General features: G+C 66.1%; 45 protein-coding genes (2 of these 45 running past the window's edge). 20 read left to right on the forward strand and 25 right to left on the reverse strand.

The window, feature by feature from the left end; translation table 11 throughout:
• Positions 1-535 carry the 5' portion of an FkbM family methyltransferase gene (locus O3139_RS03095; protein WP_269515446.1) on the reverse strand. The gene continues 347 nt to the left of window position 1, outside the view, so 535 of the gene's 882 nt are visible here — the first part of the coding sequence; the start codon lies at positions 533-535; the stop codon falls past the left edge of the window.
• 367 nt (positions 536-902) lie between these two features.
• Here O3139_RS03095 and O3139_RS03100 point away from each other — a divergent pair, with 367 nt between their 5' ends.
• The 6 genes from O3139_RS03100 (at position 903) to O3139_RS03125 (ending at position 8616) form a co-directional block, all read left to right on the forward strand.
• Complete coding sequence (locus O3139_RS03100; RefSeq protein WP_269515447.1) at positions 903-1808, forward strand: FkbM family methyltransferase; 906 nt, start codon at positions 903-905, stop codon at positions 1806-1808.
• 34 nt (positions 1809-1842) lie between these two features.
• Entirely contained in the window at positions 1843-2910 is a 1068-nt protein-coding gene (locus O3139_RS03105) for a hypothetical protein (RefSeq protein WP_269515448.1), read from the forward strand.
• A 119-nt stretch (positions 2911-3029) separates the two neighbouring features.
• The gene (locus tag O3139_RS03110) at positions 3030-4265 is read left to right on the forward strand and encodes a class I SAM-dependent methyltransferase (protein ID WP_269515449.1); all 1236 of its coding nucleotides are present in this window, start codon (positions 3030-3032) and stop codon (positions 4263-4265) included.
• Between the two features lie 91 nt (positions 4266-4356).
• A complete protein-coding gene (locus tag O3139_RS03115) occupies positions 4357-6741 on the forward strand; it encodes a glycosyltransferase (protein WP_269515450.1) in 2385 nt (794 codons plus the stop codon).
• Positions 6741-7865 carry a glycosyltransferase gene (locus tag O3139_RS03120; RefSeq protein ID WP_269515451.1) on the forward strand — a complete coding sequence of 375 codons (1125 nt, stop codon included), beginning with the start codon at positions 6741-6743 and terminating at the stop codon, positions 7863-7865. The genes O3139_RS03115 and O3139_RS03120 overlap by 1 nt, the downstream gene beginning before the upstream one ends.
• A gap of 37 nt (positions 7866-7902) precedes the next feature.
• On the forward strand, positions 7903-8616 hold the full coding sequence (locus O3139_RS03125; RefSeq protein WP_269515453.1) for a DUF4214 domain-containing protein: 714 nt from the start codon (positions 7903-7905) through the stop codon (positions 8614-8616).
• On the opposite strand, the gene O3139_RS03130 is transcribed toward O3139_RS03125, so the two are convergent.
• From O3139_RS03130 to O3139_RS03180, 11 genes are all read right to left on the reverse strand, one after another.
• Positions 8604-9551 carry an NAD-dependent epimerase/dehydratase family protein gene (locus O3139_RS03130; protein WP_269515454.1) on the reverse strand — a complete coding sequence of 316 codons (948 nt, stop codon included), beginning with the start codon at positions 9549-9551 and terminating at the stop codon, positions 8604-8606. The genes O3139_RS03125 and O3139_RS03130 overlap by 13 nt on opposite strands.
• Positions 9552-9605: 54 nt before the next feature.
• Positions 9606-10589, reverse strand: a complete 984-nt coding sequence (gene gmd, locus O3139_RS03135) for a GDP-mannose 4,6-dehydratase (RefSeq protein ID WP_269515455.1) — start codon at positions 10587-10589, stop codon at positions 9606-9608.
• A 353-nt stretch (positions 10590-10942) separates the two neighbouring features.
• Positions 10943-11788, reverse strand: coding sequence for a hypothetical protein (locus O3139_RS03140; RefSeq protein WP_269515456.1), 846 nt, complete (start codon positions 11786-11788; stop codon positions 10943-10945).
• Complete coding sequence (locus O3139_RS03145; protein ID WP_269515457.1) at positions 11785-12456, reverse strand: ABC transporter ATP-binding protein; 672 nt, start codon at positions 12454-12456, stop codon at positions 11785-11787. Before O3139_RS03145 ends, O3139_RS03140 begins: the two co-directional genes overlap by 4 nt.
• The gene (locus tag O3139_RS03150; RefSeq protein ID WP_269515458.1) at positions 12456-13619 is read right to left on the reverse strand and encodes a chain-length determining protein; all 1164 of its coding nucleotides are present in this window, start codon (positions 13617-13619) and stop codon (positions 12456-12458) included. The genes O3139_RS03145 and O3139_RS03150 overlap by 1 nt, the downstream gene beginning before the upstream one ends.
• Before the next feature lie 45 nt (positions 13620-13664).
• On the reverse strand, positions 13665-14492 hold the full coding sequence (locus O3139_RS03155) for an ABC transporter permease (protein ID WP_269515459.1): 828 nt from the start codon (positions 14490-14492) through the stop codon (positions 13665-13667).
• Between the two features lie 128 nt (positions 14493-14620).
• On the reverse strand, positions 14621-17986 hold the full coding sequence (locus O3139_RS03160) for a beta strand repeat-containing protein (protein ID WP_269515460.1): 3366 nt from the start codon (positions 17984-17986) through the stop codon (positions 14621-14623).
• Positions 17987-18194: 208 nt separating this feature from the next.
• Entirely contained in the window at positions 18195-22634 is a 4440-nt protein-coding gene (locus tag O3139_RS03165) for a M10 family metallopeptidase C-terminal domain-containing protein (RefSeq protein WP_269515461.1), read from the reverse strand.
• Between the two features lie 384 nt (positions 22635-23018).
• Positions 23019-25232 carry an AGE family epimerase/isomerase gene (locus O3139_RS03170; RefSeq protein WP_269515462.1) on the reverse strand — a complete coding sequence of 738 codons (2214 nt, stop codon included), beginning with the start codon at positions 25230-25232 and terminating at the stop codon, positions 23019-23021.
• 117 nt (positions 25233-25349) lie between these two features.
• Positions 25350-26648 (reverse strand): HlyD family type I secretion periplasmic adaptor subunit, encoded by a 1299-nt coding sequence (locus tag O3139_RS03175; protein WP_269515463.1) that lies wholly within the window; start codon positions 26646-26648, stop codon positions 25350-25352.
• Between the two features lie 35 nt (positions 26649-26683).
• Positions 26684-28420, reverse strand: coding sequence for a type I secretion system permease/ATPase (locus O3139_RS03180; protein WP_269515464.1), 1737 nt, complete (start codon positions 28418-28420; stop codon positions 26684-26686).
• A 140-nt stretch (positions 28421-28560) separates the two neighbouring features.
• On the opposite strand from O3139_RS03180, the gene O3139_RS03185 reads away from it, so the two are divergent.
• A complete protein-coding gene (locus tag O3139_RS03185; RefSeq protein ID WP_269515465.1) occupies positions 28561-28968 on the forward strand; it encodes an AprI/Inh family metalloprotease inhibitor in 408 nt (135 codons plus the stop codon).
• A gap of 1 nt (position 28969) precedes the next feature.
• On the opposite strand, the gene O3139_RS03190 is transcribed toward O3139_RS03185, so the two are convergent.
• The 3 genes from O3139_RS03190 to O3139_RS03200 form a co-directional block, all read right to left on the reverse strand.
• Positions 28970-30301: a glycosyltransferase family 4 protein gene (locus O3139_RS03190; protein WP_269515466.1), complete on the reverse strand. Its 1332-nt coding sequence runs from the start codon at positions 30299-30301 to the stop codon at positions 28970-28972.
• A gap of 98 nt (positions 30302-30399) precedes the next feature.
• On the reverse strand, positions 30400-31470 hold the full coding sequence (locus O3139_RS03195; protein ID WP_269515467.1) for a nucleotidyltransferase family protein: 1071 nt from the start codon (positions 31468-31470) through the stop codon (positions 30400-30402).
• Positions 31467-32483 (reverse strand): SDR family NAD(P)-dependent oxidoreductase, encoded by a 1017-nt coding sequence (locus tag O3139_RS03200; RefSeq protein ID WP_269515468.1) that lies wholly within the window; start codon positions 32481-32483, stop codon positions 31467-31469. The genes O3139_RS03195 and O3139_RS03200 overlap by 4 nt, the downstream gene beginning before the upstream one ends.
• 115 nt (positions 32484-32598) lie before the next feature.
• Between O3139_RS03200 and O3139_RS03205 the strand changes: the two genes are divergently transcribed.
• Positions 32599-33297, forward strand: coding sequence for a cytidylyltransferase domain-containing protein (locus O3139_RS03205; RefSeq protein WP_269515469.1), 699 nt, complete (start codon positions 32599-32601; stop codon positions 33295-33297).
• Here O3139_RS03205 and neuC read toward each other — a convergent pair.
• Positions 33287-34474: a UDP-N-acetylglucosamine 2-epimerase gene (neuC, locus tag O3139_RS03210; protein ID WP_269515471.1), complete on the reverse strand. Its 1188-nt coding sequence runs from the start codon at positions 34472-34474 to the stop codon at positions 33287-33289. The genes O3139_RS03205 and neuC overlap by 11 nt on opposite strands.
• Before the next feature lie 325 nt (positions 34475-34799).
• On the opposite strand from neuC, the gene O3139_RS03215 reads away from it, so the two are divergent.
• The 6 genes from O3139_RS03215 (at position 34800) to aguB (ending at position 43464) form a co-directional block, all read left to right on the forward strand.
• Positions 34800-35963 (forward strand): OmpA family protein, encoded by a 1164-nt coding sequence (locus O3139_RS03215; RefSeq protein ID WP_269515472.1) that lies wholly within the window; start codon positions 34800-34802, stop codon positions 35961-35963.
• 464 nt (positions 35964-36427) lie between these two features.
• Positions 36428-38035 carry a capsular biosynthesis protein gene (locus tag O3139_RS03220; protein WP_269514778.1) on the forward strand — a complete coding sequence of 536 codons (1608 nt, stop codon included), beginning with the start codon at positions 36428-36430 and terminating at the stop codon, positions 38033-38035.
• A gap of 94 nt (positions 38036-38129) precedes the next feature.
• On the forward strand, positions 38130-38756 hold the full coding sequence (gene msrA / locus O3139_RS03225; protein WP_269515473.1) for a peptide-methionine (S)-S-oxide reductase MsrA: 627 nt from the start codon (positions 38130-38132) through the stop codon (positions 38754-38756).
• Positions 38757-38932: 176 nt separating this feature from the next.
• A complete protein-coding gene (locus O3139_RS03230; protein WP_269515474.1) occupies positions 38933-41449 on the forward strand; it encodes a TonB-dependent receptor in 2517 nt (838 codons plus the stop codon).
• A 138-nt stretch (positions 41450-41587) separates the two neighbouring features.
• The gene (locus O3139_RS03235; RefSeq protein WP_269516402.1) at positions 41588-42595 is read left to right on the forward strand and encodes an agmatine deiminase family protein; all 1008 of its coding nucleotides are present in this window, start codon (positions 41588-41590) and stop codon (positions 42593-42595) included.
• Complete coding sequence (gene aguB / locus O3139_RS03240) at positions 42592-43464, forward strand: N-carbamoylputrescine amidase (RefSeq protein WP_269515475.1); 873 nt, start codon at positions 42592-42594, stop codon at positions 43462-43464. The genes O3139_RS03235 and aguB overlap by 4 nt, the downstream gene beginning before the upstream one ends.
• 297 nt (positions 43465-43761) lie before the next feature.
• Here aguB and O3139_RS03245 read toward each other — a convergent pair whose 3' ends face one another.
• The 5 genes from O3139_RS03245 to O3139_RS03265 all read right to left on the reverse strand — a co-directional run bounded on the left by O3139_RS03245 (position 43762) and on the right by O3139_RS03265 (position 47487).
• Positions 43762-44715: a right-handed parallel beta-helix repeat-containing protein gene (locus O3139_RS03245; RefSeq protein ID WP_269515476.1), complete on the reverse strand. Its 954-nt coding sequence runs from the start codon at positions 44713-44715 to the stop codon at positions 43762-43764.
• 7 nt (positions 44716-44722) lie between these two features.
• Positions 44723-45541 carry a phosphatase PAP2 family protein gene (locus O3139_RS03250; RefSeq protein WP_269515477.1) on the reverse strand — a complete coding sequence of 273 codons (819 nt, stop codon included), beginning with the start codon at positions 45539-45541 and terminating at the stop codon, positions 44723-44725.
• Complete coding sequence (locus tag O3139_RS03255; protein ID WP_269515478.1) at positions 45538-46038, reverse strand: hypothetical protein; 501 nt, start codon at positions 46036-46038, stop codon at positions 45538-45540. Before O3139_RS03255 ends, O3139_RS03250 begins: the two co-directional genes overlap by 4 nt.
• A gap of 68 nt (positions 46039-46106) precedes the next feature.
• On the reverse strand, positions 46107-46373 hold the full coding sequence (locus tag O3139_RS03260) for a ribonuclease (protein ID WP_269515479.1): 267 nt from the start codon (positions 46371-46373) through the stop codon (positions 46107-46109).
• A 61-nt stretch (positions 46374-46434) separates the two neighbouring features.
• Positions 46435-47487, reverse strand: a complete 1053-nt coding sequence (locus tag O3139_RS03265; RefSeq protein ID WP_420022333.1) for a 1,9-bis(guanidino)-5-aza-nonane synthase — start codon at positions 47485-47487, stop codon at positions 46435-46437.
• A gap of 140 nt (positions 47488-47627) precedes the next feature.
• On the opposite strand from O3139_RS03265, the gene O3139_RS03270 reads away from it, so the two are divergent.
• Positions 47628-48806, forward strand: coding sequence for an AAA family ATPase (locus O3139_RS03270; RefSeq protein ID WP_269515481.1), 1179 nt, complete (start codon positions 47628-47630; stop codon positions 48804-48806).
• Here O3139_RS03270 and O3139_RS03275 read toward each other — a convergent pair.
• Positions 48803-50068 carry a type III PLP-dependent enzyme gene (locus O3139_RS03275; protein WP_269515482.1) on the reverse strand — a complete coding sequence of 422 codons (1266 nt, stop codon included), beginning with the start codon at positions 50066-50068 and terminating at the stop codon, positions 48803-48805. The genes O3139_RS03270 and O3139_RS03275 overlap by 4 nt on opposite strands.
• Before the next feature lie 303 nt (positions 50069-50371).
• Here O3139_RS03275 and phnC point away from each other — a divergent pair, with 303 nt between their 5' ends.
• From phnC to O3139_RS03295, 4 genes are read left to right on the forward strand one after another with little or no spacing between them, the layout of a single operon-like run.
• Positions 50372-51181: a phosphonate ABC transporter ATP-binding protein gene (phnC, locus tag O3139_RS03280; RefSeq protein ID WP_269515483.1), complete on the forward strand. Its 810-nt coding sequence runs from the start codon at positions 50372-50374 to the stop codon at positions 51179-51181.
• A complete protein-coding gene (phnD, locus tag O3139_RS03285) occupies positions 51178-52188 on the forward strand; it encodes a phosphate/phosphite/phosphonate ABC transporter substrate-binding protein (RefSeq protein ID WP_269515484.1) in 1011 nt (336 codons plus the stop codon). Before phnC ends, phnD begins: the two co-directional genes overlap by 4 nt.
• Entirely contained in the window at positions 52185-52991 is an 807-nt protein-coding gene (phnE, locus tag O3139_RS03290; RefSeq protein WP_420022334.1) for a phosphonate ABC transporter, permease protein PhnE, read from the forward strand. Before phnD ends, phnE begins: the two co-directional genes overlap by 4 nt.
• 35 nt (positions 52992-53026) lie before the next feature.
• Complete coding sequence (locus tag O3139_RS03295) at positions 53027-54100, forward strand: substrate-binding domain-containing protein (RefSeq protein ID WP_269515485.1); 1074 nt, start codon at positions 53027-53029, stop codon at positions 54098-54100.
• Between the two features lie 3 nt (positions 54101-54103).
• Here O3139_RS03295 and O3139_RS03300 read toward each other — a convergent pair whose 3' ends face one another.
• From O3139_RS03300 to O3139_RS03310, 3 genes are all read right to left on the reverse strand, one after another.
• Positions 54104-55189 (reverse strand): glycosyltransferase family 4 protein, encoded by a 1086-nt coding sequence (locus O3139_RS03300; protein WP_269515486.1) that lies wholly within the window; start codon positions 55187-55189, stop codon positions 54104-54106.
• 95 nt (positions 55190-55284) lie between these two features.
• Positions 55285-55506 (reverse strand): type II toxin-antitoxin system YafQ family toxin, encoded by a 222-nt coding sequence (locus tag O3139_RS03305; protein WP_269515487.1) that lies wholly within the window; start codon positions 55504-55506, stop codon positions 55285-55287.
• 87 nt (positions 55507-55593) lie between these two features.
• A complete protein-coding gene (locus tag O3139_RS03310) occupies positions 55594-55866 on the reverse strand; it encodes a type II toxin-antitoxin system RelB/DinJ family antitoxin (RefSeq protein ID WP_269515488.1) in 273 nt (90 codons plus the stop codon).
• Between the two features lie 99 nt (positions 55867-55965).
• Here O3139_RS03310 and putA point away from each other — a divergent pair, with 99 nt between their 5' ends.
• A protein-coding gene (gene putA / locus O3139_RS03315) for a bifunctional proline dehydrogenase/L-glutamate gamma-semialdehyde dehydrogenase PutA (protein WP_269515489.1) crosses the window boundary here: on the forward strand, positions 55966-57671 show its 5' portion. Its footprint extends 1435 nt past the window's final position; 1706 of the gene's 3141 nt are visible here — the first part of the coding sequence; it begins with the start codon at positions 55966-55968; its stop codon lies off the right edge, out of view.

Genomic DNA, 57671 nt, shown 5'->3' on the forward strand with positions numbered 1-57671 from the left:
CGGTTGACCAGGCGGCGCGTTGACTGAACGGCTCCGTCGCTTCCAGGACAATGATCCGCGGACGGTAGACCTTGAAATCGGTACTGGCGACGATCAGGTGCTCGGCACCCTCGGCGTCGATCTTCAGAAAATCGACACAGGCATCGCCGACGAATTCGTTCCAGATGGAATCAAGCCGCCGCGTCTCGACGCTGATGTCTCGTCGGGGTGCCGGATTGAGGGCGATCACCTCCGGTTCATGGTCGGCGAGATGTGACAGACCGGTCCCTTCCACGACGTGGAAGACAGCGCTGGCGTCCGCGTCGCTGACGGCGCAGGCAAGGGTAATGTCGCGCGGCCGCGCAGCGACAAGCCTTTCGGCGAACTCCGGGTTGGGCTCGATGTTGATGCCGCGCCAGCCCATTGCGTAGAAAGCGTTTGTCACGGACAGCTCGACCGGGTCCCACGCCCCGATGTCGATGTAGAAACCGGTGTCGATATCCTGGAGGGCGCGTCTCAGCATGACGTCCTCGAAATTCTGGGCGTATGTCACCATGGCCGGAAGATAGCCGCCGCCTGGCGTGACCAACGGCTCCAGCTCAGCCGTCGTTTGCCTCACTGCCCCGCACCCGCGAGGCCGGTGCGCAGCGAGCCTCCTGTCTTGCTCGTCCTGGGAGTCACGGAAGTCCCCTCGCCACGGCCCCTGCCTGAGAAAGGCGTCCTACAGCCCTTGCCCGCGTCGTCAAGAAAGGTTTTTTCCGGCAGCCGACGCGACCGGGGAATGCAGGACCGCGCGTTGCACGCAAGGCCTGCATCAGATCGGCAGAACGACAAAAAATCGGACTTTCGGACACCCTTGGCTTGAGATAGGTCGAGTGCTCGGCACACGGCTCCGGACGGGGTCGGCGAGAGGGCAGGCGGTAATGAATCTCAAGGCCTACAGGCAGTACGTCCACACTTTGAGGTCGCTGTATCGCCAGTACGGCGTTGCGGATGAGGAAACGCGCGCAACCATCCCTGCGGTTGCAACCCTGACGGCGGCGTCTGACCAGAAGCGTCTGGAACTGCTCGCCGAATCGACGCGGACTCGTATCGCGCGCCTGAGTCCCAATCTGGCTGGCCAGTTGCTGGCGGAGCCCTCGATTCGCCACCTGACCTTCGGCGACATCGCCTTTTCGGTGCCGATCATCAACGAACAGGGCGTCGAATGGTACGGGTCGGCACCACCCGAGAATTTCGACTTCACGATCGAGCGCAGCATCGGCCTTCTGGATGACGCCAAGGTCATCTACGACTTTGGCGGCCATCATGGGGTCTGGGCCGCCTATTATGCGCGGATCGTGGGCGATGGCGGCTTCGTCTATTCGTTCGAGCCGTCGATGATCAACGTCGAGGTGTCGGCGCTTCTGTTCCTGCTGAATGGCATCTCCAATGTGGTGAACATCGGCGCGGCCGTGGGGACGATGACCGATCACGACGGTGCCGAGGGCAGCAGCGCCGGCATGTTGGTCGATTTCGTCGAGCAAATGCGGGTGATCGACGTCCGGTCGCTGGCCTGGCGCTACGGCGATTTCATGAAAATGGACATCGAGGGGTTCGAGTACGATTTGCTGACCCGATTCCCCTGGCTGTTCGATCTGGCCACCCATATTCATCTGGAACTGCACATTCCGCATCTGGAGCGGCGCGGCCTCGATTACCGCGATGTGACGGCCCTTCTGCCGTTCGAGCAGTTCGAGATCCACAACTCCGAGGGGGGCGTGCTGCAGCTCGTGACACGGGATACGCCGTTGTCGGGCTACTGCAGCCTCATGATGCGGCGGCTCTGACCCCCTCCATTTCGCCGGGCCCCGGGAGAATTCGTTGCTGATCGAGTCGAGCGAGATTCTGACGACCTGCATGGCCGCGCTGCTCCGCAGACTGAAGGTCGCGGGTCGGACCGTCCTGCATCTCGAGTCCGCGGGCGATATCGGATCCACCGCCTTCAATCGGCAGGCCGACGATCGGGCCCGTCATCTGGACGTCCGGGAGGACGACAGCAAACGCGCTGACGAGGGCTGGATTGGACGCGATCGCGACGGCCGGTTTGACGCGCAGGCGAGCACGATCGACATCCTCTGGGTCGGCCATTGGCTCGAACGTCTATGGCCCGAGCAGATCATCGTCTTCCTTTCGGAAGCCAGACGGCTCCTTCGCCCCGGGGGAGTGATGATTCTGGCGGGCACCAACCGGCAGGTTGCGGGCACCTTGGCACGGCCGGCGCGACCGGTTGAACTGACCTGGGCCGAAGCCGTGGCGTTGATCCAGAGTGCAGGCTTCGACATCACGCGTCCCAAGGGTTTGCTGCTGGCGCGCGGCCCGGACGGGGAGCCTCTTGAGCCATGCCATGAGTCTTCGGCTGCGGTCTTCGACATGGTCACCCGGGCTGTGGCGGGCGCCGACGCACCGGAACGCTCGCTGGCCTGGTGGGCCGAAGTCCGGCCCTCCGAACGCCCCGCCGATGTGGAGCGCATGGACGTGCTGTTGCAGCGCGCCGGAGCCGCAACGGCCAGCAACAATCTCGCCCTGCCCGACAGGGGCGTGGCCGGCTTGCCCGCTGGCACAATGCGGGTCGGACGCAGCCTGCCCCTTCGGGCCGGGCGCTACCGCGCAACCGTTCAGGTCCAGAGGGTCGGCAAGGCGAACGATCCGTCCGCAGGCGTGATCGAGGCGTGTATCGGGGGCGACGACGTCGTAGCCCGCACGTCAATCGATGGGGCCCGTCTGGCGAACCGGGCGTGGGTGCCGATCGATCTCGAGTTCGAACTGGCGCGCCCGGTAGACGAGTTCGATGTTCGATTCACGCTGGCCGGTCAGGGGGAGATTCGTGTCCGTCCGGAGCTGACCGTGGCCTCGATCTTCTGGAAGCCCATGCAGGGCGCCAGGGCATGAGCCGATGCGTCTCCGCCATGCGCTGATCGCCCGTGGATACGGCGTCTGTGGTTGACGCTGCACAGGCGACGGCATAGAGGCTAACTGAAAAAATCCAGACAGCGTCCAAGGAATATATGATGAGAGGCAGCTATACTCGCCTTGAGGCTTGCCGTGTGAGTGGGAGTCGCAATCTCATTCCAGTACTCCACCTCGGTGAACAAGAATTGACGGGTGTGTTTCCTCGCCCGGGTGATGCAGTGACGTCGGGTCCTCTTGAACTTGTCTGGTGCCCCGACAGTGGTCTTCTGCAACTGGGTCACAGCTTCGATCCAGGCGAAATGTATGGCGAGAACTATGGATATCGTTCTGGCCTGAACGCCTCGATGGTCCGTCACCTTACTCAGAAGATCGGATTTCTTGAGAAGCTGGTCGATCTCAAGCCTGGCGATACTGTTCTGGATATCGGCTCAAACGATGCCACGTCTTTGAAGGCTTACTCTACGTCTGGGCTGACCCGCATCGGGATCGACCCGACGGGGGCCAAATTCAAGGAATATTATCCGGACGACATCCGGTTGATTCCGGATTTCTTCTCGGCCGAGAATTTCCGCAAGGCTGGCGGAGACCGGGCCCAGATCGTGACGTCGATCGCGATGTTCTATGATCTGGACAATCCGATCGCCTTCGCCCGGGACATCGCCTCCGTGCTCGCGCCTGATGGTGTCTGGCATTTCGAGCAGAGCTACATGCCTGCCATGCTGCGGACCGTGTCCTATGACACCATCTGCCATGAGCATCTCGAATACTACTCGCTGGGCGTCGTGCAGAAGATCCTGGATGCAGCCGGGCTGCGCCTGATCGATGTCCAGATGAACAGTGTCAACGGCGGCAGTTTCGCCGTCACCGCCGGTCACAAGGCGTCCCGGCGACGCGCCAACGACGCCGTGATCGATTGGCTGCTCGGACAGGAAGACCGGATGGGCCTCAACACGGTGCGTCCGTTCCGCGAATTCGAGGATCGGGTGTTCCGTCACAAGGCCGATCTGGTGCGGTTGCTCCAGGCGCTGGCCGCCGATGGCAAGAAGGTCCTGGGGTATGGAGCGTCGACCAAGGGCAATGTGACCCTTCAGTTCTGCGGGATCACAGAAAAGGAAGTCCCAGCCATCGCGGAGGTGAATCCCGAGAAGTTCGGACGCGTCACGCCGGGCACGCGCATTCCGATCATCTCCGAGGCAGAGGCCAGAGCCATGAATCCGGATTACTATCTGGTCCTGCCGTGGCACTTCAAGGAAGGTATCCTCCAGCGGGAGCAGGAGTATATCGCCAAGGGCGGCAAGTTCATCTTCCCCTTCCCGGAGATCGAGATCGTCTGACCGGGACGGGCCGCCCTGCCCATCCGCCCGTCGTCCAGCCGGGACGCCGGGCCGCGGCCCGGAGGCGTAGTCGTTTCTCATCGGACAGGACATGATGGCCAGTCGACAGCCCCAGATCCTATACGTTGACGCCCGCGCCCTGCAGGACGACAATTATCGTTTCCGGGGCGTGGGTCAGCATTCCGCGGCCATCCTGCAGGCGATCCGGCGGTTTGCCTGGCCAGGGGGCCGTCCCAGGATCGTGGGCGTCATCGATCCCCTCCTGCCGCTGCTGCATCCTGTTCACGATCTGCTTTTTGACGAGATCACGACCCTGAAGCGGGCGCGGAAGGGAGACGGACCCGGCTGGTTCGTCAGTCTTTCGCCCCTGACTCACGATCCGATGAAGATCAGCGGCTTCCTGCTGGATCCCGATCTGTACCGCATCTGTCTCTTCTATGACCTCATTCCGCTCGATTTCCCCGAGCGCTATCTGATGGATCCGGCCGCGCGTTCGGACTACCTCATCGCCCTTGCGTGGCTACGCCGCTTCGATTTGTTCGCGTCGATCTCCGACTTCAGCGCCCGGGCCCTCATCGCCCGGACCGGCGTGGACCCGGCACGGGTGTTCGTGTCGAACGTCGCCGTCCGGAGTGCGCTGTTGCCGCGCGAGGACGATCCATTCATTCCCCATGAGAAGCGCGGGCACATCGTCGTCGCCGGCGGTGGTGATCCGCGCAAGAATCCGGAATGCGGGCTGGTGGCCCATGCCTCGTCGGCCCTGCTAAGGCGCCACGGTGTCTCCATCTCGGTCTTCGGCGCCTATCCCGAGCCTATGCGCGACGATCTGAGAACCCGCTACCGCCAGGCCGGTGGGCGTCCCCAGGACCTCACCTTCCACGCCCATCTGTCGGACGAGGCGCTGCGGGCCCTCTACCGATCCAGCCTGGTGACCGTCGTGCCGTCGCGCGCGGAGGGCTTTTCGATCCCGATCGTCGAGAGCAGCGCGGCCGGAACGCCGGTTCTCGCCTCCGACGTCGGGGCCCACCCTGAGCTCGCGCGCGATCCCGACTGGCGGTTCGGTCCCGACGACGTGGACAGGCTGAGGGGGCAGCTCGAGCGGCTGGTCGAGGATCCGGAATCCTGGGATGGTCTGCGTCGGGCCCAGACGGATCTGTGGCGGGCCTATACCGTGGAGGCGGTCGGCCAGCGGTTCATGGAGGGTGTTCTGGCGCGCGCGAGCGAGCGCGTCACGGATGCGACACGTCCCGGCAGCCCGGCGGTCCAGCGCGGGGCACGTCCCAGGATCGCCGTGCTCAGTCCCCTGCCACCGGCCCAGTCTGGCGTCGCTGACTACACGGCCTTGACGCTGGCTCCGCTCAAGGCCGTGGCCGACCTGCATATGTTCACCCCGACCGCAGATGCCCGCTGGGAAGAGGGTTGGGCGTCATTGCAGCCTGTTGCGGCGGCCGGGATCAGCCCGATCCGGTTCGACGCCACGATCAGCGTCATCGGCAACTCGGACCATCACGTCGAGATCCTGGACTTTCTCCTTGAGAACGGCGGCGGGTGCATCGCTCACGATGCCCGCATGATCAACTTCTACTATCTGCTGCGCGGCGTACCAGAGGCCGTGCAACTCGCCTCCGACGAGATGGCCCGGCCGGTGGATCAGGCCGAGGTGACGCGGTGGCTGCACAACCAGCGCGACCTCCCGACCCTGTTCCTGTCCGAGGTGGCTCGGGCAAGCGAACCCCTGATGGTGCATTCGCAGACCACTGCGGCCGAGATCGCGCGGCTCTATGGAAAGACTCCGCGCCTGCTGCCCTTCGCCCAATACCGCCCGTCCCTGTTGCACCGGCTGAAGCGCGCGGATCGGGACAGGGCCCGCAAGGCGCTGGGGATTCCGACGGATCGGGTCGTGCTGGTGACCTTCGGCATCGTGAGCGAGGACAAGGCTCCTCTCGAACTGATCTGGGCGCTGAACATGCTGAGGAGCTGGGGCGTCGACGCGGAACTCGTGTTCTGCGGGCGCAATCAGCACATGAAGACCCAGGTGGGCACCCTTGCGAGCCAGCTGGGCCTTGCCCCCTTCATCCGGACGTTTGAGACGGCGATCGACGACGCGACCTACGACAGCTATCTGATCGCCGCCGATATCGGGGTGCAGCTGCGGACCTATCAGATGGGCGGCCTCTCGGGCGCGCTCAACGACTGCATTTCGGCGGCGCTGCCATCGATCGCCAACGCCCACCTTGCCGAGGCGATGCAAGCCCCCGATTTCGTGAAGCGCGTGCCGGACGGCCTGTCGTCCCTGCTCATCGCCGAAGCGGCCCTGGCCATACTCTCGGAGACCAGAAGCGGTACTCGCCCGGTCGCCCAGGCCCGGGCGTTTGCGGAAACGCGTTCGCCCGTTGGCTACTGCCAGGCCCTGCTGGGACATCTGGACATCGACATCGACGTCAAGGCGGCGATGGTGGCTGCCGGACAGGGCTGATGGGCTCGCTCCTGATCGACGTCACGGAGTTCGTCACCAACCCTATCCGGACCGGGATCCAGCGCGTCATCCGCGAGCTTCTGGGGCGGTGGCCGGCCGATATCCCGCGCCGGGTCGTCTGGTTCGACGAGCGGGCAGGTGGGCTTGTGCCAGTCCGCGACGCACTTCTCGCCTACCTGATCGACAGTCCCGGCGATCCGGTGCTGGACGGCGAACAGACGCGGCGCAAAAGCCTCGAGTTTCTGGCATCGGAGACCACGCCGCCCCTCGACCTGCGCCGCGAGGATCGCGTTCTGGTGCCTGAACTGTTCGCCTCGCGCGCCCGGGCCCTGTTCTACAGGCGCCTGAAGGGTCGAAACATCTCCATCCGCGCCATTGTCTACGACATCCTTGCGTGGACACAGCCGGATGCACTCAACATTACGACCGTCGGGCCGTTCAACGATTATCTCGAGTTCCTGAAGGTGACGGACGCCCGCTGCCACATCTCCAGCGCGGTGCGGGATGCCTATACGCAGAGGGTCCTGCGACGCCCGGGCACGCCGGATACCGTCATCGTGCTCGGGGCCGATGCGCTCGGCCGCAGATCTGCCGACCTGCCGGTCCTCCCACAGCTGCTGTGCCCCGGGGCCCTGGACGGCCGCAAGGGACAGGACCGGATCTTCGCCGCCTATATGGCGATATCCGAAGACGCCCGGCTGCCGCTCATCATCGCCGGCCGCGTCCCTCCGGAGCCGCGCGAGTCCATCCGCCGCATCCTGGACTCGTCCTGCCCCACCGTATCGGTCATCGACGATCCCGACGACGCCCGCCTGTCACGGCTGATCGCATCCTCGCAGGGCTGCCTGTTTCCCAGCCAGTTCGAGGGGTTCGGCCTGCCGGCGCTGGAGAGCCTGTATCTGGGAACGCCGGTCGTCATCGACGCGAACCTGCCGGCCGTCTCCGGTCTGCCGGCTGCGGGCCAGATCCGACTGGAACGTCAGACCCACGACGACCTGGTACGGGCACTGCTGCAGATCAGCGATCCCGCATCGGCCAAAGTCTTGCGTCAGGCCGCCGCAACGCTGCAACTGCCCACCTGGGACGACTATGCCAGCCAGGTCGCCGTCTGGGCCAGCCAATGACAGGCCGGGCCCAGACCACACCTTCGGGGGACGTACAATGCTGAAGAAGCGCATCAAGAGGGCTCTGCGAGCCATCGGCCTGTTGAAGCCGCACCAGGGGGCGACGCCCGGAAAACGCGGTCGACCGAACCAGATGCAGGCGCAGTCCATCGTGGGCCAGCTCTATCAGGTCGTGCTCAAACGTGACCCGGGAACGGCGGAGCGGGACGGCTACGCCCGCGCGCTCGCATCCGGCGAATTGTCGGTCCCGCAGGTCGTCGAAGCGCTGATTGGGTCAGGCGAGTTCGGCAGCGCCTTCACCCGGCATGCGAATGTGGCCGAAGCCCTGGCCGCGGCGGTGCTCGGCACCCTCGCGCGGGTGACGGATGACGCAGCCATCCTGACCTATTCATCCGGGCTCATGGGCTCGATGCCGCTCACCGACTTTTTGCGCGAGATTTGCGAGTCGCCGGATTTCCGCTCGACCTGGGGCGTCGGGGGGGCGGCGAGCGGCGGTGCGAGGGCCGTGACGTCAAAAGGGTTGGCATCCAGCGCGACGGTGACCGTGCCGGGCGGACTGGGCGAAATGGTGGAAGGTCTCATTGCTGCGCGGATGATCGGCCAGGGGACGGTCCTGGGCTTGCCGCCGATCCGCGATTTCGACCGTCCTCCGATCCCGCTCGGTCATCTGGTGGCGCTTATCCGCACGCTCGACATGCTGGGAGATGGAGAGGCGGCCAGACCCGCGTCTGGTGTGTCTCAGCCCGCGTGATGCCGGTCGCGCGCGTGCTGAAGCACGTCGCTCAGCATCGTGTCCATCGACCGCGTCGGTGCCCATCCGGTGAGGCTTCGCAGCCTTGCCGAGCTGATGCTGGCCACCGGAATGTCGGCGCTTCGGAACCGGTCCGGATCCACAACGACGCGCGCCTTGCTGCCTGCCAGTTCGATCATCCGGTCCAGTAACACGCCGACGCTTCGCGATTCGCCCGAGCAGACATTCAGGGTGGTCCGGTTGCCGAAGTGCGCCAGCTCGCTCAGCACGGCGACATAGGCATCGACGACGTCGTCGACGTGGAGAAAATCCCGGCGAGCCTCCAGGTTTCCCACGCGAATTTCATCCTGGCCCGACATGATCTGTTCGGCGAAGGATGGCAGTGCGAACTTGACCTCCTGGCCCGCACCGCTGTGGTTGGAGGGTCGGCATACGATCAGCTGCGACGTGGCTGGAAGAACGTCGTTGAACATCGCTTCGGCCGCCAGTTTGGAGCGGGAATAGGCCGACTGCGGCTGGCAGGGCGTATCCTCGGTGACCGTGCCCTGGTTGAACGCCAGGCCATAGACTTCGGACGAACTGACATACAGGGTCTTGGCGTCCGGTACGTATCGGCCGATCGCGCGGGCCAGGTTCAGGCTCCCGGACAGATTGGTGCCCCAGGTCGCTCCAGCCGCGCCTACGGCCGATGACTGTGCGGCCAGGTGGACGATCAGGTCCGGGCGCGCTGCCGCGACGACGCCGTCGACGGAGGCGCCGTGTTCGAGATCGAAGGCGAGGAAGTCACAATCCGGAACGATCACATTCGACCGCCCGACCACCACCACCCGCGAGGTCGGCGGGAGGGCCTCGCGAAGACGCCGGACCATCTTGCGCCCGACGAAGCCCGCACCGCCCGTGATCAGAACGGCACCGAAATTCAGGACAGGAGACACAGGATTTTCAGGCATCGGGGAGCAAGCTGCGGTCCGTCATTTCGTTGCCGGGAACTATGCGCCGCCCGCCGAGTGACGGGCCAGATCGGCGTCCACCATTTCCCGGATCATCTCCTCCATGGTCGTCGTCGCTTCCCAGCCCAGGATGCGGTTCGCCTTGGAGGGATCGCCCAGAAGGACATCGACTTCGGCCGGTCGGAAGAACTGGGGATCGATGCGCAGATAATCCTCGGCCTTCAGACCGACGTGGGCGAAGGCGACATTGACCATCTCCCTGACCGTGACGGTCCGGCCCGTGGCGACGACGTAGTCGTCGGCCACATCGTGCTGCAGCATCATCCACATCCCGCGGACGTAGTCGCGCGCATGGCCCCAGTCACGCTTGGCGTCGATATTGCCCATCGCCAGCTCGGTCGCCTTGCCGAGCTTGATCTGCGCGACCGCGTCGGTGACCTTGCGCGTCACGAACTCCAGACCGCGCAGCGGCGACTCGTGATTGAACAGGATGCCCGAGCAAGCGAACATGCCGAAGCTTTCACGATAGTTGACCGTCATCCAGTGGCCCATCAGCTTGGCGACGGCGTAGGGCGAGCGGGGATAGAAGGGCGTCTTCTCGCTTTGCTTCTCTTCCTGGATCAGCCCGTACATTTCCGACGATGACGCCTGGTAGAACCGGGCTTCAGGGGCCTCGAGACGAACAGCCTCAAGCACATTGACGACGCCGACGCCGGTCGCCTGGGCGGTCAGGACCGGCTGCGCCCAGGACGTCTTGACGAAGGACTGCGCGGCCAGATTGTAGACTTCATCGGGTTTGTAGTCGCGCACGATGCGGCACAGGACGCCGAGATCCAGAAGATCCCCATCGACCAGTTCGACCTGATCGGTAATCCCCAACCAGTCGAGACGGTGGGTGGCGACTCCATAATGGCTGGACCGGCGAACCACGCCAACGACCCGATAGCCCTTGGACAGAAGCAGCTGAGCCAGATACGCGCCATCCTGACCCGTGATCCCTGTGATCACTGCGCATTTCTTCATCGTGTAAATCCCATTTTGAAGGAACAGGCTTCGCTGCTCGATCTGTCGTTGCGGTCCCGTATCTGGCCCAGGATCGAAGTCCGTCGGAGGGTGGGAACGTCCAACCTCCCGGAGCATGATCGTTTGAGGTGGACCCAAGTCGTGGGTCCGGCCGAGAACGTGAATCATGCCCGCGCTCATATCTTGAGCCTGATCCACGGCATCGGCGGAATCGCGAAGCGATTCCACCCAAGCCGATCAGCCTCTAGGGTAACTCAGTCCGCCTAGGCAAGGATTTCTGTCATCCTGCATGGTGCCCTGGACAGGCGTGTTCGGGGTCGCACCCGGCCCGGACCACTTCAGGCGATCAGGTCTCAGGCCGTGCGTGACACCTTGATCGATCGTATCCGCAGACTGCCGTCGAACATGGAACGGTCCAGCCAGATGCGAAGCTCCGTCGTGGTCGGCTTGTCCCATGCCTTGGCCAGGGTGACAGAATAGACGCCGGCCGCCGACAGCCGTTGGGACGTCTCGACGATGTCGGTCCCGTCGCCCCAGTCGAATCGCAACTGGGTGAATGCCCGGTCCATCGAGAGTTCGAACACGATCTCCGCGGTCCACGTGCCCGAACTCAACAACAGATAGGGGCCGTGCTGAATCAGACGGCGCTTGCCCGTCAGGTCTGTGAAGCCGGGTTCGTGTCCGCCTTCCCAGTGAAACAGTTCGATCGGCCATGTGGCTGTCGCACCGATCGGAGGCGGCAGGCTGGCGTAAATGGCCAGGGGCTCGCCCACGGCGGTCGGCGACAAGGCCGCGGCCTCGCCACGACGGACCTCGCCCAGGCCCGGAAAGGTCAGGGCCCCCGACTCTGCGTTCAGGGGAATGGCGCGGGTCGCCGCCTCGGCCGCCTGCGCGAACCACCATGCGACGGAGTTTAGGGCGGTCTTTCGGTCCAGGTGGTGAAGCTGGATCAGGGTATCGACTGCGCCTTGGGGAGACCCCGCGAGAATGAAGGCTGTCGAGGCGTCGGCTGGAATGAGGCCGGCATCGACGCCCTGTATCAGGGCATGGACCCCGTCGCGAAACGCCGGGACATCTTCCGCCGTCAGCGAAAAGACGTCCCATCCCGCGCGCGCGGCGTTTTCCACCAGCGCAATCTGCCACGCCGACTGGGTCGGCGACGGCAGGTGGACGACGTACATCCGGATGGCCGCGGTCAAGCCGCCCTCAGCCAGGTGTAGATATCGATGGCTTCCTCGATGTCGTTGAACAATTTGGCGCGCCCGCTCTCGATGATCAGGGCGCGGTCGCAGTGCTGCGAGATCAGATGCGTATCGTGTGACGCCATCATATAGGCCCGGTCCGCCCGGTGCTGGAACAGCTCTTCCTGGCACTTCTGCTGAAAGCGGGCGTCGCCCACGGCGACCAGTTCGTCGATCAGATAGCAGTCGAACTCGATCGCCAGAGACAAACCGAATGCCAGCCTGGCGCGCATACCCGACGAATAGTGCTTCACCGGCATTTTGAGCGCCGGGCCGAGCTCGGCGAAATCGTCCACGCGAAGAAGCATCTCGTCAAAGTCGCGGCGATAGACGCGCGACAGGAACTTCATGTTGTCGATGCCTGTCAGACTGCCCTGAAACGCGCCCCCGAAGCCGATCGGCCAGGAGGAGGTCATGCTCCATTTGATCTTCCCTTCGGTCGCCGGCAACACGCCGCCCAGCATCTTGATCAGCGTGGACTTGCCCTGGCCGTTGCGACCGAGGATTGCGAGCCGGCCATCGCGAGGCAGTTCGAAGTTCAGGCCGGAGAAAAGGGGTCGCTTGGCCGTCCGGTAAGTCTTGCTGACACCCTCGACGTGGAGACCGATGACTTCGGCGTCCGCCATCAGTCCTGACCGTGTTCGCGAACGCCGGCCCAGATCAACCAGCCGACGCCGTACATCATAAGAGTGGTCAGCAGGACGGCCAGGACCGCCAGAAGCCGTTTCGGTTCTTCGGCGCGATCAGGCAGGTTGGGGCTTACTACGCGGTCGAGGTAAAGCCGCTGCCGGCGTACCTCCTGCTCGGCGCTGAGCAGGGCGCTGGTCGCCTGCGTCAGTTCCCGATCCGCCAGTTCGCGCGCCAGGACGAGGTCCTCATAGGTCCCCACCTGGGTCGCGAGCGAGCCGGTGGTGCCGGCGATCTTGGCCCGCTCGGCCGCCACCTGTCGCTGATAGGCTGCGATCCGGCTGTCGACCGCTGCGAGCTGAGGGCTTTGCGGTGCCTGGCTCGCAATCTGCGAACGCTCGGCCTGCAGATTGGCGAGGGTTTCAAGCAGGGCCACGATAAGGGACGAACTCTCGGTCGCCGCCCGGGTGGGATCGATGTACTGCCGGTTGTTTCTGAAGGCCGCCAGCGCCTGCTGCGCCTCGGACAGATGCTCCCTGGCCTGGCTCTGGGCGCGCAGGGCGTCGGTCACCGCATCGGTCGATGACCGCTCGTTGAGCCGGTTGACCAGGCGTTCTCCGCCCTGCAGCAGCGCTTCGGTCATGCGCTGTGCGTCCTGCGGGCTGAAGGCCTCCACGGTCAGGGTGCTGATGCCGGTCTGGGAATCGTATCCGACGGTCACGAAACGCTGAAACGCCTTGTAGAGCCCCTCGTCCGACCGGTCTTCCCACGGCCGCGGATAGCGCGAAAAGATGTCCGCCTCGGGGGCACCGAAGATCTCCCGCGGATTGCTGATCCGGGCGAGGTCCTTCAGACCGTCGCGCGAGTTGATGTATTCGTGCACCGTAAAGGCGTCGGTCGCCCCCGATGTGATGCCGACGCCCGACAGGGCGACGCCCAGGGCCGAGGGCTGGTTCTGTGTCGGCGCGCGCACGACGAAACGCGCTTCAGAAACGTAGCGCGGCGTTGCGATCAGGAAATAGTAGATCGCGGCGATCAGCGTCGGCAGGACGACGACGACCAGGAAGGCCTTTGGAATCCTGTTCCACCAGCGATCGTGAACGACCGCGCTCGGCAACGCCTTGGGCAGCGGTCCGAGATAGTTCAGCTTGGTGTCACTCATCGATGGGCTTTCGGCAAGGGTCGCGCACGGGATAGCACCCTGCGCCTATTCGACGTCTATTTGATCTCTGGATGTGGCCACAAGAAGCAGGCCGACCAGATTGAGGATCATCCCGATGGTCAGAGCGTAAAACCAGTCATAGTGGGTCTCGACGAAAGGACCAAACACGCCTGCCCTCAGCATTTCCACCGCATGCGGGAAGGGGAGGTAGAGGATGATTTCCTGGGCCCTCGGCGGCAGCCAGGACACCATGAAGAAGGCCCCGGACAGGGGAATGAGGACATACGTCAACAGCCCCACGATCCGCTCCACGGGTTCGAAACGGATCGCCAGCCCCGTCATCAGCAGGGCCAGGCCCACGGACACCCAGGCCATCATGAGCCAGCCGCAATAGGCCAGAAGCAGATTGGCGGGCACCTCGATCAGGCCCAGGGCATAGAGGGCGAAATAGACCAGGACGAAGGTCGCGGTGGTCCCGCCCAGCTCGAGCAGATTGCGCGAGATCAGGATGTGCAGAGGTTTCACCTGGCGATGGTGCATCAGGCCGACGTTCGCCTGGATCGCCGTGAAGCTGTAGGAGATCATGTGTCGAAGCAGGATGATGCACATATAGCCTGTGAGCGAGAACGCCTGAAGCCGGATGCCGTGCTCGAACGGCGGCTTGGTCAGGCTCCACAGAACCAGGACGCCGACGCAGAACGACATCGGTTCCAGCACGATCCAGGCGAACCCCAGGCCGTCGCGGCCATAGCGCGTCGTCATTTCACGGATCATCAGCGCGGAAATGATCCGAGTCTGTCGGGCCAGCCAGTTTTCGGGCTTCTGAGGCCTCGCAGGCGTCGAAGGCGCGTCACCTGCTTGCGTCGTCACCATGGATCAATCCAAGTCGTTCCACTGGTCGCCAGCGGCGGGGGGAACATAGCTTCCGCGTCCGTATTGGCAAGCCAATCCACGCCGATCCGGTCGGTCGACAGGACCGACGCTGGCCGCAGGCGACGGCCCTAGATCCAGTGATCCTGGATATGGGTCGGCATCCAGGGCAGGGCTGCGTCGTGGGGGAGGGTGGGGCCATCGTGCCAGACCGCCGTCGGGTCCCAGATGTGCAAGCCCGCGACCTTGGGCGAGGTGTCGTCGAGCGGTTCGACCGGGCTGGTCGCGGGCGCGCCGTAGAAGGCGAAATTGGCTGCGGTCAGCTGGCCCAGCTGAACGTTATCGAGGGTCAGGCTGGTCGAGGCACTCAGCGTAATGACCACATTGGCCCCGACCTGGGTCGCGCGTGCCTGGACGGCGGCGAAATTGGCATAGATCGACGCATCCAGCACGATGACCTCGCCGGCGGTCTGGAAGTCCGTGATCCGGTCGTGGCCGGCGGCTGCGCCCAGATGCCAGAAGGTGTCGGCCCCCGCTCCGCCGACCAGGACGTCATTGCCGCCGTTGCCGTTCAGCACATTGGCACCGGCATTGCCGATCAGGGTGTTGTCACCGGCATTGCCCAGACCGATCCGCGCCGATCCGACGAGGGCCAGCGTCTCGACATTCGCTGTCAGCCCATAGGCGTCCAGATAGCTGAAGACCGTATCGCCGCCTTCGCCCGCATTTTCGATCACTGCGTCACCGGCCTCGGTCACTTCATAGACGTCGTTTCCGGCCCCGCCGATCAGGGTATCGTTGCCGGTCCCGCCGATCAGAGTGTTGTCCAGGGCATTGCCCACCAGGGTGTTGTCCAGGCCGTTGCCGATCCCCGCCCGCGCCGATCCGACCAGGGCCAGAAGCTCCACGTTGTTGGCCAGGGCGTAGCTGTCGAGGTAGGAATAGGCGGAGTCGAACCCCTCGCCGACGTTCTCGATCAGAATGTCGCCCGCCTCGGTTACCTCATAGGCGTCGTTGCCGGCCCCGCCGATCATCGTATCGACGCCGCTGCCGCCGATCAGGGTGTTGTTCCCGGTCGTGCCGATCAGGGTGTTGTTCCCGGCGTTGCCGATCCCGAGCCGCGCCGCCCCCACCAGGGCCAGGGTCTCGACATTGGCCGTCAGGGTGTAGCTGTCGAGGTAGGAAAACACCGTGTCGGTGCCTTCGCCTGCGTTCTCGACCACCCCGTCTCCGGCCTCGGTCACCTCATAGACGTCGTTGCCGACGCCGCCGATCATCGTGTCGGCCCCGCCGCCGCCGATCAGGGTGTTGCCCAGCGCATTGCCCACCAGGGTGTTGTCCAGGGCGTTGCCGAAGCCGACCTGCGCGCCACCGACCAGGGCCAGAACCTCCACATTGGCCGCCAGGGTGTAGCGATCGACATAGGTGAAGACGACGTCCGTTCCCTCGTCGAGCGCCTCAACCACGACATCGTAGGCTTCCGTCACCTCGTAGGCATCGTTACCGGTCCCGCCGATCATGGTGTCGTAGTCGCCACCGCCGATCAGGATGTCGTCGCCTTCGTCCCCGTACAGGGTGTCGGTGAAGCCCAGCCCGTAGATCGTGTCGTTGCCGTCATAGCCGTGAATGACGTTCGCGCCGTTGTCGCCATAGAGGGTCTCGTCCGGGCTGCCGGTGATCGACACGGTGAGGTCCGAGAACTGCAGCCTCTCCATCCCGCGCAGGGTGTCGGTGCCGTCGGGCCCGCTGACCGTGGTGACCCCACCCGACGTCGTCACCGTATAGGCGGAGCGGGCCCCGGCGTAGACCGCCGTATCGATGCCGTCGCCGCCCTCCAGCGTGTCGTTCCCTGCGCCGCCGATGAGGAAGTCGTCGCCTGCCAGCCCTGCCAGCCGGTCGCCGTTCGCACCGCCCTCCAGTCGGTTGGCCCCGGCGTCGCCCTCGATGTCGTCGGCACCGGCGGTGCCGGTCACGTTCTCGACGGAGACCAATGTGTCGGTTTCAGTCTGGACAGACCCCAGCACGCCGGAATGGCGATAGGCCGCGGTGCCGTCGACCAGACGCACGACGACGCTGGCATTGCGGTCTTCCTCATATCCGGCGCGGAAGGTGTCTATGCCGGCCCCGCCGTTCAGAACATCATTCTCGTAGGTCGGGTTGAAAATGCCTGGCGTGCCGATACCGCCGAACAATATGTCGTCGCCATCTCCGCCGACCAGCAGGTCCGCGCCCGCTCCGCCGTCGAGGAAGTCGTCGCCGCCCAGACCCAGAAGGGTGTCTCCCCCACCCAGGCCATAGAGCGTATCGGACTCGGCTGTACCGGTCAGGGTCTCGGCCGAGCCGGTCCCGGTCAGGATGGTAGACAGCACGACGACCTGATCCGCGAACTGCAGGCGCTCTACGCCCGTCAGCGTGTCGACCCCGTCCGGGCCGGTCACTGTCGTCCGTCCCTGAACGGTGGCAATCGTATAGGCCGACCGGGCTCCCGCGAAAACGGCCACATCGAGTCCGTCCCCGCCGTCCAGGCTGTCGTCGCCTCCGCCGCCGTTCAGGGTGTCGTCACCTCCGCCCCCGGCCAGGGCATTGCCCAGGCCATTGCCGATGATGACGTTCGCCTGGCTGTTTCCCGTACCGGCGCGCGCGGCTCCGGTCAGCGTCAGGTTTTCGACATTGGCGGCAAGCGCATAGCTGTCGATCCCGCTGACGACCGTGTCGACGCCGTCCCCGTTGCGCTCGTCGACCGCGTCCCCGACATTGTCGACGACATAGGTGTCGTCGCCCGCGCCCCCGGTCAGGGCATCGGCCCCGGCTCCGCCGTCGAGGACGTTGCTGCCGTCGTTGCCGTAGATCAGGTTGTTCAGACCGTTGCCGATCGCCTCGCGCGCCGGACCCACCAGCACCAGGTGCTCGACGTTCGTTGCCAGCGTATAGCTGTCCAGATAGCTGTAGACGATGTCCGTGCCCTCGCCGGAGCCCTCGATCACCTGATCGCCGACATCGGTGACTTCATAGGTGTCGTCGCCGACGCCTCCGGTCATCAGGTCCAACCCGGTGCCGCCGATCAGCCGATCGTTCCCCGCACCGCCCAGCAGGACATCGTCGCCCTCTCGTCCCTCCAGCGCATCGTTGCCGGCGAGCCCTTCAAGACGGTTGGCCCCGCCGTCGCCCTGCAGAGTGTCGCCCAGACTGGTTCCCGTCACATTCTCGATGCTGACCAGCGTATCGGTGTCCCATGTCTGGTTCAGGGACGGATAGAAATAGGTCGCGGTCCCCGTAACGAGGTCGACGCGGACCGCCTGTCCGCTCCGCGCGCCGCTGGCGTCATCGCCGGCCCGCAAGGTGTCCGTCCCCGGCCCACCGTCCAGCACGTCGTAGTCCGGCGCGTCCCCCGCCGGCCCACCGTTCAGGATGTCGTTCCCGTCGAGGCCCTGAACGAGATCGCCCTGGTTCGTTCCGACCAGGGTGTCGGCCTGCGAGGTTCCAGTAATGGTCGGCATGGCGGGCTCCTGGAGCATGATCGTTCGAGATGGACCCATGTCGTGGGGCCACCCGAAACCGTGAATCATGCTCTCTCTGATATCTGGAGCCTGATCCACGGCCTCGGCGGAATCGCGCAGCGATTCCGCTTCAGCCGATCAGGCTCCAGGTCGGCACGAAAATCTCCGCCCGCCCTGGCGGTGCAACGGCCTGCCTGACAGCGTCGTTCTACATCCAGTGATCCTGGATATGGGTCGGCATCCAGGGTAGGGCTGCGTCGTGAGGGAGGGTTGGGCCATCGTGCCAGACCGCCGTCGGGTCCCAGGTGTGCAAGCCCGCGACCTTGGGCGAGGTGTCGTCGAGCGGTTCGACCGGACTGGTGGCGGGCGCGCCGTAGAAGGCGAAATTGCCCGCGGTCAGCTGGCCGACGGTGACATTGCTGAGCGTCAGCGACTGGGACCCGCTGAATGTGATCACGACATTGGCCCCCGACTGGGTCATGGCGGCCTGGACGGCGGCGAAGTTGGCGAACTGGCTCTGCGACAGGACGATGATCTCGCCGCTGCCGGCCGAGAAGTCGGTGATCCGGTCCCGGCCGCCGCCGGCCAGGTGCCAGAACTGGTCCACGCCCGCGCCACCGGTCAGGATGTCGTCGCCGGCGTTGCCGTTCAGGACGTTGTTCAGCCCGTTGCCGACGATCGTGTCGTTGCCGGCCGAGCCCAGCCCCACCCGCGCTGACCCGACCAGGAACAGGGCCTCCACGTTCAGCGACATCTGGTAGGTATCGATGTAGGAATAGACGGTGTCGGTGCCTTCGCCTGCCGCCTCATAGACGAGGTCCCCGGCCTCGGTGACCTCATAGGCGTCGTTGCCGAGCGAGCCGACCATGATGTCGTTGCCGGCTCCGCCGATCAGCACATTGTTGCCGTCGTTGCCCACGATCATGTTGTTCAGCGCATTGCCGGTGGCGTTGAGCGCCCCGCCCACCAGGCGCAGGTTCTCGATATTGGCCCCCAGCGCATAGGTGACGTAGCTGAAGATGGTGTCTGTGCCCTCGTTGGCGTTCTCGTTCACGACGTCCCCGGCCTCGGTGACCTCATAGGTGTCGTTGCCCGCCCCGCCATAGAAGGTGTCATTGCCACCCCCGCCGACCAGCACATTGTCCAGCCCGTTGCCGACCAGGGTGTTGTCGCCCGCATTGCCATAGCCGGTGACGGCCGAACCGACGAGGCGCAGCGATTCGGTGTTGGCGGCCAGGGTATAGCCGCTGGCATAGGCGAAGACGGTGTCGAAGCCTTCGCCGGCCCCTTCCTGGATGTTGTCGGCGACCTCGCTGACCTCATAGGTGTCGTTGCCGTCGCCGCCGACCATGATGTCCGCGCCGTCGCCCCCGATCAGGAAATCGTTGCCGCCATAGCCGAACAGGACGTCGTTGCCGCCGTTGCCGTAGATCGTGTCGTAGCTGTCCGCTCCGCTCAGGACCTCTCCGCCAGCGGTGCCCACAAGGGTCTGGTCAGGGGTCAGGACGAAAACCTGATCCGAAAACTGGATCCGCTCCACGCCGGCCAGGGTGATCGTCCGGCCCCCGCCGGTCACCGTGGTGATGCCGTTGCTGGTGGCGATCGTGAACCCGGACCGCGCCCCGCCGATCACGGCCGTGTCGTTGCCCCCGCCCCCGATCAGCACCGCAGAGCCGCCGCCCACGGTCAGGACGTTATCCAGCGCATTGCCGACCACTGTGCCGCCCGTGGCATTGGTCGCGCCGTTCCGCGCCCGACCGGCCAGCTCCACACGCTCGATATTGGCCGCGGCCGTGTAGGTCTCCAGATAGGAGTAGACGGTGTCGGTCCCTTCGCCCGCGGCCTCGGTCACCACATCGCCCGCCTCGGTCACCTCATAGGCATCGTCGCCCGCGCCGCCGATCATCGTGTCGTTGCCGGCCCCGCCCAGAAGGATGTTGGCACCCGCACTGCCGATCAGGACATTGTCCCCGCCGTTGCCGATCGCGACACGCGCCGATCCCACCAGCGCCAGCCGCTCCACATCGGTCGTCAGGGTATAGGTGTCCAGGTAGCTGTAGACGGTGTCGTTGCCTTCGTTGGCCAGTTCCGTGACCAAATCCCCCGCCTCGGTCACCTCATAGGAATCGTCGCCCGATCCACCGACCATGGTGTCATTGCCGGCACCGCCAATCAGAACGTCGTTGCCGGCCAGGCCGTTCAGCGTGTCGTTGCCGCCAAGTCCATAGATCGTGTCGTCGCCCGCCGTGCCCTGAAGCGTATCGGCATTCGACGTCCCATTGATCGTGGACGAGGCCGCGCCGAGAGTGACGAGCCGATCCGTGAACTGGATCTGTTCGACATTGGTCAGCGTATCGATGCCGGTCGCGCCGCCGTTTCCGCTGATGGTTGTGACCCCATTGACCGTCGTAATGGTGTAGGCCGTCGAAGCGGCGTTGTAGAAGACAGTGTCGGATCCCGTCCCCCCGTCGATGGTGTCGCTTCCGCTACCCGTGTTCGCGGCGTCGGTTGTGTAGCCCTGATAGAAGCTGTCGTCGCCGCCCTCTCCGTAAAGCGACGAGCCCGTATTCACGATCGGCACGACCGAATGGCCTGAAACGGACACGTGGAGCGTATAGAGCCCGCCCGCGGGAACCGCTTCGGTGACCAGCGTCGTGGTTCCCGAAACCCACTTGGAAACCTGAACATAGTAGACGCCGTTCGACGGGATGATGAACGTCAAGGCCGAGTCCGTCGAGTTTCCGGTGTCGGCACCCTCGGTCGTGCCATCGTCGTTCTCGGCCAGCACATTGCCGGCGGCATCGAGAATGCGCACAACGCTGTCGAACGAGGCGTTGTCGATATCGATCGTGATCGAAGATCCGGCCGCAGCCGTGAAGCTGTACCATTCAAGATTGCCGCTGCCCGTCGCAGTCACCGTGGCGTGCGGCGTATTCCCAGGGTCGAAGACGTCGTTCCGGACGCCGATGTCGAAGCCGTCATCAAGGGAAACGGCAGTGCCCTGACTGGAGTTGGCCGTGGTCTGGCTCTTGACGATGTCGGGAGCGCCGCCGCTCAGGCCACCGGCCCCGCTGTAGAAGGTGTCGTTGCCACCCCCGCCGAAGATGGTATCCACGCCGGATCCGCCGTAAAAAACGTTGTTTCCTCCGTCGCCGGTCAGGGTGTCGTTGAATCCGGAGCCGCGTAGGTTCTCGATCCCGGTGAGCGTATCGGTGCCTGCGCCACCGCTGGCCGTCCCGTTGGCAAGGCTGACGGTAACGCCCGATGTGGCCGTGTTGTAACTGGCGAAATCGATTCCGGCGCCGCCATCGATGCCGTCGTTTCCGGCCCCGCCAATCAGGTTGTCGTCACCGTTTCCGCCGGACAGTGTGTCGTTGCCCGACCCGCCATCCAGGACGTCGTTGCCATCCAGCCCGCTTATGATGTCATTGCCGCCGCCGCCGCCGATCGTATCCGCCAATCCGGTCCCGTTGATGGTTTCGTTCGTCAGATCGCCGGATACCGTCAAGCCGCCCGTTGGCGCGGCAGCGATCGTCTGGTCCGTGAATTGAAGGAATTCGACGTTGGTCACAGTGACGGTCTGGCCGTTGCCGACGATCGATCCGGTCTGGCCGTTCCAGGTGATGGAATAGGCCGCGCGCGCACCGCTGAAGATCACCGTGTCGGTCCCCAGCCCACCGTCGATTGTGTCGGTTCCGCCGTTCCCGGTGAGCCGGTTGTCGGCCGAGTTCCCGCGGATCGTGTCGTTGCCTGAACCGCCGATCGCATTCTCGATCACGGTGCCGGCCGCGATGGCGATATTGCCGATCAGTCCGCCGACGTTTGAAAACGCCCCTTGCCGCAGGTCGATGACCTGGGCCTGGCTGTAGCCGGAAAAGTCGAACGTGTCGTTTCCACCGGCGTCCCAGACAGCGAAGATCAGGCTGGTGGTCGCCGAGGTCGCGATGAACCAGTCACGGTCGGCCGTGGAGTTGAAACCATACACCGTGTCCCCGGTCCGCGTCGTGGTGTTCGCGCCGTACAGCCGTTGAGCGGCCGCGATATCATCGAGCAAGGGCACTGCTGAATACTGTGCGGGGCCGTTGTTCAGCCTGAAATTGCCACCAGTATTGCTCTCGCCAAAGTAGCTCATGATCGAGTACTGGCGCGAGTCCTCGTAATAGCTCGCATCGTTGGCGTAGGTGATCGAGACGCCTGCGGAGGCATTGTAACCGGACGGGTGGCTCAATCCGATGGCATGGCCGATCTCATGTGTCAGCGTCTGCTGTCCGTAGTTCAGCAGCGCCGGGGTCGTGTTGACCGCGATGCTGGAGTTGACCCAGACATCCCCGGTCACCGAAGACGCGCTCGCGTTGCCCGGTTGGTAGGCGAAAGCTGCGGCGGCGCTCTGCCCGCTGGAATAGTTGCCGAACAGCATTGTGGCGTTGTCGCTGTATCCCGTCGCGTCCTGCACGCGGGTGAAGGTAATGTTCGCCACGTCCGACCAGGCCTGCAGAGCCAGCAGGACGGCGGATATCTGCGTCGCCGTGAACTGGGTGAATCCGGCCGTGTCGGTCGGCATGGTCGCCGGTGCCGTGCTGCGGAAGGCATAGGTGACGGTCGCCGCCGTTCCCAGGCCGGATGCCCAGCTCAGGCCGGAACGCGTCAACTGCGTGCCCGCACCACCGATCGTGAGCGAAGGCTTTCCGATGTTACCGCCGGTCCCGCCGCGATCGTCACCGTTCAGGAAAGCCAGTGGGCCAAAGTCCGTGCTGTCGAAATTTGCATGCGATTGACCGCAGCAGGGGCAGGCCGACGACCAGGCTCCTTCGGCGAACAGGCCGCTGCCTGCCGATCGTCCCGTATCCATCACGCGGGAGGGACCGTCGTCCTGCCGGAGATCGAAATCCGGGGAGTTCCAGGTGTCGCGAGCCACAGCACCGTTCAACATCGATCCCACCTTGTTTCCTCGTTTCCACCTACCCTAGCGCGCCCGGACATGAGGGCAAGCCGGAGCGATGCAACTTCGCGGGAACGTGTCCTCGCGTCGCCCTTAGTCAAGGGCGATCAGGTCGCCCCCGTCGAGGCCAAGGACCTGCAATGTCCCGCTGACCTGCTGGAAGGCAGCCATGATATGATAGAAGGAACTCGCGGGCGCGGGCTCGTCCAGGAAGGTGCCGTCGGGCAGACGCTTGTCGTGCCAGAGGCCGTCCGGTTCCAGATACAACCAGAGTGCGCGCAGCGCTGTGGCCGCGTCGGCCAGAAGTCCGGCCCGATCGCCGTCGCGTGCAGTCTCTGCGAGGATCAGCGACGCCTTCAGCCATTCGGTCTGGGGCCACAGGCGGGCTCTGGCACTGCGAAGGGTCAGGTCCTGGTTCATGGCATCCACGGCGACGCCCGGACGGCCCGCCACGCCGACGCGACCGCGCGCGTAAAGGGTTCTGGCTGCCAACAGCGCCCTGTCGTCTCCGCGCGCCAGGCCATAGCGTGTCAGCAGCCACGCCCATTCGAACTGGTGGCCCGGCTCGACCAGCGATCCGTTCTCGCCGGCGGCGGGCGTCCAGTCCTCGGCGAAGAATTCACGCAGGAACCCGCCCTCGCGGTCGATGAAGATGCGGGTGGCGAGATCGGCAATCCGGTCCGAGAGCGCGGACCACTGGCCATCCTCATCGAAGGCTTCCCACGCGAGGCAGGCCTCGAGCAGATGCATGTGTGCATTGGACTGAAACGGCTGATCACCCGCCTCCGGGATGGCTCCGTTCGGCAGCGCACGCGCCACCAGGGCGTTACGCAACATAGCGGCCCGGTGTGCCAGATCAGATGGTCCGGTTTCCGCCTTGCGGGCGGCCGCCATGGCAAAAAGCACGAAGGCCTGATCGTAGACCATAGTCGTCTCGTCGAGCGGATGTCCGTCCGCCGTCAACAGGGTTCGCGCCTGACCGTCGGCTCGCATAAAGGCCTGAAACAGGTGGTCCAGACCTGCCGATACGATCTGCCGCGACGGCCCGGCCCAGCCCAGAACGCCGGCCTGGGCATAGACGTAGATTTGACGGGTCTGGACCCGGGCACGCCTGGGCCCAGCGACCGGCCGTCCCGACTGGCTGAGGGCCTCGGCGAAGCCGCCATTGCCGTTCATCCCGAGGCTCGACCAGGTCGGCAAGGCCCGCAATCGGAGCCATTCCGCAAAGCGTCGGGCCCCTGCCTCCAGCGGCTCAGGAGTCGTGCGGACAAAATCGAGGTGATTGGGAGACGTGGTCCTGACGCGGTCGACGATCCGCTTGACCCCTTGCGACTTCGACAGGTCGCACACCAGGACGGCATCGGACTCGACGATGATGGCGATGTCGTTGACCCCCAGCGCAGCGACCAGGACGCCATCCGGTGCTCGCGCGAGGCAACGCTCTGCGTCCTCGAAGATGTGGATGCCGGTGTTGCCGACGCCACTCGAAGCGATGGAATCCCAGGCCCCGAGATCGGACCAGGCGAACGATACCTCCAGCACCGAGGCGAGATGGGTCTTTTCCATCACCGCATAGTCGATCGAGATTTTCGGCGCATCGGTGAACGCCGGGCCGAATGTCAGGGTCGTGCTGTCGCTTTCCGGGGGCAGGGCGGCCACCGCGGCTGCCTGCACGCCCGGGGCGTAACGGGCCAGTTCGTCGCCCAATGTGCGGGCGCTGACGATGAAGTTGCCGCTGTTCCAGAGATAGCCGGCCTGCATATAGCCCAGCGCCGTCTCTGCGTCGGGCTTCTCGCAGAAGGTCTCGATCGCCGACAATCCCGGGCCGGTGGGCTTGATGTAGCCATAGGCCGAGGACGCTTCGGTCGGCTTGATCCCAAGGGTGACGATCCTGCCGGCACGCGCGCCCTGGACGGCATCGAGGATCGAACGACGAAATCCCTCGTCGTCGGGGATGTAGTGGTCGGACGCCACGAACGCCAGAATGCCGTCGGGATCGTTACGCGCCACCCATGCAGCAGCTGCGGCCATGGCGGCGGCCGAATCGCGCGCTTCGGGCTCCAGCAGCAACTGCGCCGATGTGTCGATCTCGACCAGTTGGGCATCGATCACATCGCGATGGCCCTGCCCGGCAACGACGAGGAGCTTGCCTTCGTTCTCGACCAGCCTGGCGACCCTTATCACCGTGTCCTGGAACAGCGAGCGATTACCGGCGAGGCGGATGAATTGCTTGGGGCGCGACGGCCGGGACGCCGGCCACAGGCGAGTGCCGGAGCCGCCACAGAGGATAACGGGATAGATGGCCATGCGGCCGTTTAGACATAATGCCGCGCTTCATGGAAGCGCAATTCCCGCCTCCGAAGGCGTCGAATTCTTGATCAGTTTACGATGTTCGTCAGTGGAGTGATGGCGTGCGGGCCGTCTCTACTGCTCTGACCCGCTGCGCCACAGGCCGCTCGTCAGGGGCTCGATCAGATATTGCAGCGCCGTTCGCTTTCGCAGAAGGACAACGACCTCCACGGGCATGCCCGGACGGATGTTCTGAGCGGACGCGCCGAGTTTCCGGAGTTCGTCCGGCGGGATAACGACCTCCGCCCGATAAAAGGTCCGGCCTGATTTCTCGTCGGTGAAACTGTCCGGAGACAGCCGCGTGACCGTGCCATGCAGCAGCGGCGTGGACCGTTCGCGCAGCCCTGGAAACTTGACCTCTGTGGACAGTCCCAGCCGCAGATTGTCGATGTCCGGCGGGTTGATCGACGCGATGATCACCTGAGAGGCATCCTCGGGCACGATGTCCATCAGGGTCTGGCCCGGCGCTATCACCCCGCCGACAGTGAAGGTGGTCAGCCCCACCACTTCGCCCGTTGCAGGTGCCCGAACGCGCGATCGCGCGATCTGGGCTCTCAGTTCGACCATTCGCGGCCGCAACTCGTTGAGCGAGACTTCCGTCTGTCTCAGCTGATCGGCAACGTCCTCCTCCATGGTCGTGGAGACACCCAGCATTTGCAGACGCGTTTGCCCGATGGTTTCGTTGGTTCCTGCGATCTGGGCACGAAGGGAGCCCAGTTCCCCGTCCAGCGCGACGGCCGACCGTTCCAGTGCCATGACCCGGGTCTGGGGCGCGAACCCGCGGGCCGCCAGACTGCGCACGCCGTCCAGTTCCCTTTCGATCAACTGCCGCTGCGCCAGGTTGGATTCGATCTGCCGCTGCAATCCCTCGACCTGCTGGTTCAACTGTCCGATCCGCTGTGTCAGCACACCGGTCTCTGTCGATCTGCCGTTTCTCCGCGCCATGAACTGGAGCCGCTGCAGACGCATCGCATCCCGGGCCAGCACCAGATCGGGACCGACATAGGCTGCAAACTCGGTCGGCATGGCGATCGACGCCAGTCCATCCCGCTCAGCGATCAGGCGCGCGCGCTGCGCCAGCAGCGAAACGACCTGGCCCGTCACGCCGCGCTCGGTCGCCTGCAGTTCGCCCGTCGCAAGCTCTACGAGGATTTGTCCACGGTGGACGCGGTCGCCTTCGGCAACGTGCAGAGCGCTGACGACGCCACCCTGCTGGTGCTGCACGGCCTGCCGGTTGCCCGAAATGGCGACCTGACCCGAGGCATAGGCACCGGCATCAAGGGGTGCGATGGCGGCCCAGCCCAGAAACAGCACGAAGAACAGTCCGATCACAGCAGCGCCGATCCGCATGTCGCCCGACGGCGAATCGGACACCGGACTCGTGACCGGGGGGAGGGTGGGAGCATCGGTCATTGCGGGCGTGTCAGCACCTGGGGAGAGGTACTGCGCAACCGCGCCAGGACGTCCTCTCGCCGGCCTTCCATCGTGATGGCACCATCGGCCATGGTCGCCAGTCGATCGACACGGGACAGGACGCCGGCGCGGTGAGCCACCAGGACCACCGCGGCACCCCGGGCGGCCGCCGAGAGGATTGCGGTCATGAGGGCGGCCTCGCCTTCCTGGTCGAGGTTGGAGTTGGGTTCGTCCAGAACGAGCAGCACGGGATCGCCATAAAGGGCGCGGGCCAGGGCGATCCTCTGTGCCTGCCCTGCGGAAACCCCCGATCCCATAGGCCCCAGCTGGGTGTCATATCCCTGGGGCAGGCGCTGGATGAGGTCGTGGGCCCCGGCGGCCCTGGCCGCCGCGACGGCCTTGAGATCGACGTCGCCCGCCTCGCTCCCGAGCGAGGCCGAAAAGCGCGATATATTGTCCTTGATCGAGCCTGCCAGAAGACTGGGTGCCTGTGGCAGATAGCCGATGTGACGGGCCAGGTCGTCGGACGTCCGGGCCATATAATCCGCCCCGTCAAGCCGGATGGCACCGGACGTCGGCGCAAGCCCGCCCGCCAGAACTCTAGCCAGGGTGGTCTTCCCCGATCCGCTGGGGCCGACGATGCCCAGGGTCTGACCCGGTTCCAGCGACAGAGAGATCTGGCGTATCTGCGGGGCCTCCGTGCCGGGTAGCCGAACGGTCACGTCCTCGACCTGCAGCTTGCCTTTCGGAGCCGGCAGCGCCGTCCGATCCCGATCGATGCCTGACGTCGATCTGAAAAGGTCCACCAGGGCTGACCAGCTGGACCGCGCCTGGTTCAGACCGGGCCAGGCCCCGACCAGCATTTCGATCGGGGCCACGGTCCGGCTCAACAGAACCGAAGCCGCGATGATCGATCCCGGTGAAATCTGGCCCTTCACGGCGAGAAAGGCCGCAAGTCCCAGTGAGCCGGACTGCATGACGAGTCTCAGGAACTTGATCGCCCCGGAGTATTTGCCGCCGTTCAGCTGTGCGTCCGCGTAGTGCGCAACGCCGCTGGCGCGCTCGGTGATCTGTCGGTTTACGCTGGCCTGCCGCATGCCAAGCGCACGCACGACCTCGCTCTGGGCGATGATGCCTTCCTGCGCCGCATAGGCAGTGGCTGTGGATTGGATGGCGCGCTTCAGTCTCGGTCGGCTGTCGCGCTCGTTGAGGACCGCCAGGGCGAACAGCAGGGCACCTCCGGCCATTGTCAGGATACCGATGGCCGGGTGAAGCAGAAAGCAGCATGCCAGATAAAGCGGTGTCCATGGCGCATCCAGCAGGGCCAGAATTCCCTGGCCGGACACCGCCCCCCGCACCGTATCGAACTCTCGCATCGCCTGTGTCGCCGCGCGCGGCGTCTGTATCTCGACAAGCCTTGTCAGGATGACCGGTGCCAGCAGGCGATCGAGCCTCAGGCTGGCTCGCAGCAGCAATCGCGCACGCAGCCAATCCAGCAGGGCCAGCGTCCCCAGGGCGAACACCGCCACTGCAGAGATCAGCACAAGCGTCAGCAGGCCCCCGGTCGGGACGACGCGGTCGTAAACCTGCATCATGTAGAGGGTCGGGGCCAGGTACAGCAGGTTGGCCAGGGCGCTGAAGACCAGCGCGCCGATCAGATGCAGGCGACAGGCTCGAAACGCCTCGGCCAGCGGCTCGGTACCCGGCTGTCTGGGAAGCAGGTGGCTGAACACGCGGATCGGACTCCTTCCAGGCCACCCTAGCCGCTGGACGCCGTCTCATAAAGGTGGTGGCACGCCGGTCCCGTTTTGGCTATGGAGGACGGGCGGTTGTGAGCGCGGATCGCGTGGGACTCCGGACACGAGGACGAGGCATGACTTTCGCTTCAGCCCTGCCCCTGGCACTGTGTCTTTCCCTCCTGCCTGTCGTCGCCGGCGCCTGTCATTCCAAGGAGCAGCCAGCCGTGTCGCAATCCCGGGTGCCGGAGCCGTCAGGCGATATCGAGGCCGCAATCGGCCTGTGGGCTTTCACGCCGGCCGACGGATCGAAAGGTTGCGTCCTGGCCCTGAACCGGCAGCCCCTACCACATGGCTACGGCTTGCATATCGAGCATTGCGCCCTGGCGTCGCTGGCGGCCGCCACGCACTGGCGCCCCACGGCTCAGGGATTCGGGATCGCGAACGAAGCGGACTCGGTGATTCTCGAATTCCGCCAGACTGGTGTCGATACCTTCGTCGCCGTCGACGGCAGCCTTCGGGTCGAACGCGCGCCGTCGACCTGAGTCAGGTGGTGTCCCCGGGGGCCAGGCGAAGGCCCAGTCGTGTGTAGAGATCCGTCAGACGAGCCTCATAGGCCTGCGGCGAGAAAAGCCGCGCCTGCACAGTGCCACGCTCCACCATGGCGTCACGAAGGCCCTCGTCCCCATCCAGGGCCAGGATGCCCTTGCGGATGCTGTTGACGTCGTAAGGATCGACCAGGACAGCGGCTCCACCGGCGACCTCGGGCAGCGAGCCGGAGGTCGACGTCAGGACAGCGGTTCCCATGCTCATGGCTTCCAGGACCGGCAGGCCGAATCCCTCATACAGGGAAGGGAACAGCAGGGCCCTCGCCCCCCGCACCAGGCTGGCCAGCAGACCGGCCGGCAGATACTTCAGTTTGATGATCCGCCCCGCTGCCGCCCCCTGGCCGGCGCGCACCTGATCCAGAACGGCTGTTTCCGGCTCGAACAGCCAGCCGTCGCCACCCGCGATCACCAACGGTGTCGTCACGCCTGAAGCCAGATAGGCCTCCACCGTCCGGCCCAGGTTCTTGCGCGGCTCGATCGTGCCGTAGTGGAGGAAATAGCCCTTCCACGGAAGTCCGAACGCACCCTCGATTTCCACGGCGATCTCGTCGTCGGACCGCTCCATGTGCCCGGACGGCAGCTGCACGGCGTGGTAGGTGTTGGTGATCCGATCCGGCGACACGCCGATCATGTCGACGATGTCGGCCTTCGCCGATTCGGAGCCGACGATGATGTGGTCAGCTCCGTCCGCGATGGCGCGGCAAATGGCCAGATAATGCTCCTTGTTGCTCAGCGACAGGTGGGGCAGTCGCAACGGGATCAGGTCGTGCATCGTGTAGAGATTCAGGGCGTCCTTGCCCCGCAGCGGCATGATCGCGGTCCAGTGACAGACGTCCGGCGCGGGAACGTCACGGTCGCATTTGAAGTGGATTTGCGTCAGCCGACCCGTCTTCACGAAGGAGCGATGGGCCGTCCGGAACACGTCCTGGCTCGCCCAGTATGAGTCCGTTGCCGGCGGGGCGGCCCCGTCGCGGGGCCAGATCACCTGGCCCGGCTGGACAGGCACGGCGGGCAGGCCCCACCGCGCGCGCGTCGTCCGCACGAGGCGTTTCCACGCCGTCGGGTTTCCCGCCCTTGCGTCAGGATTCGCCAACATGATCTCGTCAAGCAGCGGGTCCGACCGGACGGGCGTTGGAGGGCCGTAAAGCACCTGGGTTCCGACACCCATGCGCGAGAGGGTCGTCAGCAGGTTGCGTCCGTAGGTCGCAATTCCGGATCCTTGCGTCAGGGACAGGTCGCGGCCGTCCACACAGGCGATGGTCTCGGGCATCAAGGATCGATCCGCAAGGTTTCAGATCGACCGCTTTTAGACTCGCAAGGCCTAATCACAAGGCGGCGATGGGCTCGTCCGAAAATGGTCGCCAGACGTCAGTCAATCCGACCATCCAGGGGAAAGCTCACGGCTGCCGCCTGCGCGCTCTCGAAGTCCGGCGGCCGGCCGATGTCCAGCCAGTATTCGTGCATCGGATAGGCGCAGACCCGCTCGCCGTCTCCGGCCAGTGCCGACAGGAGTTCCGGCATGTCGAACGGCCCGTCCCGCGGAATCCGCGACAGCAGCGTGCCGTCCAGGCAATAGATTCCCGCATTGGCCTGCCAGCGGAAGGTCGGCTTTTCGCGCAGGCTGGTCAGGCGAACACCGTCGATCTCCGCCACGCCGTGCGGGGCCTGGAACTGGTGTTCGCGCACGCACAGGGTCGCCACGGCCCCGTGCTCCTGGTGAAAATCGATCAGGTCCCCGAAGGCCAGACGCGTCAGGACGTCGCCGTTCAGCACCACCAGGGGGGCGGTCACTGGTTCGCGCAGCAGCGACAGCGCGCCGGCCGTCCCGCGCGGATGGTCCTCGCGCAGATAGTCGATCTCCACGCCCATGGACGACCCGTCGCCGAAATGGTCGGTGATGACTTCGGCCAGATAGTTCACCGCGAGGCGGAACCGGCTGAACCCCTGATCCCGCAGGCGCTCGATGATGCTCTCCAGCAGGGGGCGGCCCGCCACCTTCAGCATCGGCTTGGGGCAGGTCTGCGTCAGGGGGGCCAGACGCACGCCGCGCCCGCCGGCCATGATGACCACCAGATTGTCCCGTGCCTTCGTGGCGATGGCGGTGTCGGGATACAGGCCGACCACCCGGCCGTGGTCGTCCAGCAAGGGGGCCAGGGACACACCCCGCTCGGCCAGGCGCGCCATGGCATCGGCCTCGGTCCCCGCGACCGCGACCGCCACGGGATCGCGGTTCATCACGGCGCTGACCGCCGCGTCCATGGCCAGACGCCGCATCAGACCGCGCCGGATGTCGCCATCCGACACCGTGCCCAGCAGACGGCGGTCGTCGTCCACGACGACGATCAGCTTGCGTCGCACGGCGTCCATCCGCTCGATGGCCTCCAGCAGACGGGTGTCGGGGTGCAGCAGATTGCCGGCGATCGGATCGAGAGAGGTCACACCGCATACTCCTCCGGGCGATACAGCCCCGGATTGGCGCGGATGAAGGCCACCACCCTGGCCAGGCCCTCCTCGACACCGGTCCGGGGCTGCCATCCCAGGCGCGCCCGGGCCAGAGACGCATCGGCGATCAGCCGCTCGACCTCGCTGGCGGCGGGCCGCAGGCGCTGCGGATCGATCTCGACCTCGACCGGCAGGTCCGCCGCCGCGCCGATCAGGGCCGGCAGGTCGCCGATCGCGATCTCGCGCCCGCCGCCGAAATGGATCGTCAGCCCCTCGATGCCGGTGGCCGTCGCGGCCCGGACGAAGGCATCCACCGTGTCGTCGACGAAGACGAAGTCCCGCGTCGGCCGGGTGTCGCCCAGCCGGATCGTCCGCCCCGTCAGCAACTGCATCGTGATCGACGGGATCACCGCCCGTGCGCTCTGGCGCGGCCCGAAGGTATTGAACGGCCGCAGCGTCACGACCGGGGTCTCGAACGACCGATGATAGCTTTCCGCCAGCTTGTCCGCCCCGATCTTGGAGGCGGAGTAGGGCGACTGTCCCACCAGCGGGTGGGCCTCCGTCATCGGCACGGTCTGGGCCGAGCCATAGACCTCGCTGGTGGAGGTGTGGACCAGACGGCCGACCGCCAGCTCCCGCACGGCCTGCAGCACGTTCAGCGTGCCCAGGATATTGGTCCGGACATAGCTCTCCGGGGCCTCGTAGGAATAGGGAATGGCGATCAGGGCCCCCAGATGGAACACGACCTCCCTGCCGCGACAGGCGGCAAATACGCTGTCGCGATCCGCAAGGTCGCCGCGCACGACCTCGATGTCCTTGCGGATCGACGACCGGTCCAGCCAGCCCGCGTCGCCGTCCGACGTATAGCGGACCAGGGCCCGCACCTCGGCCCCGTCGGCGACCAGTCGCTCGCACAGCTGGCTGCCGATGAACCCGCCCGCGCCGGTCACCAGCACGGGCCGTCCCGCCAATGACCCGTGGGCCTGGCCGCTCTCCATAGTCTGATCCACCCGATGCGCTCCGTGACGACGCGGACGCCGACGGGCCATGTTCCTCCGCACAGGGTTAACCGCCCGTAAGGCCCCCGTCCGTCACTTATCCGGTGAACGCGAAGGGGGAGGCGACATGATCGACGGAAAGACCGTGCTCGGCATCGTCCCCGCCAGGGCCGGGTCCCAGGGCCTGCCCGGAAAGAATCTGCGCCCGCTGGCGGGGCGGCCCATGACGGCCTGGACGCTCGAGGCGGGCCTGACCTCGCAGACGCTGGATCATCTGGTGGTCAGCACCGACGACGCGGCGGTGGCCGCGCTTGCACGACAGGCGGGTGTCGCGGTGATCGATCGCCCCCCGGAACTGGCCGGCCCCCAGGCCTCGGTCCTGGATGCGATCGCGCATGTGCTGGAGGTGCTGGACCGGGCCTGGGACTATGTCGTGCTGCTTCAGCCGACTTCGCCCCTGAGACTGGCGAGCGACATCGATGCGGCTGTCCGCCTCTGCCATGAACGGGATGCGCCTTCGGTGATCGGCGTGTCGCCGATGCTGAAGCCGGCCACCTTCTACGGCCAGGTCGATGGCGCCGGGGCGTTCAGCCGGACCCCGGGGAACGGCGACGAGGCCGTGGTCATCAACGGCGCCGTCTATGTCGCCCGGCCCGGGACCCTTTTCGGTATCGGCGGCTTCGCAGGTCCCGGTGCCCTGGCGCATGTGATGCCCCCCGAGCGGGGCTGGGATGTCGATACGGCCTTCGACTTCGCGGTTTGCGAGGCCCTGTGGCCCCACGTCCGGGGCGATGCGGCCCGGCCGTTGGACAGCATCAGGCGCTGAGGCGTCCGTCGGCCGGACGATCGACGAAGGGCTTGCGCGCCAGTCCCGCCAGATCGATCGTCTCCAGGACGTCCACGATCCTCTGGCCCGCATTCCCATCCCCGAAGATCGGCGGCTGAGCCCTGGCCATCCGGCGAAAGGCGGGATCCAGCGCCCGGGTCAGCGCGTCGCCGATGGCATCGGGGGTCAGGTCGCAGTCGATCACCGAGGGGGACCGCAGCCGTCCCTCCTGGCGGGTCCCGACATTGACGGTCGGCACGCCTGCCGCCGGGGCCTCGACCATGCCGCTGGAGGAGTTGCCGACCACGGCGGCACAGGCCGTCAGGGCGGCGGCATAGCCTTTGGCCCCCAGGGAGGTAGCCAGCCGGATCCGCCCGGGAGCCCGGGCTGCGAAGGCTTCGAGCGCCGTCCGGATCGCCTCCGATCCGGCATCGGCATTGGGCATGGTGATCAGGACGGTCCGGTCTGCGACCCGCCCCAGCCCGGCGACGAAGGCCGCGACCTGATCCCCCGGCACCGTCGTCCCAAGGGTCTCCGGGTGGAAGGTCGCCAGGATGAAGCCTTCCGGCAAATCCAGTCCCGTGATGGCCGAGGCCTGGGCAGCCGTGCTGACACCAAAGGCCTTCAGATTGTCGACGCCGGTCGCGCCGACGGTGAAGACCCGGTCTTCGGCCTCGCCCATCTGCAGCAGGCGCTGGCGATAGGGCTCGGCGCTGGTGAAATGCAGGGCTGCCAGCTTGGAGACGGCATGGCGGATGGCGTCGTCTATGGCCCCGGCGGTCCGGTGACCGCCCTCCAGATGCAGGATCGGCAGAGCAAGGGGGATCGCCGCCGCCGCAGCCGCCAGGGCCTCGGTCCGGTCGCCCAGGATCAGAACGGCGTCGAGGTCCAGCGCCAGATAGGCCTGGCTCGCGCCGTCCAGCGCCGCTGCCATGTCGGCGGCGATGGATGCTGCCGAGTCATCCTGCATCGGCAGGGGCACGCACGCCGCCGGATCTCGGCCGTCCGCCCGGATTTCGGTCAGGGTGCTGCCATGTCGCTCCGAAAGGTGCGTCCCGGACACGATCAACCGCGGGACCAGGGTCTGAGATTTCTCCAATGCCGACAGGACGGGCCGCAACAGACCATATTCAGCGCGCGTGGCGGTAAAGACGCCGACCGGGCGGCTCGACCGCATCACAACGCCCGTTCGACGTCGGTTTGTCGGGCGTGAGCGTCGCCTTCGGTGTCACGGCACCGGTCGGGGGTCGTCCTGGCGCGGGCAAGGCTGCTGGTCATGCGACAAAGTCATTAGAACGGTTTTCCCCGCCTTGCCACGGGGCCCGGAGATCCGCGATCCGGACGTCCGGCCGGATTTCTTCTGTAGCTTCAACGCCACGGTCCACACGTCGCCTTGGTTCGAGGCAATCGGGGTATCGACCTTGTGCGGCAACGCTGTTATGACGCCCGTTGGCGGTGAGACCGCCGCATTGATCAATTATGGCTGCGGAGGGCTCACACCCATGCGTTTCAAGACTTTGTTCCTGGCTTCCAGCGCGGCGGCGGCTCTTGCCCTGTCGGCTGGTGCTGCATCGGCTGAGCCGGATGGCTGGTATGGGGCGGTAGACGCCGGTTACCAGGTCATTGACGACATCAACACCGAGTCTTCGGTGACGGGTCAGAACTTCAATTTTGAAGTGAACGACGGCTGGGCAGCGTTTGCGCGTCTGGGCTACCGTTTTGACGCCAACTGGCGTGTGGAACTGGAGGGCGGCTATCGCTCGGGCGACATCGGCAAGGTTCGCGCGGTGTCGGGTTCGAACGGCATCTGCAACCTGACGCCGGCGTCGGGTCCCTGCTTCTCGCCTGCAGGCGACATCGAGTCCGCCACGCTGATGGCCAATGTCATCTATGACATCGGTGGCGAGTACTGGGGCATCCGTCCGTTCGTGGGCGTGGGCGTCGGTGTGAACCGCGTCGACACCAGCTTCGTGGGAGCCTATCGCGCGACCCGTTCGGCGACGGTGGTGGGCGACGATTCGTCGACCAAGTTCGCGGCCCAGGCCATTGCCGGCCTGAGCTATGCCGTGGGTGACCGCGCCAACATCGACCTGACCTATCGCTATCTGACGGGCGATGCCGAGTTCGCCACCGTGTCGAGCCCGACGTCGTTCAACCAGGGCACGTTCGAAGGCGACTACGACCAGTCGCACACCCTGACGCTGGGCCTGCGCTATGCGTTCGGTGCCGAAGAAGCGGCCCCGCCGCCGCCTCCGCCCCCGCCGCCGCCGCCTCCGCCCCCGCCGCCTCCCCCGCCGCCTCCGCCCCCGCCGCCGCCTCCGCCGGCTCCGACGGCGCGTGAGTTCGTGGTCTATTTCGACTGGGATCGTTCGGACCTGACGGCCGAAGCCCGCTCGGTGGTGACCCAGGCGGCGACCTACGCCAAGTCGGGTCGTCCGACGCGCGTTCTGGTCGTCGGTTACGCCGATACGTCCGGCTCGGCGGCCTACAATGTGGGCCTGTCGAACCGTCGTTCGCGCACCGTGGCCGATGCTCTGGTCGCCCAGGGCGTCAACGGCGGCGTGATCGCCCTGGACGGCAAGGGTGAAACCAACCTGGCCCGTGCGACCGCCGACGGCGTTCGCGAGCCTCTGAACCGTCGCGCCACCATCGGCATCAACTTCTAGGACCGCTTCGATGGCCCGGCTCCGGATCTGACGATCCGGGGCCGGTCGCCGACGAACGGTTGCCGATGACGCAACACACTCAGCCGCCGATTCTCGAAAGAGGGTCGGCGGCTTTGTTCTGTCCGGGGCCGGACAGGCGGCTGTGGTCGATCCCGGCCGGTTCCGACCGTTCCGTGAAACCTCGAGCATGATCGTTGGAGGTGGACCCCCGTCGTGGGTCCAGCCGAAAGCGTGGATCAGGCTCTCGCCCATCTCTGGAGCCTGATTCACGGCATCGGTGGAATCGCGAAGCGTTTCCCCCTCAGCCGATCAGGCTCTTGCCGATTGCGCGCGCTTTTTTGGACAAGCCGGTTGATCCGCGCGGTTCCGGGCGCGACAAGGAGACCCATGTCAAAGCGCCGCGCCTCGAGGATCGTGATTCCGACCGAAGCCGCTTTCGACGTCCGTGCGAGTCACGCCTGAGCATGGCCGACGTCCGCATTCCCTCGCGCCGCGCCGCTCTGCCTGTCGATCGACGCATCCGCCCGGATCGTCGGGTGGCCGATACCGGTGCCCCCGTCCTCCGGCCACTCCCGGCCCCGATCCCCGTCCCGGCCGCGCGCCACCGGGTCGCGCGCGGCAGCGCCACCGACCTGTCGTCGCGCCGCTTTCTGATCGTGACCGCGCCGTTCGGTCCGTTCGGCCGGGTGCTGGCGGGCGAGCTGGAGGCGCGGGGGGCCCGGGTTCTGCGCATGATCTTCAACATCGGCGATCTGGTCTACTGGCGTCGCAAGGGGGGGCTGACCTTCGACGGCGACGTACGCGACTGGCCCGCCCATCTGGCCGGGCTGGTGGCCACCCATGGCCTGACCGACCTGATCGTGTTCGGCGAGGGCGGCCCCTACAACCAGGCCGTCCTGACCCGCGCCGCCGAACTCAAGGCCCTGGCGGCGGAGGCCGGTGGCGAGGGACGAGGGACGAGCGACGCCGACCCCATCGACGGGCGTTCTCCCGGCCAGGACGCGATCGACCGCATCACCCGTGATGGCGACCGCAAAGAGACGTCTCGCCACTCGCCACTCGCCACTCGCCACCCGGACCTCCGCGAGCCGGTCGGTAGCGGTGCGGCGTCAGCCGCCCACGACCGCGCTCAGGCAGCGAGGCTCCGCGAGCCGAGCGGTAGCGCCCTCAGAATCTGGGTCCTCGAAAACGGCTACTTCCGGCCGGACTGGATCACGGTCGAGCAGGACGGGGTCAATGCCCGCTCCGGCCTGGCCCGCCACCGCTCGGCCTATGACCCGCCCATTCCCGAGATCGTCCCGGCCCGGCCGGTGGGGCGCGCCCTGCCGCACCATGTGGCCAACATCAGCTGGTATCACTTCCTGCAGTTCCTGGTCCGGCCGTTCGCCTTCCGGCACTATGCCCAGCCCTATACGACCCCGGCCTGGCTGCAGTGCGCCAGCCATATCCGGCGCTACTTCGGCCTGATGCTGCGGTCCTCACATGAGGCCGATGCCCGGGTGATCCGGGCCCGCGGGCCCTTCTTCATCGCCTGTCTGCAGCGCGAGGGCGACGCCCAGCTGCTGCGCTACTCCCACTATGCCGACAACACCGCCTTCCTCGCCGAGGTCCTGACCTCCTTCGCCGGACATGCGCCCGCCGACGCCCGGCTGGTGGTCAAGAACCATCCGCTGGATCCCGGCCTGGTCGACCTGCGCCGCATGACCCGGGTCCTGGCCATCGAGCGCGGCATCGCCGATCGCGTCGACTTCATCGACGGCGGAAACCTGGCCCAGCTGTGCCGCGCCTCCAACGGCATGGTGGTCAACAACTCATCGGCCGCCCTGTCGGCCCTGGGCTTCAAAACACCCGTCAAGGTCCTCGGACAGGCCTTCTTCGACTTCGACGGCCTCACCGACCAGCAAACCATCGACGCCTTCTGGACCAACCCCAGAACCCCCGACCCCGACCTGTTCATCCGCTTCCGGGCCCACGTCATCCAGCAGACACAGGTCAACGGAAACTACCACGAACCCAAGGCCCTCTCACCCACCGCAAAAGCCGTCGCAAACCGATTCCAGGACGCAGGGTAGGCACAACAATCAATCGCCGGCGTGGCGATGTATCCCGTGGCGGGTGCCAGGCGTATCGGGTTCAATCCATTCGGCCTTTCCGGAGTATTCGCCCATGTCCGCCCTGACCCGATTCGCCGTCGCCGCCACCGTTCTGCTGGGGGCGTGTTCGCAGGGCGAGCCGGCGGGCGCCCAGCCGCCGGTCGTCCAGACCGGGCCGGACAGCGGCCGACGCGAGGTTGCGGTCTTCGCCGGGGGCTGCTTCTGGTCGGTGGAATCGAACTTCGAACACATGCCGGGCGTGGTCTCGGCCGTGTCGGGCTATGCGGGCGGCACTTCCCCGAACCCGACCTATGAAGCGGTGTCGCGCGGCAATGACTATGTCGAGGCGGTGCAGGTGACCTATGATCCGGCGCGCATTTCCTATCGCCAGCTGGTCGACCGGTTCTGGCGCACGATCGATCCGACCGATGCCAACGGCCAGTTCTGCGACACCGGACCGGCCTATGGCACCGCCGTCTTCGCCACACCGTCCCAGCGGCCGATCGCCGACGCCTCCCGTGCCGCCGCTGTCGCCGTGATCGGGGCGCGCCGGTTCACCACGCCGGTGCGCGCGGCCGGGCGCTTCTGGCCGGCGGAGGCCTATCACCAGGACTTCGCACGGCTGAACCCGGTGAGATACGGCGGCTACAGCCGGTTCTGCGGCCGCGCGGCGCGACTGCGGGCGGTCTGGGGCGGCTGATACACCCCCGGGCCAGCGAGTGTGGCCTGCGGGCCACCCCCGGCCGCTGTCACACGTTCGTCATATCACTGTCGTCCGACGTTCTGACTTGGGTCGTAGAGGGGGCGGGATTTAGTCCGATGCGGCCGATCCGGCTGCTTTTCGCGCCGCACAGTGGCATTCTCTGGGGATAGACAATGAACTTTCGCACTCGCGTGCTCTGGGCGACGACCGCCCTCGTCGGCGGCATGGTCCTGGCCGGCGCCGCTTCGGCCCAATCGACCGGTACCGAAGCGACCGAAGTCGAGGAGGTCGTGGTCACGGGCACTCGTGGACCGGTGACGTCCGGCGTGGCCGTTGCCGAAACCGTTGCCAAGACGCGCAACACCGTCAATCAGCAGTTCATCTCGACCCAGCAGGCCGGTCAGACCATCCTGCAGACGCTGAACCTGACGCCGGGCCTCAGCTTCGCCAACGCCGACCCCTACGGCTCCTCCGGCGGCAACATCCGCCTGCGCGGCTTTGACGGCAACCGGGTGTCGCTGACCTTCGACGGCATTCCGCTGAACGACACCGGCAACTACGCCACCTACACGAACCAGCAGCTGGACCCGGAACTGATCGAGCGCGCCTCGGTCAACACCGGCTCCACCGACGTCGACAGCCCCACGGCCTCGGCGACCGGCGGCGTCATCAACTACACGGTTCGCCGTCCCGCCAGCGAATTCGGCGGCTGGGTCAAGGGTTCGCTGGGCGATTTCAACTATCGCCGCATCATGGGTCTGATCGACACCGGCGAGATCGGCCCCTGGGGCACCGCGGCCTGGTTCTCTGCTTCCTATCAGAACTACGACAAGTTCAAGGGTATCGGCGAACTTGAGAAGATCCAGTACAACGCCCGTATCTACCAGCCGCTGGGCAGCAACGGCGACTTCATCTCGCTCGCGGGACACTACAACGAGAACCGCAACAACAACTACAATGGTCCGAACCTCGGCACCTCGACGGGCTTCTGCGACGTCGCCCGGACCCAGGTGTGTATCGATCAGGTCAACGATCCGGCGAATCCCTTCGGCTGGAACATCGACTTCGACCGTACCTACACGGCGCCGACGTTCCGCAACGGCGTGGCCGACAACGATGCGAACGGTACCGGATACTGGGGTCTGCGGATCAACCCGTCGAACACCGGCAACGTGCGCGGCAACTCACGCTTCACGCTCGGCCACGGCCTGACGCTGACGGTTGACCCCTCGTTCCAGTACACCCTGGCTGACGGCGGCACCCAGCAAGCCGTGCTGTCCGAAACCGACCAGCTGCTTCGCGGCACCAATACGACCGGTGGCGTTGACCTGAACGGCGACGGCGACACCCTGGACCGTGTGCGTGTCATGACGCCGTCGATCACGAACACGCATCGCTATGGCCTCAACTCCTCGCTGATCTGGGATCTCAACGAGAGCCATCGTCTTCGCGTCGCCTATGCCCTGGATTACGGCCGTCACCGCCAGACGGGCAACTACGGGTTCGTGGACTTCTCCAACCCGTCCGCCCCGACGTTCGTGGACCCCTTCGGCGGGCGCAACGAAGAGGGCAATCGCGTCGTCAACCTCGACGGCTACGCCCTTCAGGCCCGCGACCGCAAGTCGATCGCCGAGCTTAACCAGGTCTCGCTGGAATATCGCGGCCGCTTCCTTCAGGACGCGCTGACGGTGAGCATCGGCGTTCGCGCGCCCTACTTCACCCGGGACCTGAACCAGAACTGCTTCTCGCAGAACTCCTCCTCGAACGTGCTCTGCACGTCGGAAGTGCCGAACGCGACGCTTGCCAACGGCAACGTGACCTTCGCGGGCCGTGGTGTGACCCAGTACATCCGTCCCTATTCGCTGACCCGGAAGTACGACGACATTCTGCCGAACGTCGGTGCGACCTATCGTTTCGGCGAAGGTCAGTCGATCTATGGCAGCTATTCGGAATCCCTGTCCGCTCCGCGGACCGACAGCCTCTACACCGTCCGCAGGCTTGCGGATGGTTCGATCGGCAACCCCGGCGTGCAGCCGGAGACGTCGAAGAACTATGACCTGGGCTATCGCTACACGGCGTCGAGCCTGATCGTTCAGGCTTCGGTTTTCTACAACGAGTTCGACAACCGGATCGTCTCGACCTACGACCCCGACCTCGACACCTTCGTCGATCGCAACGTGGGTTCTGTCCGCTCGCAGGGTGCCGAGTTCTCGGCAGGCTGGGAACCGGTTGAAAACCTGAACCTGTATGCCACGGCCTCGTTCCTCGACAGCGAGCTTCAGGACAACTACGTCTTCAACGCGGCCGGTAACCTGCTGATGACGGCGGGCAAGAAGCAGGTCGAGAGCCCCGAACAGATGTACTCGGCGCGCGCCAGCTACAAGTTCAACGATGTGTTCGCGGCCGGGATTCAGGCCAAATACACCGGCGAACGCTGGGTGACCGACGTCAATGATCTGAAGGTCGATGCCTTCACGGTTGTCGATCTGGATGCCCGCATCGACTTCGCAACCTTCGGACTGGACGGCACCTACCTTCAACTCAACGTGAGCAACCTGCTCGACGAGCAATACTACAGCACGCTGGGTACCGGCGCTTCGTCGACCCCGGGCGAACTGGGCTACGGTCGTCGCTTCGCCGGTGTCGGTTCGCCGCGAACGGTTTCGGCTTCGCTGCGTTACGCCTTCTAGTCGAGACCCGATCAGACAACGGAAAGGGCGACCCCTGGTGGGTCGCCCTTTTTTGTTTTGCGCCCGGCGACGTTGATTCGACGGGGCTTCATGCTTACCTGCCGCCGCCTTCCACGTTCCAGATCGAGAGACCGAGCCATCCCAAGCCACCGCCCAATCCCCGCCGAATGGTCGCCCCACCGGGCGATGTGGGTCGGATGGCCCAGTCATGCGGACCTGTGGGAGGATAACCTCGCCCCGGCCCAGGCGGAGGTGGAGGCCCTGGTGCGGGCCCTCGTCGGACCGGGGCGTGAGCAGGTGAAGTTGATGATCGGTAACGACGAGGCCCTGGCAGACGCACAGGCCCGGTTCGGCGGCGTGGCGAATGTCGAGGTCGTGGCCGGTCGGTTCGGCGATATCTGGCTGAGGGACACCGGGCCGATCTTCGGTGCGGGCTCGACGCGGGCCGCCGCCTTCCGCTTCAACGGCTGGGGCGGGAAATACGACCTGCCCCACGACGACACGGTGGCGGGACAGATCGGCGCGGCGTCCGGCGTTCCGCTGGACCGCCACGATTTCGTGCTGGAGGGCGGGGCGCTGGATCACGACGGCGCGGGCACCATCCTGACCACGCGCCAGTGTCTGCTGAACCCCAATCGCAACCCCGGCTGGACCGGGGCGGCGGCCGAGGCGGCGCTCGCAGAGGCTCTCGGGGCCCGCAAGGTCGTCTGGCTGGGCGACGGCCTGCTGAACGACCACACCGACGGCCATGTCGACAATCTGGCCCGCTTCGTCGCCCCCGGCGTCGTCGCCCTGCCCATGGCCTTCGGGCGCAACGATCCGAACGACGACGTCTTCGACGCCGCCGCCGCCGCCCTCTCGGCCGCGACCGATGCCGAAGGCCGCCCCCTGACGCTGCTGCGCCTCCCGTCCCCCGGCTTCGTCGGTGACGAGGACGAGCGCCCGGTGCCGGCCAGCCACATGAATTTCCTGATCGCCAACGGCGCGGTCATCGTCCCGACCTATGGCAATGCCACGGCCGCGCGCCTGGCCTGCGAGGGTCTGGCGACCGTCTTCCCGGACCGCGAGATCATCCCGTTGCCGTCCACCGCCATCCTGTCGGGCGGCGGCTCCTTCCACTGCATCACCCAGCAGGAGCCGGAATGAGTGCCCGAACCATCACCGTCGCCGCGCTCCAGTCGTCCTATGGCGAGGACATGGTCGCCAACATCGCCCGCACGGCCGATCTGGTGCGCGAGGCGGCGGGGAAGGGGGCCCAGGTCATCCTGCCCTCGGAGCTGTTCCAGGGGCCCTATTTCTGCGTCTCGCAGGAGGAGCGATGGTTCGGCACGGCCTATGCCTGGCGCGAGCATCCGGCCGTGATCGCCATGGCCGACGTCGCCAGGGACCTCGGCGTCGCCATCCCCGTCTCGATCTTCGAGCGCGAGGGGCCGCACTATTTCAACTCCGTCGTCATGCTGGATGCCGACGGGTCGGCGCTGGGCGTCTATCGCAAGAGCCACATCCCCGACGGCCCCGGCTATCAGGAAAAATACTATTTCCGGCCGGGCGATACAGGCTTCAGGGTCTGGGACACGCGCTTCGGCCGGATCGGCGCCGGCATCTGCTGGGACCAGTGGTATCCCGAAACCGCCCGCGCCATGATGCTGATGGGGGCCGAGATCCTGATGTATCCGACCGCCATCGGCTCGGAGCCGCACGACGGGGAACTGGACACCGCCGATCCCTGGCGGCGCGCGATGCAGGGTCATGCCGTGTCCAACGTCGTGCCGGTCGTCGGCGCCAACCGCACGGGGCGCGAGCAGGTGACCGAGGCCGGTCAGCTGTTCTACGGCTCGTCCTTCATCGCCGACCATCGCGGCGATCTGGTGGAGAGCTTCGGCCGCGACGACCAGGGCGTGCTGGTCCACACCTTCGACCTCGACTACATCGACCGGCACCGCGCGGCCTGGGGCTTCTTCCGCGATCGCCGCACCGACCTCTACGGCGCACTGGTCGCGCCCCGACCGGCCTAGGGCAATCGGCGCTTCCGTTGACGCATGGGCGTCCAGCGAGACGGGTTCATCACAGCGCGCACAACGGGCCACAGCGAACACGACGGGATCGAGTCCGTGGTGCCATCGCCTTTCGCTTCCGTCAGGCTCGATTTTTCGTCGAAGGGAGGATCGGCGGCAAAGCCGCCCTTGTCTCGTATCAATGCCGGGAAGGATCGACAAACGCGACAACCGCCCGGTTCCGTCGTGTCCGCTGTGACTTCGTTGTGCTCGTCGTGATGAACCTTCCGACCCGCGCTAACTTAGCCGACGAACGGTCTAGAAGGGTCGCCAACCGAAGCGGATGAGGTTGTCTCCGACGACGTTGCGATCGGCGTGGTCGCCGTCGTCGGCGCTGGATCCGAACGACCAGCCGGTGTCGGCCGCACAATAGCGCCTTCGCCCTTCGCGCGACCCGACCACCACGGCCTTGGGCCACAGCCAGCGCGCGCCGGTGAAGGTATTGCCGGTGATGACGTTGTCGGACGGGGTCTGGTGCCGGATGATGCCGTCCTCGCCACAGTTGCGATACAGGAACACCCCGCCGCGTCCGCCCAGGGCGAAGCTGTTCGCCTCGATCCGGTTGCGCGCCGAACCGTCGACGGCGATCTGCTCGCGACCCGTGCGGACGCGAAAGGACACATTACGAATGATGTTCCCGGCGCTTTCCGCATCCAGATAGACGGCCGTCGAGACCGACCGTCCGGAGACGCGCGAACCCTCGAACGTCAGGTCCGTCACGCCGGGTCCGACATAGAGGGGGATCGATCCGGTCGCGATCAGGGTCAGGTCCGTCAGCCGGATGCGCGTCGGTGCGGCCGCCTGGGCCGTCGTCGTATGGTCCGGTGTCCGCGAGGAGGCCCGCAGACGGTCCACCTCCGCACCCGCCCCCAGGCCGCGCACCCGGATATTGCCATGGACCACGCAGCCATCCAGCGTGACGTCGGACGGTCGGCTCCACCCTGAGGAGGTCGTCACCGCCTGGATCAGGACCGTCGGGGCCTGAACGCTGGAGGCCAGGCCCGGTCGCCCGATCTGTGCGCCATTGCAGGCGATCCCCGCGCCGGACGATGCGGCCCCCTCGAACACGACCCGCCGCGTCACCGACTGTCCGGCCCTCAGGGTCGCGCGACAGGTCAGAACGATCGGCACGGGCGCATCAGCCGTCAGGGCGGCGATCTCGTCGCCCGTACAGGCGCGCGCCTCGACGACGGGAGGAAGGGCCGGCGGCATCAGGCGGTCAGGGCAGGGGCGTGGCCAAGGCCAGCCGCTCGGCCGCGCAGGCGGGGCTGGTCAGGCCGGTGGCGCGCGCGCGATCCAGATCGGCCCGGGCGGCGTCAATGGCGGGCGCGAAGGCCGGATCGGTGGCCTCGGCCGCGACGACGGCGATCCCCAGGGCCCGGCCCGCTTCCACGTCCGACGGGTAGTGCATGGCGCAGACCAGGCGACTGATCCCGATCTGGCGGCCCATCTCGCGCGCCTCGGCGGCGCGTTCCGGGGCCAGCCGGGCGAACACCTCGCCATAGGCCGCACCCACCGACGCGCTACCGGAGGGGTAGGAGGCGCTGGCGCGTCCGGCTGCGGAGACGACCTGACAGGACCGGCGCCCGGCATCGACACCGACGGGCCGCGGCCGGAACGCGCGAGCCTTGCCCAGTTCCGCCGCGGCATTGGCATCGACCAGCACCCGGTCCAGCAGGGCGACCAGCGACGGGGTCGCCTCGGCCGTCAGTTGCGCGCCGACGACGCAATCGAAATGGGCGACGGCGATCGCGGGGCGCAGCTCGGCGTGGCGCGTGGCCAGGGTCCAGCGGTCGGTATCTTCCAGCGCCCGCAGCCGTTCGGAGGCCGCCGCATCGGCCAGGGCCCCGGGCGATCCCTCGGCGGGCGGCGGTGGCACGGCATCGACCAGGGTCTGCAGCGCGCCCGACCCGAGAAACCCTGCGGGGGTGGCGGCGGTCACCCGCATCGCCGACGGGGCCTGGGCCGCGCAGGCCCCCCCGAGGCCGCTGAGTGCGATGACGGCGGCGACGACGCACCGGTTCGCGTACCGGTTCACCCGCCGGCGCTCCAGCTCAGCTGCACCGACGTCTGGCCCCCTTCGACGGGCGATGCGACCACCTGCAGGTTCGCCCCCGCATCGGCCTTGGCCGCGCCATAGGACCGGGCGTCACCCATGTTCATCGCCATGACCGACGACAGGCCCGCCGCCTCGGCCCGGGCGCGATAGAATTCGACGACGGTCGCGGGGTCCGCGTCGGTGCGGAAGGCCACCAGCCCGCCGGGGCCGGCCGCGCTCGTGGCGACCGTGGGCGGTGCCTCGATCTCTCCGCCGGGATACAGGACGGCAAAGGCCGGTGCCCCCTCGACAATCGGCCGGGCTGCGGGGGAGGCGGTATCGTCGGGGGGTGTCATCGGGGTTTCCGACGCGACCGTCGCCGTCGGGGCCGCTGCGGGCGGTGCCTCTACGGTCGCCGTTGAATCGGCCGCCGTCCGGTCACAGCCCGCCAGTCCGACCGCGCCCGCCATCCATGCGACCGCTACAATACGCTTCATCCCGGGACGTCCTGAAAGACTTTTCGTTGCGGTTACCGTGACCTATCGGTGCGGCGACAGCAAGGCGATCAGCCCCTGACGGGATCGGTCTCGTCGTCGCGTTTGCTCCCGGCCCGTCCCTCCTCGGCCATGGTGCGATCCACGGACGCCTGATCCGGGTCGTCGTCCGAACCGCTCGCGGCTCCGCCCTCCAGTGAACCCGCGCGCGTATCCGATCCCATGCCGCTGCCGGACAGGGCCTCGATCAGGGCATCGGGCGTCCGACCCAGATCGGGGTGCTCGCCCGATGCCTCCGCTTCGATGGCTTCACGGGTGGTGGGGGTCTTGTCGGTCATGGGGTGATCTCCTTCGACACCGGGGGAAAGCGTCGCCATCCCCCCGGTTCCGAATGCGCCCCTACTTCCCGAACAGCTTGGCCCAGCGGCGCTTGTCGCGTGCCTTCCAGGCACCCCGGTGCCAGGCGTCCGAGCCGATCAGCGGCACGACCGTGGTGGCCTCGGCGAACACCATCTGTTCGTGGGTGGTCTGGACCTTGCCCCACGACGCCGCTTCCTTCAGCGTCGAGGACGAGCAGGCTCCGTCGCGGACGTCGGCGACCGTGATCTGGACCGCATAGCGGTGCATCTCGGCCTCGATGCCCAGGATCTCGGCGCAGACGACCGTGTCCTGGGCGAAATTCTTGGGCACACCCCCGCCGACCATGAACAGGCCGGTGACGCCCGCCGCGATCTTGATGTCGGTCAGTTCGCGGAAGTCGGCGACCGCGTCGATCATCAGATAGGGCTTGCCCTCCGCGATCCGCTCCTTCTGGTGCTTGACCAGACCGAAGCCGGCCGAGGAGTCCACGAAAGCCGGGCAGAAGATCGGCACGCCCTCTTCATAGGCGGTCTGGATCAGCGAGCCCTCTTTCTTGGCGTTCCCTTCCGACAGCCACTTGCCCATCTCCCAGATGAACTCGCGGCTGGAATAGCCGCGCGGCTCCAGCCGGTTGCAGATCTCCAGGATGGTGTGGTCGCAGGCCTGGAGCTCTTCCTCGTCGATATAGGTGTCGTAGATCCGGTCGATGTAGTTGTCGCGCAGGACGTTGTCGTCCACCTCGCCGGCGGCCTGGTAGTGTTTGAAGCCCAGGGCCTCGAAGAAATCCATGTCGACGATGGAGGCACCCGTGGCCACCACGGCGTCGATCATGCCGAACTTCACCATGTCGCGGTACACGTGCATGCAGCCGCCGGCCGAGGTCGAGCCGGCCAGGATCAGCCAGGGCGAGCAGTCCTTGTCTTCCAGCGCCATGTTGAAGATGTCGGCCGCGCGGGCCGTGTCGCGCGAGCTGAACGACATCTTGCGCATCGAATCGATGATCGGCCGCGCGTCGAAGCTGGTGATGTCGACATGCTCGACGACGTTCTGCAGCAGCTCGGCCTTGGTGTTCTTCTGAACGGGAGCGTTCATTGCAAGGGTTTCCCTTTGGTTTGAGCGCCCGTCGGATTGACACATCCAGCCTCGGGACGGAGCGACCGGGCCGTTGCGTTTCTAGGAAAGTTAGCGCAGTTTATCAAGCCAGAAGATAAACAGTAGTAAGAAGCCTAAAAATGGATCCCGTCCGGAACCCGTTCGTCCCTGGAGCCGGTTCTCCACCGCCGGCTTTGGCCGGACGAGCCGACATCCTCGAGCAGGCACGGATTACCCTGGCGCGCGTCGCCCAGAGCCGGTCGGCCAAGAGTTTGATGCTGGTGGGGCTTCGCGGCGTCGGTAAGACGGTGCTCCTGAACCGTGTCCACGAGATGGCCGAAGCCGAAGGTTATCAGGCCCTGATGATCGAGACTCCCGAGACCAAGCGTCTCGCGTCCCTGCTCGTTCCGCCGCTTCGCAGTCTGTTGTTCCGGCTGGACCGCCTTGAAAACATCAGTGAGCAGGTCAAGCGGGCCATGCGGGTGCTGAAGAGTTTCGCAGGCGCGGTGAGCCTCAAATACGGCGAGGTCGAGATCGGGCTGGATATCGACCCGGAACGCGGCACCGCCGACAGCGGCGACATCGAGTCCGACTTGGCGGAACTGTTCGTGGCTGTGGCTGAGGCGGCGAAATCGCGCGGCACGGCGGTCGCGATCATCATCGACGAGTTGCAGTATCTCACCGAGGACGAGTTGAGCGCCATCATCATGGCCCTTCATCGCGTTTCGCAAAGGCAGCTCCCGCTGGTTCTGATCGGCGCGGGTCTGCCCCAGCTCGTCGGCCTTGCCGGACGATCGAAATCCTATGCAGAGCGGCTGTTCGATTATCCGGTGGTGGGTGCGCTGTCCCGTCTGGACGCGATCCTGGCCCTCGCCGAGCCGATGCGCCGGGAGGATGCCGAGTTTGAAGCAGACGCGCTTGAGGAGATCATTCGTCTGACCCAGGGCTATCCCTACTTTCTTCAGGAGTGGGGCTACCACGCCTGGAACCTGTCCGCCGATCGCCTGATCACTGAAGAAGACATTCATCGCGCAACACGCGCAGCCATCGCCAACCTGGACCAAAGTTTCTTCCGTGTCCGCCTGGACCGGCTGACGCCGAGGGAAAAGGCATATCTCCGCGCAATGGCCGAGCTTGGCCCTGGTCCGCACCGGTCGGGCGATATTGCCGAGAAAATGGGCTCGGCGGTCGCTTCGGTCGCCCCACTCCGAGGCGGCCTGATCAAAAAGGGCATGATCTACAGCCCGACCCACGGGGACACAGCTTTCACCGTGCCCCTGTTCGATCAGTTCATGCGACGAACCATGCCGGGCGTTTAGCGACGTGCCTTCTTGCGTTGACCCGCCTTGCCCTTGGGACGTGACAGCCGCACGACCTTCCTGGCCTGCTCTTCCGCCGTGGTGCGCACGGTCGGGATGGAGCGGGGGGCCAGGCCGTACAGTGAGGCCATCGGGGCGTCCTCGACCGCGGCGAGATCGTGCTCGCCATAGCCGTTGAAGCCGGTCGACATGGCCACGCCATAGGCGCCCAGCATGCCGATCTCGATGAAGTCGCCTTCACGGATGTCGGCCGGCAGCCAGAACGGACCCGGCATGTGGTCGATCGAATCGCAGGTCGGGCCATAGAACTGGAACGGCTTCAGATCGGCCGAGGCCTCGCCGTCCCGGACCAGCTTGGTCGGGAAGGGCCAGCGCGAGTGCGTCGCATCGAACAGCGAGCCATAGGACCCGTCGTTCAGATACAGGGCGTCGCCCTTGCGCAGGTCCACGCGGGCCAGGATCGACGAGGATTCGGCGACCAGCGCCCGGCCGGGCTCGCACCACAGCTCGGTCGTTTCCGACACGGGCATGTCGTTGAAGCCGCGATGGATGGCGTCGGCGTATTCACTCATGTCCGGCGGGACCATGCCCGGATAGACGGACGGGAAGCCGCCGCCGATGTCGACGATGTCTACGATCACGCCCGCGCGCAGGATGGCACGACCGACCTGGGCCATGGCGGCCTGATAGGCGGTCGGGCGCATGCACTGCGACCCGACGTGGAAGCAGACGCCCATCAGCCCGTCCTTGACCGCCCGGCGCGTGGCCAGCAGCAGGGCCGGAGCCTGATCGGTGGAGACGCCGAACTTGCCCGACAGCGAATAGGCCGCGCCGTCGGCCGAGACCGCCATGCGCACGAGCAGGTTCAGATCGCTCGCCCCGCCGGTGGCGTCGAGGATCTTCTGCAACTCGTCCTCGCAGTCGAGCGAGAAGGTGCGGACGCCGTGGTCGAAATAGGCCCGGGTGATCGCGGACCGGCTCTTGACCGGATGCATGAAGGCGATGCGCGCGTCGGGATCGACGGAGCGCACGAGTTCGATCTCGGCGATCGAAGCCGCATCATAGCCTTTGACGCCGGCATCCCGCAGGGTCTCGATGACCCAGCGCGAAGGGTTTGCCTTCACGGCATAGAAGACGTCAGCCTTGAGATTATCCTGGAACCAGCGCGCCGCTACGGAAACCGAACGCGGCCGCACGAGTGCGACTGGACGTTCAGGGGACCGCTCGCGGACCAGGTCCAGGGGAAATTGATACGTGCGCAATTCACGTAAACCCCTGTAATTGTTAAACCCAGCCGGCGTTAGCAGCGCAAACGTGTAGACCTACGGGGTCCGCCGGAAGGCGCGATGTAGGGTCACGGGACTGTCATGTAAAGAGGTTTTTTTGTGGCAGGATGTCGCTGACGATCCGCTGCTCCGAACCCGGATTGTCTTTGATTTCAACGTCGCATCTCCGTCGACGCCGTCATGCTGGACGACGGTGCGATCCCCGTGGCATGAAGACTTGCCGGACCGCGTCGCTCGCGGCATTCGGCGCCTGTTTCCACAGCCGCCGTCAGCGAGTTCATGAGTTCATCCGCCGTCAGCTCCGCGCCCGGCCTCGTAGTGGTCCGCGACGTGTCCAAGACCTTCGGGGTCCGCAAGGCGCTGGACGGTGTCAGTGTATCCGTCGCCGCTGGAGAGATGGTCGCCCTGATCGGTCCGTCCGGATCGGGCAAGTCGACCCTGCTCCGCTCCATCACCGGCATGCAGTCGATCGACGCCGGCAAGGGCCAGATCGATGTCTTCGGCGTTTGCGTGCAGAAGAACGGTCGCCTCACCGGGGCCGTCCGCGCCGCACGTCAGAAGGTCGGCATGATCTTCCAGCAGTTCAACCTGGTCGGTCGGCTCACCCTGTTCTCCAATGTCATGCTGGGCGCGCTCGGCCGCCTGCCGGCCTGGCAGGGTATCCTCGGTGCCTGGCCGTCCGCCGACAAGGACAAGGCCATGGCGGCCCTGCACCGCGTCGGCGTCTCGGACTATGCCGCCCAGCGCGCCAACACCCTGTCGGGCGGCCAGCAGCAGCGCGGCGCCATCGCCCGGGCCCTGGTCCAGGGCGCCAAAGGCATCCTGGCCGACGAACCCGTCGCCTCTCTCGACCCCGTCTCGGCCCGCAAGGTGATGGAACTACTGGTCGAGCTGAACCGGCGCGATGGCCTCGGCGTCATCGTCACCCTGCACCAGGTCGACTATGCCATCCGGTACTGCGACCGGGTCATCGCCCTGAAGGCCGGCAAGATCGTCTATGACGGACCCTCGACCGGCCTCGACACCCCCACCCTCATCGACATCTACGGTCCCGAGTTCGAGGACGCGTTCTGGGAAACCAAGGCATGAGCATCGCCCGCATCACCCGTCGTCTCGGGATCATGGCCGCCTCGGCCGTCCTGCTGGGTCTGTCCGCCTGCGGCAACGGCGACGACTCCGCGACGGGGGCTGCGCCGACCGAAATCGACTTCGCCATCCTGTCGGCAGAAAGCCAGGCCTCGGCCGGCCCCCTGTGGCAGCCGTTGCTGGATGACATGTCGAAGGCCATCGGCGTCCCGGTCAAACCCTTCTTCGGCTCCAACTACACCGTCCTGGTCGAGGCCATGAAGGGCAACCAGACCCAGGTCGCCTGGCTGTCGGCCAAGCCCTCGGTCGAGGCCATCGACCGCGCCGACGCCGAGGTCATCGCCCGCACGGTCAACAAGGAAGGCGCCGACAGCTATCGCTCCACCCTGATCGTCAAGGCGGGCTCGGGCATCACGCTGCAACAGGTCCTGGCCTGCGGAAAGCGGTTCAACTTCGGCATCGGCGACGCCGTGTCGACTTCGGGCACGCTGGCCCCCATGACCTTCCTGTTCAATGCGCAGACCCCGCCGATTGACCCGGCGGTGTGTTTCAAGACGGTCCGGTCCGCCAATCACCAGGCCAATGCCTTCGCCGTGGCGACCGGCGTGGTGGATGTGGCCACCTCCAACACTGTCAACACCGTCTTCCTGACGCGCGAGAATCCGCAGATCGCCGCCCAGATCCAGGAAATCTGGCAGTCCCCGCCGATCCCGGAATCCGGCATCGTCCTGCGATCGGACCTGGATCCCGCCATCAAGGAAAAGATCCGCAGCTTCTTCCTGACCTATGGCCAGGGCGAGGGCGTGGAGGCCGATCGTCAGCGTCAGGTCCTGGCGGGCCTGGAGTATTCGCAGTTCCGCGCCGCCGACAACAGCTACCTCAATCCGGTCCGGGAGATGATCGCCGATCAGCAGCTTTCCGACGCCCGCAGGTCGGGTGATGCGGCGGGGGTGGCAACCGCCCAGGCTGAACTGCAACGTCTGCGCTCGTTGCGCGAGGTCCAGCCTTGAGCGTCACGCCGGCCGCCGTCATTCCGAACGCCCCGTCCAGATCTCTTGGCGCGTGGGGGCTCGACGTCCTGGTCTGGGGCGGCGTGGCGGCCGTCCTCATCTACAGCTTCGGCGACGTCGATCTGAAGAATGTGACCCGCTTGTTCGCCAACAACGAGGCGACCCGAAGTTTTGCACTCGAGCTCCTTCGACCCGATTTCACGGACTGGAAGCTGTTCGTCGAAAAGATGTGGGAAACGGTCCAGATCGCCCTGTGGGGCACGTTCCTGGCCGTGTTTGCGGCTGTGCCGATGGGTCTTGCGGCGGCCCGCAACGTGTCGCCGATATGGGTGGTGACGCCGGTGCGTCTGGTGATGAACCTGCTGCGTTCGGTGCCGGATCTGGTCATCGGCCTTCTGTTCGTGGTCGCGGTGGGTCTGGGACCGCTGCCCGGCGTTCTGGCCATTGCGCTGAACACGGCCGGCGTCCTCGCCAAGCTGTTTTCCGAAGCCGTCGAGTCGATCGACAAGGGTCCGGTCGAGGGCGTGCGGGCGACCGGGGCGACCGGTCTGCACGAGATCGTCTGGGGCATTATTCCCCAGGTGGCGCCGCTCTGGACCTCGTTCGCCCTTTATCGCTTCGAATCGAACAGCCGGTCCGCGACGATCCTGGGCGTGATCGGGGCCGGGGGCATCGGCCAGCTTCTGTATGACCGGATGAACGGTTTCCGGTTCAACGAGGTCTCGGCCATCGTGGTCGTCGTGGTCATCGCGGTGACCCTGATCGACATGCTGTCACAGGCCATGCGCAAACGTCTGCTTTAAGCGTCGCAGATTCGTCGCTTCGAAAGACTGTGCTGATGTCGACCACCCTGCCTCGCCGCCTCTCCGTCACCGTTGCCGCGGTGCTGGCGCTGTCCGTCGCCGCCTGCGGCCAGGGCGGTCCCCAGACTGCGCGCGACGGTATCTGGGCGGCCGGATCGTCCACCGTCTTCCCGTTCGCCACCCGGGTGGCGGAGAATTTCGCCCGGAACAATCCCGATGCCTCGGCCCCGCGCGTGGAAGCGCTAGGCACCGGCGGCGGCATTCAGGCCTTCTGTCAGGGTGTCGGTCCCTCGACGCCCGACATCGCCAACGCCTCGCGCCCGATGAAGAAGTCGGAGTTCGACAAATGCGCCGAGAACGGCGTCACCGAGATCGTCGAACTGCGCATCGGCTATGACGGCATCGTCATCGCCACCTCGCGCACCGGCAACAGCTTCAATTTCGAATTGAACGACCTGTACGAGGGCCTGGCCAAGGAAGTTCCGGGCCCGAACGGCACCTTCGTCCTGAACCCGGCCCGCACCTGGGACCAGGTCAACCCCGGCCTGCCGGGTCAGCGGATCCAGGTCTATGGCCCGCCGCCCACCTCAGGCACCCGCGACGCCTTTCTGGAACTCGGCATGACGCCGGGGGCCAAACTGGTCCCGGCGGCCGCCGCCGTCGAAGCCGGGGACAAGGACCGGTTCGAAAGCCTGGCCCATACGGTGCGCGAGGATGGGGCCTGGATCGACTCGGGCGAGAACGACAACGCCATCCTCCAGACCCTGACCCGCACCCCCGGCTCGCTGGGCGTGTTCGGCTTTTCCTTCCTGGAGCAGAACCTGGACACGGTGAAGGCCGAGACCATCGACGGCGTCTATCCGACCGCCGCCGCCATCGCCGATGGCTCCTATCCACTGGCCCGCAGCCTCTTCATCTATGTGAAGAAGGCCCATATCGGCGTGACGCCCGGCCTGCAGGAGTTCCTGATCGAGTTCACGTCCGAGGCAGCGGTGGGGCAGGGCGGCTATCTGCAGGATCGCGGTCTGGTGCCCCTGCCGGAATCCGAATTGGTGGCCCAGCGCGGGATCGCCACGGCCCTGACGCCGATGGCGCGTCCGGCGAAATAGGCCTCAGGCCGCCGCGCGACGACGGACCCGCGCGATCCGCCTCAGCCGCCGCCAGAACCGCCCGCGCTGCGGCTCCGGATAGGGTTCCAGATTCTGCACGAACTGCTCGGCCGAGGCGCGCCAGCTGAAGGTCTCGGCATAGGCGCGGACCACGTCGCGGTCGCACTCCAGCGCCTTCATGCAGGCCACCTTCAGATCCTCGTCGATCGCCCCGGCGTTCGATCCGGGGATCAGGTCGATCGGCCCGTGGGCCGGATAGGCGGCGACCGGCGTGCCGGCGGCCATGGCCTCCAGGATGACCAGACCGAAGGTGTCGGTCCAGCTGGGGAAGACGAAGACGTCCGCATCCCGGAAACAGCGCGCCAGCTCCTCGCCGAACCGCGCCCCCAGGAACCGGGCCTCCGGATAGCGGGTTTCCAGATCGGCGCGCGCCGGCCCGTCGCCGACGATGATCTTGGTGCCCGGCAGGTCGGTCTCCAGGAAGGCCTCGATATTCTTCTCGACCGCCACCCGTCCGACGTTCAGCCAGAACGGCCGCGCCCATTGCTTGCCGCCCAGACTGTCGAAGATCCGCTCCAGATCGGGCCGGAACTGTTCGGTGTCCACGCCCCGGGTCCAGGGCGAGATGTTCTTGAACCCGTGCTCTTCCAGCTCGGCCTTCAGCGTTGGCGTGGCCACCATCAGCCGTCCCGACGGCTTGTGGAACCACTTCATATAGGCATAGCCGACCTGCACCGGCACCGGGAAGCGCGCGGAGATATATTCAGGGAATTTCGTATGATAGCTGGTGGTGAAGGGCAGTTTCCACTCCACGCAGATGCGTCGCGTGGCGATGCCGATCGGCCCTTCGGTGGCGATATGGACGGCTTCCGGCTCGATGGCCCTCAGCCGCTCGCGGATTTCCTCTTCCGCGCCCAGGGCCAGGCGAATCTCCGGATAGGTGGGGGCCGGAATGGTGCGGAACTGGCTGGGCTCGATGACCTCGATCTCATGGCCCATCGCGCGGCACTCGGCCACTGTGCGGGTCAGGGTACGGACGACGCCGTTGACCTGGGGCTCCCAGGCGTCAGTGGCCAGAACGATGCGCATGGGTGGGCGGTGGCTCGTGCCGAGTTAACAAGGCAGAAACCTCTAGCGGCTTGCGGGCCGGAAGGCGAGATGGATCACCGCGCGGCCTTCGCGGCCTATTCATTGAAGAGATCGGCGTGGGTTCCGATGCGCGTGAAAACGATCTTGCCGGATTTGCCTACGGTGTCATCGACTTCATAAATCAACAGGCAATCGCCGCCGATGTGACACTCTCGATAGCCAAGCCACCGGCCCTTGAGAGGATGGTCCTTCCATTCGGGTCCCAAAGGGGCGTCGTTGGCAATCAGTGCCAGCACGACACCCTTGAGACGCCGCATATCCTAGCGCCCGGACCCCGACAGACGATCCCAATCCTTGGAGAAGGTCCTGGCAAAATCGCAGGCGCGGGGTTGGCCGCCCGTTTGTCAGTCTTCGCCATCGAGGGCCCGGAACATGGCTTTCGCGTCGGCGAAGCCGGGCTCGCCGCTCCTCATCAACGCCTCCGTCTCCGCCATCGCCTCGAGGGTCGTGGCATTGGGAACCTTGAGTTCCAGCGGGAAGGCCTGATCCGCCACGATGCGGTGGTACAGCAACCTCACGGCGTCGGCCGCCGACAGCCCGATGGCGGCCAGGGCGGCATTGCCCCGGGCCTTGAGGTCTTTGTCCATCCGGACGTGCAGCATCGCGGTCGCGGCCATGACCATCTCCTGTATCTCAAATGAGAGACATAATCCCGGCGTCGCGTGGCGGCAATCGGGTCGGTGGCGCCGACCATTTGATCGGGGTAAGAGCCCGCCATGCACGCACACGTCACGCCCCCGGTCGCGCTCTCGCAGGACTGGGACACCCTGGACCACGGCAAGTTCGCCGACGAGCCGACGCGCATCGCCGCCCTGCTGGCCACCGCGCCCCTGACCGGCTCTGACCGTGCCGCCGTCGTCGCCGACGCCGTGGCCCTGGTCGAGCACGCGCGTCGCAGCCAGAAGAAGCAGGGCGTGGTCGAAAGCTTCCTGCAGGAGTTCAGCCTCGGCACCCGCGAGGGTCTGGCCCTGATGTGTCTGGCCGAGGCCCTGCTGCGCACCCCCGACGAGGACACCCGCGACCGCCTGATCGCCGAGAAGATCGGTTCCGCCGACTGGGCCAGCCATCTGGGCCAGTCCGACAGCCTGTTCGTCAACGCCTCCACCTGGGGGCTGATGCTGACCGGGCGGCTGGTCGATGCCGACGAACAGGCCAAGACCGACCTGCCGGGCTTTCTCACTCGCGTCGCCGGCCGTCTGGGCGAGCCGGTGATCCGTCAGGCCGTCGCCGCCGCCGTCCGCATCATGGGCGAACAGTTCGTCGTCGGCCGCACCATCGAGGCGGCCCTGAAGCGCGCGAACCGCGAGGGCTGGCTGTGCAGCTTCGACATGCTGGGCGAGGGGGCCCGCACGGCCGCCGACGCCGAACGCTATGAAACCATCTATGCCGACGCCATCACCGCCGTCGGGCGGACGGCGAAGGGGCAGGGGCCGGAAGTCGGCCACGGCGTCTCGGTCAAGCTGTCGGCCCTGTCGCCCCGCTATGAGGCCACGCACGAGGACCGCGTCTGGACCGAGCTCTATCCCCGCATCCTGCGTCTGGCCCGGATCGCGGCGGCCGCCGACATCAACTTCACCATGGATGCGGAGGAGGCCGACCGCCTGGCCCTGTCGCTGAAGCTGCTGGACCGGCTGGCGCACGAACCGTCGCTGGGCAGCTGGACCGGCCTGGGTCTGGCCGTCCAGGCCTATCAGAAGCGCGGACCCGAGGTCATCGCCCGCGTCGCCGACCTCGCCCGGACCTCCGGCCGTCGCCTGATGGTCCGTCTGGTCAAGGGTGCCTACTGGGACACCGAGATCAAGCGCGCCCAGGTCATGGGCCGCACCGACTATCCGGTCTTCACCACCAAGGCCGCGACCGACCTGAACTACCTCGTCTGCGCCCGCGCCATGATCGAGGCGGCCCCGCATCTCTATGCCCAGTTCGCCACCCACAACGCCCACTCCCTGGCCGCCGTCCACCGCATGGCCCGGGACGCCGGTGTGAAGATCGAGTTCCAGCGCCTGCACGGCATGGGCGAGGCCCTGTATGAGGCCGCCGCCGATACCTTCGGCACCGCTGGACAGCAGATGACCGTCCGCGCCTACGCCCCCGTTGGCGGCCATGAGGATCTGCTGCCCTATCTGGTCCGTCGCCTGCTGGAGAACGGCGCCAACTCGTCGTTCGTGCACGCCCTGCTGGACGAGCGGGTGCCCGCCTCCGCCGTCGCCGCTGACCCCGTCGCCGTAGTCGAGGCCCACCCCGACCGCCACGCGAAAATCCCGACCCCCAAGGACATGTATATGGACCGCCAGAACTCGCTCGGCCGCGACTACTCGCAAAAGGCGGACCGCGATCGCCATGCGGCCGCCCTGGCCCGCGTCGACGCCGAACGCTTCCTGTCCGGCCCCCTGATCGAGGGCGCCCTGGCGGCGGGCGAGAA

This window comes from Brevundimonas subvibrioides (assembly GCF_027271155.1).
GTDB classification, from domain to species: Bacteria; Pseudomonadota; Alphaproteobacteria; order Caulobacterales; family Caulobacteraceae; genus Brevundimonas; species Brevundimonas subvibrioides_D.

What these genes read in the sequence shown, in the direction of transcription:
- O3139_RS03100 (WP_269515447.1), top strand. Translation starts at nt 903, where the DNA reads ATGAATCTCAAGGCCTACAGGCAGTACGTCCACACTTTGAGGTCGCTG.
- O3139_RS03110 (WP_269515449.1), top strand. Translation starts at nt 3,030, where the DNA reads ATGAGAGGCAGCTATACTCGCCTTGAGGCTTGCCGTGTGAGTGGGAGT.
- O3139_RS03115 (WP_269515450.1), top strand. Translation starts at nt 4,357, where the DNA reads ATGATGGCCAGTCGACAGCCCCAGATCCTATACGTTGACGCCCGCGCC.
- O3139_RS03120 (WP_269515451.1), top strand. Translation starts at nt 6,741, where the DNA reads ATGGGCTCGCTCCTGATCGACGTCACGGAGTTCGTCACCAACCCTATC.
- O3139_RS03125 (WP_269515453.1), top strand. Translation starts at nt 7,903, where the DNA reads ATGCTGAAGAAGCGCATCAAGAGGGCTCTGCGAGCCATCGGCCTGTTG.
- gmd (WP_269515455.1), bottom strand. Translation starts at nt 10,589, where the DNA reads ATGAAGAAATGCGCAGTGATCACAGGGATCACGGGTCAGGATGGCGCG.
- O3139_RS03145 (WP_269515457.1), bottom strand. Translation starts at nt 12,456, where the DNA reads ATGGCGGACGCCGAAGTCATCGGTCTCCACGTCGAGGGTGTCAGCAAG.
- O3139_RS03150 (WP_269515458.1), bottom strand. Translation starts at nt 13,619, where the DNA reads ATGAGTGACACCAAGCTGAACTATCTCGGACCGCTGCCCAAGGCGTTG.
- O3139_RS03155 (WP_269515459.1), bottom strand. Translation starts at nt 14,492, where the DNA reads ATGGTGACGACGCAAGCAGGTGACGCGCCTTCGACGCCTGCGAGGCCT.
- O3139_RS03160 (WP_269515460.1), bottom strand. Translation starts at nt 17,986, where the DNA reads ATGCCGACCATTACTGGAACCTCGCAGGCCGACACCCTGGTCGGAACG.
- O3139_RS03170 (WP_269515462.1), bottom strand. Translation starts at nt 25,232, where the DNA reads ATGGCCATCTATCCCGTTATCCTCTGTGGCGGCTCCGGCACTCGCCTG.
- O3139_RS03185 (WP_269515465.1), top strand. Translation starts at nt 28,561, where the DNA reads ATGACTTTCGCTTCAGCCCTGCCCCTGGCACTGTGTCTTTCCCTCCTG.
- O3139_RS03190 (WP_269515466.1), bottom strand. Translation starts at nt 30,301, where the DNA reads ATGCCCGAGACCATCGCCTGTGTGGACGGCCGCGACCTGTCCCTGACG.
- O3139_RS03205 (WP_269515469.1), top strand. Translation starts at nt 32,599, where the DNA reads ATGATCGACGGAAAGACCGTGCTCGGCATCGTCCCCGCCAGGGCCGGG.
- neuC (WP_269515471.1), bottom strand. Translation starts at nt 34,474, where the DNA reads ATGCGGTCGAGCCGCCCGGTCGGCGTCTTTACCGCCACGCGCGCTGAA.
- O3139_RS03215 (WP_269515472.1), top strand. Translation starts at nt 34,800, where the DNA reads ATGCGTTTCAAGACTTTGTTCCTGGCTTCCAGCGCGGCGGCGGCTCTT.
- O3139_RS03220 (WP_269514778.1), top strand. Translation starts at nt 36,428, where the DNA reads ATGGCCGACGTCCGCATTCCCTCGCGCCGCGCCGCTCTGCCTGTCGAT.
- msrA (WP_269515473.1), top strand. Translation starts at nt 38,130, where the DNA reads ATGTCCGCCCTGACCCGATTCGCCGTCGCCGCCACCGTTCTGCTGGGG.
- O3139_RS03230 (WP_269515474.1), top strand. Translation starts at nt 38,933, where the DNA reads ATGAACTTTCGCACTCGCGTGCTCTGGGCGACGACCGCCCTCGTCGGC.
- aguB (WP_269515475.1), top strand. Translation starts at nt 42,592, where the DNA reads ATGAGTGCCCGAACCATCACCGTCGCCGCGCTCCAGTCGTCCTATGGC.
- O3139_RS03245 (WP_269515476.1), bottom strand. Translation starts at nt 44,715, where the DNA reads ATGCCGCCGGCCCTTCCTCCCGTCGTCGAGGCGCGCGCCTGTACGGGC.
- O3139_RS03255 (WP_269515478.1), bottom strand. Translation starts at nt 46,038, where the DNA reads ATGAAGCGTATTGTAGCGGTCGCATGGATGGCGGGCGCGGTCGGACTG.
- O3139_RS03260 (WP_269515479.1), bottom strand. Translation starts at nt 46,373, where the DNA reads ATGACCGACAAGACCCCCACCACCCGTGAAGCCATCGAAGCGGAGGCA.
- O3139_RS03265 (WP_420022333.1), bottom strand. Translation starts at nt 47,487, where the DNA reads ATGAACGCTCCCGTTCAGAAGAACACCAAGGCCGAGCTGCTGCAGAAC.
- O3139_RS03270 (WP_269515481.1), top strand. Translation starts at nt 47,628, where the DNA reads ATGGATCCCGTCCGGAACCCGTTCGTCCCTGGAGCCGGTTCTCCACCG.
- phnC (WP_269515483.1), top strand. Translation starts at nt 50,372, where the DNA reads ATGAGTTCATCCGCCGTCAGCTCCGCGCCCGGCCTCGTAGTGGTCCGC.
- phnD (WP_269515484.1), top strand. Translation starts at nt 51,178, where the DNA reads ATGAGCATCGCCCGCATCACCCGTCGTCTCGGGATCATGGCCGCCTCG.
- O3139_RS03295 (WP_269515485.1), top strand. Translation starts at nt 53,027, where the DNA reads ATGTCGACCACCCTGCCTCGCCGCCTCTCCGTCACCGTTGCCGCGGTG.
- O3139_RS03300 (WP_269515486.1), bottom strand. Translation starts at nt 55,189, where the DNA reads ATGCGCATCGTTCTGGCCACTGACGCCTGGGAGCCCCAGGTCAACGGC.
- O3139_RS03305 (WP_269515487.1), bottom strand. Translation starts at nt 55,506, where the DNA reads ATGCGGCGTCTCAAGGGTGTCGTGCTGGCACTGATTGCCAACGACGCC.
- O3139_RS03310 (WP_269515488.1), bottom strand. Translation starts at nt 55,866, where the DNA reads ATGGCCGCGACCGCGATGCTGCACGTCCGGATGGACAAAGACCTCAAG.